The sequence below is a fragment of the Streptomyces sp. CA2R106 genome, from assembly GCF_037034245.1.
Taxonomy (GTDB): Bacteria; Actinomycetota; Actinomycetes; order Streptomycetales; family Streptomycetaceae; genus Actinacidiphila.
Map to the genome: position 1 here is coordinate 114,593 of NZ_JBAGKC010000005.1, position 57,671 is coordinate 172,263.

43 protein-coding genes (1 of these 43 cut by a window edge) are annotated in these 57,671 nt (G+C 72.7%); 23 read left to right on the forward strand and 20 right to left on the reverse strand.

Translation table 11 applies throughout. The features are described from left to right. Positions 1 to 17: 17 nt before the first annotated feature. Positions 18 to 1,076: a glycoside hydrolase family 19 protein gene (locus WA788_RS09915; RefSeq protein WP_435129436.1), complete on the forward strand. Its 1,059-nt coding sequence runs from the start codon at positions 18 to 20 to the stop codon at positions 1,074 to 1,076. A 108-nt stretch (positions 1,077 to 1,184) separates the two neighbouring features. Here WA788_RS09915 and WA788_RS09920 read toward each other — a convergent pair whose 3' ends face one another. The 3 genes from WA788_RS09920 to WA788_RS09930 form a co-directional block, all read right to left on the reverse strand. Continuing rightward, positions 1,185 to 1,826: a hypothetical protein gene (locus WA788_RS09920; protein WP_335974480.1), complete on the reverse strand. Its 642-nt coding sequence runs from the start codon at positions 1,824 to 1,826 to the stop codon at positions 1,185 to 1,187. Positions 1,827 to 2,346: 520 nt separating this feature from the next. Further along, positions 2,347 to 3,105 (reverse strand): ABC transporter permease, encoded by a 759-nt coding sequence (locus tag WA788_RS09925; RefSeq protein ID WP_335975222.1) that lies wholly within the window; start codon positions 3,103 to 3,105, stop codon positions 2,347 to 2,349. A gap of 605 nt (positions 3,106 to 3,710) precedes the next feature. Next, positions 3,711 to 4,568 carry an ABC transporter ATP-binding protein gene (locus WA788_RS09930; RefSeq protein ID WP_335974486.1) on the reverse strand — a complete coding sequence of 286 codons (858 nt, stop codon included), beginning with the start codon at positions 4,566 to 4,568 and terminating at the stop codon, positions 3,711 to 3,713. Positions 4,569 to 4,805: 237 nt separating this feature from the next. Between WA788_RS09930 and WA788_RS09935 the strand changes: the two genes are divergently transcribed. From WA788_RS09935 to WA788_RS09950, 4 genes are all read left to right on the forward strand, one after another. Continuing rightward, positions 4,806 to 5,264, forward strand: a complete 459-nt coding sequence (locus WA788_RS09935) for a lamin tail domain-containing protein (RefSeq protein WP_335974490.1) — start codon at positions 4,806 to 4,808, stop codon at positions 5,262 to 5,264. A 361-nt stretch (positions 5,265 to 5,625) separates the two neighbouring features. Next, positions 5,626 to 6,615, forward strand: coding sequence for a hypothetical protein (locus WA788_RS09940; RefSeq protein ID WP_335974495.1), 990 nt, complete (start codon positions 5,626 to 5,628; stop codon positions 6,613 to 6,615). A 55-nt stretch (positions 6,616 to 6,670) separates the two neighbouring features. Next, entirely contained in the window at positions 6,671 to 8,209 is a 1,539-nt protein-coding gene (locus tag WA788_RS09945) for an amino acid permease (protein WP_335974497.1), read from the forward strand. A 71-nt stretch (positions 8,210 to 8,280) separates the two neighbouring features. Beyond that, positions 8,281 to 9,135, forward strand: a complete 855-nt coding sequence (locus tag WA788_RS09950; RefSeq protein ID WP_335974499.1) for a GNAT family N-acetyltransferase — start codon at positions 8,281 to 8,283, stop codon at positions 9,133 to 9,135. A gap of 35 nt (positions 9,136 to 9,170) precedes the next feature. On the opposite strand, the gene WA788_RS09955 is transcribed toward WA788_RS09950, so the two are convergent. Together WA788_RS09955 and map are read right to left on the reverse strand one after the other, a co-directional pair. Further along, the gene (locus WA788_RS09955; protein WP_335974503.1) at positions 9,171 to 10,535 is read right to left on the reverse strand and encodes an MFS transporter; all 1,365 of its coding nucleotides are present in this window, start codon (positions 10,533 to 10,535) and stop codon (positions 9,171 to 9,173) included. A gap of 186 nt (positions 10,536 to 10,721) precedes the next feature. After that, positions 10,722 to 11,489, reverse strand: a complete 768-nt coding sequence (map, locus tag WA788_RS09960) for a type I methionyl aminopeptidase (RefSeq protein WP_335974508.1) — start codon at positions 11,487 to 11,489, stop codon at positions 10,722 to 10,724. A 56-nt stretch (positions 11,490 to 11,545) separates the two neighbouring features. Between map and WA788_RS09965 the strand changes: the two genes are divergently transcribed. Further along, positions 11,546 to 11,812 carry a helix-turn-helix domain-containing protein gene (locus tag WA788_RS09965; protein ID WP_335974512.1) on the forward strand — a complete coding sequence of 89 codons (267 nt, stop codon included), beginning with the start codon at positions 11,546 to 11,548 and terminating at the stop codon, positions 11,810 to 11,812. Between the two features lie 96 nt (positions 11,813 to 11,908). Here WA788_RS09965 and WA788_RS09970 read toward each other — a convergent pair whose 3' ends face one another. Beyond that, positions 11,909 to 13,333 carry an MFS transporter gene (locus tag WA788_RS09970; RefSeq protein ID WP_335974515.1) on the reverse strand — a complete coding sequence of 475 codons (1,425 nt, stop codon included), beginning with the start codon at positions 13,331 to 13,333 and terminating at the stop codon, positions 11,909 to 11,911. 172 nt (positions 13,334 to 13,505) lie between these two features. Here WA788_RS09970 and WA788_RS09975 point away from each other — a divergent pair, with 172 nt between their 5' ends. Continuing rightward, positions 13,506 to 14,228: a TetR/AcrR family transcriptional regulator gene (locus WA788_RS09975; RefSeq protein WP_335974518.1), complete on the forward strand. Its 723-nt coding sequence runs from the start codon at positions 13,506 to 13,508 to the stop codon at positions 14,226 to 14,228. Between the two features lie 465 nt (positions 14,229 to 14,693). Beyond that, positions 14,694 to 17,117, forward strand: a complete 2,424-nt coding sequence (locus WA788_RS09980) for an endonuclease/exonuclease/phosphatase family protein (protein ID WP_443034005.1) — start codon at positions 14,694 to 14,696, stop codon at positions 17,115 to 17,117. Between the two features lie 137 nt (positions 17,118 to 17,254). Here the strand turns inward: WA788_RS09980 and WA788_RS09985 are convergent, their stop codons facing one another. Then, positions 17,255 to 17,899, reverse strand: coding sequence for a TetR/AcrR family transcriptional regulator (locus WA788_RS09985; protein ID WP_335974522.1), 645 nt, complete (start codon positions 17,897 to 17,899; stop codon positions 17,255 to 17,257). A 62-nt stretch (positions 17,900 to 17,961) separates the two neighbouring features. Between WA788_RS09985 and WA788_RS09990 the strand changes: the two genes are divergently transcribed. The 3 genes from WA788_RS09990 to WA788_RS10000 are packed head-to-tail and all read left to right on the forward strand — an operon-like array spanning position 17,962 to position 19,881. Next, positions 17,962 to 18,894, forward strand: coding sequence for an SDR family NAD(P)-dependent oxidoreductase (locus WA788_RS09990; protein WP_335974526.1), 933 nt, complete (start codon positions 17,962 to 17,964; stop codon positions 18,892 to 18,894). A 59-nt stretch (positions 18,895 to 18,953) separates the two neighbouring features. Next, positions 18,954 to 19,436 (forward strand): cytidine deaminase family protein, encoded by a 483-nt coding sequence (locus WA788_RS09995; RefSeq protein ID WP_335974529.1) that lies wholly within the window; start codon positions 18,954 to 18,956, stop codon positions 19,434 to 19,436. A 19-nt stretch (positions 19,437 to 19,455) separates the two neighbouring features. Next, complete coding sequence (locus tag WA788_RS10000; protein ID WP_335974532.1) at positions 19,456 to 19,881, forward strand: hypothetical protein; 426 nt, start codon at positions 19,456 to 19,458, stop codon at positions 19,879 to 19,881. 70 nt (positions 19,882 to 19,951) lie between these two features. Here WA788_RS10000 and WA788_RS10005 read toward each other — a convergent pair whose 3' ends face one another. Continuing rightward, positions 19,952 to 20,362, reverse strand: a complete 411-nt coding sequence (locus WA788_RS10005; protein WP_335974537.1) for an SRPBCC family protein — start codon at positions 20,360 to 20,362, stop codon at positions 19,952 to 19,954. Between the two features lie 508 nt (positions 20,363 to 20,870). Here WA788_RS10005 and WA788_RS10010 point away from each other — a divergent pair. Continuing rightward, positions 20,871 to 21,908, forward strand: coding sequence for a glycoside hydrolase family 16 protein (locus WA788_RS10010; RefSeq protein ID WP_335974541.1), 1,038 nt, complete (start codon positions 20,871 to 20,873; stop codon positions 21,906 to 21,908). A 116-nt stretch (positions 21,909 to 22,024) separates the two neighbouring features. Here WA788_RS10010 and WA788_RS10015 read toward each other — a convergent pair whose 3' ends face one another. The 6 genes from WA788_RS10015 to WA788_RS10040 form a co-directional block, all read right to left on the reverse strand. Next, positions 22,025 to 22,948: an NADP-dependent oxidoreductase gene (locus tag WA788_RS10015; RefSeq protein WP_335974547.1), complete on the reverse strand. Its 924-nt coding sequence runs from the start codon at positions 22,946 to 22,948 to the stop codon at positions 22,025 to 22,027. 196 nt (positions 22,949 to 23,144) lie between these two features. Further along, complete coding sequence (locus WA788_RS10020) at positions 23,145 to 23,789, reverse strand: hypothetical protein (RefSeq protein WP_335974552.1); 645 nt, start codon at positions 23,787 to 23,789, stop codon at positions 23,145 to 23,147. A 443-nt stretch (positions 23,790 to 24,232) separates the two neighbouring features. Then, positions 24,233 to 24,829, reverse strand: coding sequence for an ATP-binding protein (locus tag WA788_RS10025; RefSeq protein ID WP_335974556.1), 597 nt, complete (start codon positions 24,827 to 24,829; stop codon positions 24,233 to 24,235). A 128-nt stretch (positions 24,830 to 24,957) separates the two neighbouring features. Next, positions 24,958 to 25,734 carry an enoyl-CoA hydratase/isomerase family protein gene (locus WA788_RS10030; protein ID WP_335974559.1) on the reverse strand — a complete coding sequence of 259 codons (777 nt, stop codon included), beginning with the start codon at positions 25,732 to 25,734 and terminating at the stop codon, positions 24,958 to 24,960. 75 nt (positions 25,735 to 25,809) lie between these two features. Next, positions 25,810 to 27,072 carry a L,D-transpeptidase gene (locus WA788_RS10035; protein ID WP_443033999.1) on the reverse strand — a complete coding sequence of 421 codons (1,263 nt, stop codon included), beginning with the start codon at positions 27,070 to 27,072 and terminating at the stop codon, positions 25,810 to 25,812. 206 nt (positions 27,073 to 27,278) lie between these two features. Then, entirely contained in the window at positions 27,279 to 28,223 is a 945-nt protein-coding gene (locus WA788_RS10040; RefSeq protein WP_443034000.1) for an Ig-like domain-containing protein, read from the reverse strand. Between the two features lie 315 nt (positions 28,224 to 28,538). Between WA788_RS10040 and glgX the strand changes: the two genes are divergently transcribed. The 3 genes from glgX to WA788_RS10055 all read left to right on the forward strand — a co-directional run bounded on the left by glgX (position 28,539) and on the right by WA788_RS10055 (position 33,786). Further along, positions 28,539 to 30,872 (forward strand): glycogen debranching protein GlgX, encoded by a 2,334-nt coding sequence (glgX, locus tag WA788_RS10045; RefSeq protein WP_335974567.1) that lies wholly within the window; start codon positions 28,539 to 28,541, stop codon positions 30,870 to 30,872. A 91-nt stretch (positions 30,873 to 30,963) separates the two neighbouring features. Next, on the forward strand, positions 30,964 to 32,223 hold the full coding sequence (locus tag WA788_RS10050; protein WP_443034001.1) for an MFS transporter: 1,260 nt from the start codon (positions 30,964 to 30,966) through the stop codon (positions 32,221 to 32,223). 633 nt (positions 32,224 to 32,856) lie between these two features. Continuing rightward, complete coding sequence (locus tag WA788_RS10055) at positions 32,857 to 33,786, forward strand: SDR family oxidoreductase (protein ID WP_335974572.1); 930 nt, start codon at positions 32,857 to 32,859, stop codon at positions 33,784 to 33,786. Between the two features lie 27 nt (positions 33,787 to 33,813). Here the strand turns inward: WA788_RS10055 and WA788_RS10060 are convergent, their stop codons facing one another. Together WA788_RS10060 and WA788_RS10065 are read right to left on the reverse strand one after the other, a co-directional pair. Beyond that, positions 33,814 to 35,631, reverse strand: a complete 1,818-nt coding sequence (locus tag WA788_RS10060) for an ABC transporter ATP-binding protein (RefSeq protein ID WP_335974577.1) — start codon at positions 35,629 to 35,631, stop codon at positions 33,814 to 33,816. After that, entirely contained in the window at positions 35,628 to 37,586 is a 1,959-nt protein-coding gene (locus WA788_RS10065) for an ABC transporter ATP-binding protein (RefSeq protein ID WP_335974579.1), read from the reverse strand. The genes WA788_RS10060 and WA788_RS10065 overlap by 4 nt, the downstream gene beginning before the upstream one ends. Before the next feature lie 189 nt (positions 37,587 to 37,775). Here WA788_RS10065 and WA788_RS10070 point away from each other — a divergent pair, with 189 nt between their 5' ends. Continuing rightward, positions 37,776 to 37,991 (forward strand): cold-shock protein, encoded by a 216-nt coding sequence (locus WA788_RS10070; protein ID WP_335974580.1) that lies wholly within the window; start codon positions 37,776 to 37,778, stop codon positions 37,989 to 37,991. Positions 37,992 to 38,070: 79 nt separating this feature from the next. Here the strand turns inward: WA788_RS10070 and glgP are convergent, their stop codons facing one another. Next, entirely contained in the window at positions 38,071 to 40,692 is a 2,622-nt protein-coding gene (gene glgP / locus WA788_RS10075; protein WP_335974584.1) for an alpha-glucan family phosphorylase, read from the reverse strand. Positions 40,693 to 41,359: 667 nt separating this feature from the next. On the opposite strand from glgP, the gene WA788_RS10080 reads away from it, so the two are divergent. From WA788_RS10080 to glgB, 4 genes are all read left to right on the forward strand, one after another. Beyond that, positions 41,360 to 43,345: an alpha-1,4-glucan--maltose-1-phosphate maltosyltransferase gene (locus WA788_RS10080; protein WP_335974586.1), complete on the forward strand. Its 1,986-nt coding sequence runs from the start codon at positions 41,360 to 41,362 to the stop codon at positions 43,343 to 43,345. Continuing rightward, positions 43,342 to 45,042: a maltose alpha-D-glucosyltransferase gene (gene treS / locus WA788_RS10085; RefSeq protein WP_335974589.1), complete on the forward strand. Its 1,701-nt coding sequence runs from the start codon at positions 43,342 to 43,344 to the stop codon at positions 45,040 to 45,042. The genes WA788_RS10080 and treS overlap by 4 nt, the downstream gene beginning before the upstream one ends. A gap of 236 nt (positions 45,043 to 45,278) precedes the next feature. Further along, positions 45,279 to 46,754: a maltokinase N-terminal cap-like domain-containing protein gene (locus WA788_RS10090; RefSeq protein WP_335974593.1), complete on the forward strand. Its 1,476-nt coding sequence runs from the start codon at positions 45,279 to 45,281 to the stop codon at positions 46,752 to 46,754. Continuing rightward, positions 46,703 to 49,279: a 1,4-alpha-glucan branching enzyme gene (glgB, locus tag WA788_RS10095; protein ID WP_443034006.1), complete on the forward strand. Its 2,577-nt coding sequence runs from the start codon at positions 46,703 to 46,705 to the stop codon at positions 49,277 to 49,279. Before WA788_RS10090 ends, glgB begins: the two co-directional genes overlap by 52 nt. A 49-nt stretch (positions 49,280 to 49,328) precedes the next feature. On the opposite strand, the gene WA788_RS10100 is transcribed toward glgB, so the two are convergent. Together WA788_RS10100 and WA788_RS10105 are read right to left on the reverse strand one after the other, a co-directional pair. Further along, positions 49,329 to 50,354 (reverse strand): ATP-dependent 6-phosphofructokinase, encoded by a 1,026-nt coding sequence (locus tag WA788_RS10100; RefSeq protein WP_335974603.1) that lies wholly within the window; start codon positions 50,352 to 50,354, stop codon positions 49,329 to 49,331. 88 nt (positions 50,355 to 50,442) lie between these two features. Further along, positions 50,443 to 51,441 (reverse strand): 2-hydroxyacid dehydrogenase, encoded by a 999-nt coding sequence (locus WA788_RS10105; protein WP_335974606.1) that lies wholly within the window; start codon positions 51,439 to 51,441, stop codon positions 50,443 to 50,445. A gap of 295 nt (positions 51,442 to 51,736) precedes the next feature. On the opposite strand from WA788_RS10105, the gene pta reads away from it, so the two are divergent. The 3 genes from pta (at position 51,737) to pyk (ending at position 56,460) form a co-directional block, all read left to right on the forward strand. After that, complete coding sequence (gene pta, locus WA788_RS10110; protein WP_335974610.1) at positions 51,737 to 53,818, forward strand: phosphate acetyltransferase; 2,082 nt, start codon at positions 51,737 to 51,739, stop codon at positions 53,816 to 53,818. After that, complete coding sequence (locus tag WA788_RS10115; protein ID WP_335974615.1) at positions 53,815 to 54,966, forward strand: acetate kinase; 1,152 nt, start codon at positions 53,815 to 53,817, stop codon at positions 54,964 to 54,966. The genes pta and WA788_RS10115 overlap by 4 nt, the downstream gene beginning before the upstream one ends. A 75-nt stretch (positions 54,967 to 55,041) precedes the next feature. Continuing rightward, complete coding sequence (gene pyk / locus WA788_RS10120; protein WP_335974618.1) at positions 55,042 to 56,460, forward strand: pyruvate kinase; 1,419 nt, start codon at positions 55,042 to 55,044, stop codon at positions 56,458 to 56,460. A gap of 99 nt (positions 56,461 to 56,559) precedes the next feature. On the opposite strand, the gene WA788_RS10125 is transcribed toward pyk, so the two are convergent. After that, positions 56,560 to 57,671 carry the 3' portion of a hydrogenase expression protein HypF gene (locus WA788_RS10125; protein WP_335974621.1) on the reverse strand. 211 nt of this gene lie beyond the right edge of the window, so only the last 1,112 of its 1,323 coding nucleotides appear in the window; its start codon lies off the right edge, out of view — the gene reads right to left on this strand; its stop codon occupies positions 56,560 to 56,562.

The window sequence follows — 57,671 nt, forward strand, 5'->3', positions numbered from 1 at the left end:
TGTCCAGACAACGGTTCATCGCCTTCCTCACCGCACTCGCGGTAGCGGTCGGCTTGGCTGTCCTGGTCCCCTTCGCATCCACCGCCTCGGCCGCCGACTGCGCGGCCGCTTGGAGCTCCTCCTCCGTCTACACCGGCGGCCAGACCGCCTCCTACAATGGGCACAACTGGTCGGCGAAGTGGTGGACCCAGGGCGAGACGCCCGGTGCCGCCGACGTCTGGGCCGACCAAGGCGGCTGTGGCAGTTCCTCCGGCGGCTCGACCGGCGGCAACGGCAGCTGCAGCTACCCCGCCTGGGTCGCCGGCCAGAACTACGTCACCGGCGACATCGTGCAGTACAGCAACGGCAGCGACTACATCGCCACCCACGACAACCCGGGCTACGACCCCACCATCAGCACCTGGTACTGGAGCCCCTACACCTGCTCCGGCGGCGGCACCACGCCCCCCAGCAGCGGCGGATTCGTGGTCAGTGAGGCCCAGTTCAACACGATGTTCCCGAACCGGAACCCCTTCTACACCTACGCTGGGCTGACCGCCGCCCTCAGCGCCTACCCGGGCTTCGCCACCACCGGCAGCGCAACCGTGCAGAAGCAGGAGGCCGCGGCCTTCCTCGCCAACGTCAGCCACGAGACCGGCGGCCTCGTCTACATCGTGGAACAGAACACCTCCAACTACTCGCACTACTGCGACACCAGCCAGTCGTACGGGTGCCCGGCCGGCCAGTCCGCCTACTACGGACGCGGCCCCATCCAGCTGAGCTGGAACTTCAACTACAAGGCTGCCGGCGACGCGCTCGGCATCGACCTCCTCGACAACCCCAACCTGGTGCAGACCGACGCGGCCGTCGCCTGGAAGACCGGCCTCTGGTACTGGGACACCCAGACCGGGCCCGGCACCATGACCGCGCACAACGCCATGGTCAACGGCGCCGGCTTCGGCGAGACCATCCGCAGCATCAACGGCAGCGTCGAGTGCAACGGCGGCAACCCGGCCGAGGTCCAGGACCGCGTCAACGCCTACGAGAACTTCACTTCCATCCTCGGCGTCCCCGCCGGAAGCAACCTCTCCTGCTGACCTGAGCCCAGCTCCACCCGCGCCCTGCGCACAGACGCGTCCCGCCCCAAGCGGGGCGCGTCGGCGCGTGGCAACGACGATCCTCCAGAACACACCGCCGCCGGAGCATCACCGGCCGCCGACCGCACTGGCCGCCAGGGCCACCGCAGGAGCAGCACCAAACGTCGCGCCCGCGCCGCCTGCCGCTATCTCCTGCGAGCCGGCGCCGCTCACCCGCTCACGAACTCCCTTCACGTAGAAGCGCGTGAACACCACCGGCAGCCCCAACCCCACTATCTGGGCGCCGACACACGACAGCATCCCGGAGTCCACGGCCTCGCAGGCGAGGGTGGCGACCGCGCTGAGCGCGAAGCCGACCGCCCACGCGCTGGTCAGCACCCCGCAGGTGCGGCGAAACACCGGAGACCCCCAAACCGCCGGCGGAGTACGGCGCTTGGCAATGCCCAGGACGAACGGCCGCCGAACGAGCAGCGTCACCGCCGCTATCAGCGCCAGCCACGCCGACGACAGCCCACTCGCATAGTCGCGCACGGGCGCGTGCGGGTCGACGAAGGCCACCGCGGTCAGCACGCCGAAGTAACCCACCGCGCCGAACTCCAATATTTGCGCGTCCGCGGGCACGCCGGCTCGGCGGTCCTTCGCCAGGAACAGCGCACCCAGCGCGAGTGAGAGGAGCGCCGCCCACGACCAGACGAGCCCCGATACAGCGGAGAACACGATCCAGGGGAAGAAGCCCCGCAACTGGCTCACGACAGCCGTCCTTTCCGTTAATATGCGAATTCACGGTCTCGCGGGATTTCCCGCTGCTCGAAAATTTACGGGCGAGACCGCGCCGTGTCGTCCACCCCAGGGTTGATTCGCAGGTGGAGAAATTTGTCCACCCTGGCTCCACCCGTGGGTTGACGACATATCGCGCAGCGCGTCGTAGCGTTGACCAAAACGAAGGCGAATCGCGCTTGTTCGGCACGGCCGTTCCCTCGTTTCCTTCCCACGGCTCGAACACGAGAATGCGAGGCCGCCATGTCCATGAATATCAACCAAATTCGCCGTCGGCTCCGAGGCCGGCGCGAACTCCCCACGATCACGCCGGAACCGCCCACGGACCGGCCTTCCCAGCCCCAGCCCGGACGATTCAACGAGCCGCGCGCACGCGCGATATAGCGGACAACCACGGGAGCCCACCACGCACCGCGGTCAGCGCGGTCAGCGCGGTCAGCGTCGCGCCCCACCGAGCTTCCACCGTTGCACGGCGCTGCCTCGCAGCGCTGCCTCAAGCGTCGTTGCGGCTCTTCCACCGGAAAGTGAACAGACACAGCAGCAGACCACCGACGCACCATGCGCCGAGAACGAGGGCGGTCCGGCCGAACTCCCAGGCGCCGGCCGGTTCGAGGGCGGCCGCGGCCTGCGGGAGGAAGACGCCGCGCAGACCCTGGCAGAGCCATTTGAGTGGAAAGAACGAACCGACCGTGAGCATCCAGTGCGGAATCGTGTCAATCAAGATGTAGACGCCGGAGATGAACTGGAGCACCAGGAAGGGGAGAACGACCACTGAGGTGGCACTGCGACCGGACCTCGGGACGCTGCTGATCGCGATGCCGAGAAGCGCACAGCCGGTGATGCCGAGGACGAACACCCAGCCGAGGGTCAGCCACTTGACGGGCGTGGCGGGCAGATCCACACCGTACACAGTGGTGCCGAAGACAAGAAGGATAGCCGTTTCGAGGATACCCGTGGTCAAGACCAGCCAGATCTTTCCGAGGAAGTACGCAGCCGGCGGCATGGGGGTGCCGCGCAGCCGCCGCAGGACTTTCTCGTCCCGCTCGATGGCGATCGAGATGCCCAACGACTGAAAGCTGGTCGACATGATGCCGGAGGCGATCATGGATGTGACGTAGTACTGGGAAGCGCTGGTGCCGGTGTTCTTCATGTTGTCGCTGAAGATCGAAGCGAAGAGGAAGAGGAAGATGATGGGGAAGGCGAAAGTGAAAACAACCTGCTCGCGCTGGCGGAAGAAGAGTTTGATCTCCATCGCGCCTCGCAGCAGGCCGAGTTGCCAGGCCCCGGGCAATCGCACACCGCCGGTGGCGCGGCCGGGCCCCGCGCCAGCACCGGCCTGCGGCCCAGGGCCGCCGACATCCGCCGGCCCGGCAACGGAAGTGGGCACGGTCTCGGACCCGGGAGCCGGCGCAGGACCAACGCCGGGCATGGGCACTGCCCCGGGGTCGGCCACGGACACCGGATCAGCGACGGACACAGAGTCGGACTCGAACGTGGGAGCGAGCCCGACGCCGAACCCGGACCCGGACCCGGCAGCGGGCTCAGCGGCGGCCACCGGCTCAGGGCCGCCCTCGGACGTGGGGCCCGCGCCAGCCCCAGGGCCGCCCTCGGACGTAGGGCCCGCGCCGACCCCAGGGGCACCCTCGGAAACAGGGCCCGCGCCGACCACGGCACCGCCCTCGGAACCGCCCACGGAAGCAGGACCACCCGACGCCCCTGGTTCAGCTGCGACCCCTGGCTCGGCCCCGGCCTCGGCCCCCGGTTCAGGACGGTTCTCGGTACCACCCTCGGGATCGTGCCCGGGACCACCCTTGGGGCGACCCTCGGGATCACGCTCGGGAGAAGGAACGGGAGCAGTCATCGCGGGGGCTCCTGTCCGATGAGGCGCAGGTAGACGTCCTCGAGGGACGGTCGGGTGACCCGTAGCCCGGGGATCTCGCCGTCGAAACGCCGGGCGAGTTCGGTGATGGTCCGGGTCGGGGTGTCGGTCTCTTCGGCGCGCGGGGTGCCGTCGGGTCCGGTCCAGTGCACGGTGGCGCGTGCGTCGGCTCGGCCGGCGAGGGTGCTGGGGGTGCCCACGGCGACGACGCGGCCCGCGGTGACCACGGCGAGCCGGTCGGCGAGGGCTTCGGCTTCTTCCAGGTAGTGGGTGGTGAGGATGATGGTGGTGCCCTCGTCGGCGAGGGAGCGGATGAGTTCCCAGAACTGGCGCCGGGCGGCGGGGTCGAAGCCGGTGGTGGGTTCGTCGAGGAGGAGGAGCCGGGGGTTGCCGATGACGCCGAGGGCGACGTCGAGGCGGCGGCGTTGGCCACCGGAGAGGGCCTTGACGCGGCTGGCGGTTTTGGGTTCGAGGCCGACCAGCGCGATCACCTCGGCCGGGTCGCGGGGGTGCGGGTAGTAGCGGGCGAAGTGCCGTACCGTCTCGCCGACGGTCAGTTCGCTGACTGCGGACTCGTCCTGCCAGACGATGCCGACCTGCGCTTTCCATGTGCGGTCGGCGGTGGCGGGGTCGGCGCCAAGGACGTTGACCTCGCCGCCGTCGCGGGGGCGGTGGCCCTGGAGGATCTCCACGGTGGTGCTTTTGCCGGCACCGTTGGGCCCGAGGATGCCGAACACCTCGCCGGTGCTGATGTCCAGGTCGAGCCCGTCGACGGCGAGTACGTCACCGTAGCGCTTGCGGAGCCCCCGTACGTGTACTGCGTCCCCCTTTGACATGTGAACAGTGTGCCGCGCGGCGGGAGTCCGGTGAACGGGATCGACGGAATGGCGTGAGGGCCGGTGTACGGGGGTGGCTGGTGGGGGTGGGCGGGTGGTTGAGGAGGGGGGGTGGGTCGGCGATGTGTCCCGGTTGGGTAACGGGCGGACGGTGCGCGGGGTTCGTCCTTACTCTGACTGTCCTACCGGGTTTGCCAGGGGGGCGCCCGGGTTCGATCTGGGGACGTCAGGGACATCATGAAGCGATTTCGCATGCTCGCCGCAGGGGCCGTGGCCGGGGCTGCTGTGGCCGGGGCGGTGCTGGTGCCGACGCCGGCGAGTGCGTCGGCCGGGTCCGTGCACCTGTACAAGATCTACTACAACAGCCCGGGGGTGGATCGGCGGACGAACGCCAGCTTGAACGCGGAGTATGTGCAGATAGCGAACACCACGAGCAAGGCGGCGAATCTGAAGGGGTGGACGCTGACGGATGCGTCGAAGCACAAGTACAGCTTCACGAATTACACACTTGGCGCACACAAAACCGTGACCATTCACACCGGTAAGGGGCGGAACACGGCGGCGAACCGGTATCAGGGGCGCTCGGCGTACGTCTGGAACAACGACAAGGACACGGCGACGCTGAGGTCGGTGAAGGGCGCCAAGGTCGACAGTTGCTCGTACAACTCGACGCGGGTGGCCTACAAAATGTGCTGACGCCGGTCGGGTGGGAGGGCGGTCGGCCGGAGGGACAGTTGGCCGCACTCCCACCGTTTTCGGGCGGGACCTTTGGTGGCCTTTGGCGGTCATGCCGCACCATTGCCGCATCAATGCCGCAAAGGCGAGCCGCGCGCGGGAGCACCTTGGCAGGTATTTGACACACCGTTAAATCCACTCGTAGAGTCATCCCCCGTCAACTCGGAGTAATTCCCCATGCCATGGGCGGCGCAGAGCGGAATTTCCGTTGTGGCGCATCCCAAGAGCCGTGACCACCCCCGCTCCGTGCGGGGAGACGGCTTGCCCCTCGGCCACGGGGATACGCGCCGACGATGGAGATCGAGGACGGGGATGCACGGTGATGGGCCGGCGCCAGCGCGAGCCACGAAAGAGATTACGGACCCCGTCCTTCGAGGGGCGGTACATCTGGCACTCCGCGGCCGACGACCGCCAGTTGGCCGACGCGTGTGTGGATGTGCAGGCCGGCCGTTATCTGAGCACGTCGGAGGTCCTGCGGGCGGCTAAGGACGACTTCGGGTTGCGCGCGCACCGCTCGCTGGTGCTCGCCGCCGAGGCATGGGACTCGGACCTGACGGAGCGTTGGGTCGCCGAGGAGCCGAACGCCGAGTCCGCGCTGTTATGGGCCCGGGTCGCGGTCCTGCGTGCGGTGCGCGCCACGGACACCAAGGATGACCGCGCTACCGCGCTGTACCGGATCGCCCACACCGCCTGCCAGCAGGCGGCGGAGCACGCGCCGGACGACCCGACACCGTGGGTGGCCCAGTTGTCACTGGCCCGCTTCCACCGGTCGTTCGACCCGGCCCCGCAGGGACTGTTGACCGCACCGCCCGGCCCCTGGCGGCTGCTGCACCACATCCTGCGGCTCGACCCCTGGAACCGCGAAGCCCACCACCGCTTCCTGTCCATCTACTTCCCCCGCAACGGCGGCAAGGCGTCCGAGGTCTGGGACGTGGCGGCCTTCCTCAGCCAGCGTGCCCCCAGCGGCTCGGCGCTGTCCCTGCTCCCGCTGGTGGCCCTGGTCGAGAACTACAACCCCTCGGCGCCGCTCGCCTACAAGCTGTGGGAGCAACCGCCCTGGAGCACAGCGGCTTTGGGCATCTACCACAAGTGGCTCCCCCACGTGCCCGAGTACCGCTTCACCCCGGTGGTGGACCTGTCCTACCTCGCACACGCGCTGGTGATGGCGCGCAAGGAGTTCGAGGCGCGGGCGGCCTTCATGCTGATGGGCCCGTACGCCTCACGCATGCCCTGGAGCGCGTTCGGCGCCCCGGAGGAACAGCTCACGAAGGCCCGCGAGGCGTGCGGCCTCACCGTGCCCGGCAGTCCGTGAGCCCGACCTGTACCGACCGATCGACCGAGACCCCCCACCAGAACGGATAGTTCGCATGTCCGACCCCGCACTGCACACCCGCTCCGGCAGGACAGACCAGGCGCCGCCGGCCGCCCTCGACGACGACGCCACGCTCCACGCGATGGGCTATCCGCGGAAACTGACCCGCCGATTCCGGGCATTCGACAATTTCGCCATCTCATTCACCATCATCAACATCATATCCGGCATCTTCTCCGCGTTCGGCATGGGTATGGCCGGCGGCGGGCCGCGCATCCTCGTCTTCGGCTGGATCGGCGTGTCGGTCATGGTGCTCTTCGTCGGCGCCGCCATGGGCGAGATCGCCTCGGCCTACCCGACCAGCGGCGCCCTCTACTTCTCCGCCGGCAAGCTGGCCAAGCGGCACAGCGGCGCCTGGTCCTGGTACACCGGCTGGCTCAACTTCATCGGCCAGGTCGCCGGCACCGCCGCCACCGACTACGCCGCCGCGACGTTCATCCAGTCCTACCTGGCCATGCAGTGGGACTACACCCCGACCCTGCACAGGACCGTCCTGATCACCGCGGTCATCCTGCTGGTGCACGCCCTGCTCAACACCTACACGGTGCGGTTGGTCGCCCTCATCAACCGGATCTCCGTGTGGTGGCTGATCGCCGGCCTGCTGATGATCGTGATCTCGCTGGTCACGGTGCCCTCCCACCACCAGCACCCGGGCTACGCGTTCCACTACGCCAACACCACCGGCTTCCACAGCGCGCTCTACGCCGGGCTGCTCGGCCTGCTGGTCACCAGCTGGACGTTCACCGGGTTCGACGGCAGCTTCCACATGTCCGAGGAGACCGTCCAGGCCACCGTCAACGCACCCAAGGGCATCGTGCGCGCCATCGGCTACTCGGCCCTCACCGGCCTGGTGCTCATGCTCGCCCTGGTCTACTCGATCCACGACTACGCCGGCGAGGTCTCGTCCTCCGCCCCGCCGGTGCAGATCCTGCTCGACGCCCTCGGCCAGGGCCTGTCCAAGGCGATCCTGATCGTCATCATCGGCGCGATGCTCTTCTGCGGTCTGGCCAACATGACCTCCAACACCCGGATGATCTTCGCCTTCTCACGGGACGGTGCCATGCCCGGCTCGCAGCTGTGGCACTCGGTCTCCCCGCGCACCCGCACCCCCGTCAAGGCGGTCTGGCTCGCCGCGGCCTCGTCGCTGGTGCTGGTCCTGCCGGGCTGGTGGTCGCACACCGCGTTCAGCGCCGTGGTCAGCGTCAACGTGGTGGGCCTGTTCCTCTCCTACGGCATTCCGATCTTCCTGCGGCTGCGGCTGAAGGACCAGTTCGAGGCCGGGCCGTGGCACCTGGGGCGCTGGAGCACACCGGTGGGCATCGTCGCCGTGGCGTGGATCATCACCAGCAACGTGCTGTTCATGCTGCCGCAGGCCACGCCGATCACGGCGACCACGTTCAACTACGCGCCGATCGCCCTCGCGGTGGTCCTGGTCATCGCCACGCTGTGGTGGTTCGCCACCGCCCGCAAGTCCTTCCACGGGCCGGTCAGTTACGGCGGCCCCGACGAAGTCGCCGCGATGGACCTGGTCTGAACGAGCCCACCCGGCGCCCAGCAGCCCGACGCAGGACCGGCCGGCACGCGCCGGCGGAAGGAGCAGCACGCATGCCGACCGACCTCATCGTCACCCAGGCGACCCCCGCCGAGTGGGACGAGATCGTGGCGTGGACCGCCGCCGAGGGCTGGAACCCCGGCCACGGCGACGCGGCCCACTTCCTGCCCAGCGATCCGGCCGGCTTCTTCGTCGGGCGGCTGGACGGACGCGTCGTGTCGGCCGTCTCTGTCGTCGTGTACTCCCCGCAGTACGCCTTCCTCGGCTACTACCTGGTCCACCCCGAACTCCGCGGCACCGGTCTGGGCCTCGCGACCTGGAACGCCGCCCTCCCCCATGCCGCCGGGCGGGTGATCGGACTCGACGGGGTACCGGCCCAGCAGGCCACGTACGCGCGTGCCGGGTTCGTCCCCGCCTACCGCAACGTCCGCCACACCGGCCGCCCCCGTCGGTCCGGTGCGACGCCGGACCCCGCCGCCCTCGCGGTGGCGCCGCACCACCACCCGGCGATCGCGGCGTACGACCGCGGCTGCTTCCCCGCCGCCCGGGCCGGCTTCGTCTCACGCTGGCTGGACGGCCCCGGGCACACCGCTCGGGTGCTGCTCGGCGCCGACGGCCGCGTCCGCGGGTACGGCGTGATCCGCCCGGCGCACCAAGGCCACCGCATCGGCCCGCTGTTCGCCGACAGCCCGGAAGACGCCGCGGTCCTCTTCGACGCGCTCGTCGCCACCCTGCCGCCCGGCGCCGAGGTGGCCATCGACGTGCCCGACCGCTATCCGGCCGCCGCCGAGCTCGCCACCGACCGCGGCCTGACCGCCACTTCGGAGTGCCTGCGGATGTACACCGGTCCGGCCCCGGCCAGCCGGGTCGAAGCGGTCTACGGCACCACGACCCTCGAACTGGGCTGAACCCAGGGCCGAACGGTGCCCCCGGACCCCGGCGGCTACGGGACGGCGCCGCGTGAGCGCACCACCACGAAGGCAACGGCCGAGGCGGCCACCACCGCGGCGGACGCGAGGAAGACCGAACCGGTGCCCGCGAGCCCGGCCAGCGCGCCCAGCGCCGCGGCATCCACCGCCTGGGACAGGTCCATCGCCATGAAGAACGTCGAGTTCGCCAGCCCGCGCCGCGACTTGTCGGCAGCCAGCACCGCCAGCGCGCTCATCCCGGGCTGCGCGGTGCCCATGCCCCAGCCGTAGAAGGCGCCGCCGGCCATCAGCACGCCCAGGTCCGGCGACCAGTAGACGAGCAGCAGTCCGGCCACCACCGCCAGGATGCCCGCGGCGATGGTCCGCGTCACACCGAACCGCCGTTGCAGCCGGCCCCCGCCGATCCGGGCCACCGCGAGCATCACACCGCTGGCGGTGAAGAACAGGCCGGAGTTGGCGATGCCGCGCCCGGTCGTATAGGCGGCCATGAACGTGTTGATCGCGGCCACGCCCGACATGATGAAGAACATGATGGCCGCCGGGCGGGCCGCGTCCCGGTCCACCAGCCGGCTCCACCACGGTGGCCGGGCGGCCTCGGCACCGGCACCGGATTCCCCACCGGTAGCGGGCGCCTTGCCGGCAGCCCCGCCCGCACTGGCACCGGCACCGGCACCCGAACGCGCGCCCCCGCCCGTACCCGAGCCGGTATCCGCGTCCGCCGCCGCACCCGAGCCCCCCGCCTCCCGCTCCCGCTCCCGCCGGTGCTGCGCGGCCACCCTCCCCAGCGGCAACCGCACCAGCAGGTTCACCCCCGCCAGCACGAACACCACCACGAACGCGGCCCGGTAGCCGTACGCGTCCACCAGCGTCAGCGCCAGCCACGGCGCGAAGATCTGCGCCACGGTCTGCTCGATGCCGAGGTACCCGATCCCCTCCGACATCCGGCTCTCGGGGATCAGGTCGGTGGCGAGGGTCATCACGGCGGTGCCGTTGAAGCTGAACCCCAGCCCCTGCAACGCGCGTACGGCCAGCAGCAGCCACACCGGCAGCGCCAGGACGTAGAGGCCGGTCGCGACGAAGTAGAGCACCGAGCCGACGAGCATGACGGCGAACCGGCCGCGCGCGTCCACCAGTTGCCCGGACAGCGGCCGGACCACGACCGCGGCGGCCATGTAGAACGTGGTGGTGAGCCCCGCCTCGGTCAGCGACACCCCGTTGTGGAGGGCGTACAGCGGGACGACCGTGATCAGCATGTACGTGCAGATCCGCAGCAGCCCGTTGGCCGTCATCAGGCTCACGAACGGCAGGGTGAAGATCGGTTCCTGCCCCCGCCCGGCCACCGCGACGGCGGCGGCCGGCTCCGCGCTCGCGTCACTCACGCGTCTCGCTGCCTCTCCTCGGTCTCCCCGCCCGCGGAAACGCGACTGCGCGGATTTTCTTACCGTCGGCAATTACCTTAGGTCATTAGTTTGACTAAGGACAGCCCGGACGGAGGTACGGCGGCAGAGACCGGTGGACCTACGGCGACGGTGGCCGCCGGCGACGGAGCCGGCGGCGAGCCCACTTCACGGCAGGGTCAGCACCCGCGGCCCCTCCTCCGTCACGGCGACGGTGTGCTCGATGTGCGCGGCGCGGCTGCCGTCGACGGTCCGCAGGGTCCACCCGTCGGGGTCGGTGACGTACGCGTCCCTCCCACCGGACATCAGCATCGGCTCGATCGCCAGCGCGAGGCCGTGCCGCAGCCGGTAGCCGCGGCCCGGGCGCCCGCGGCCCGGCACGGACGGGTCCTCGTGCATCTGCCGCCCGATGCCGTGGCCGCCGAAGTCCGCGGGCATGCCGCAGCCGACCGCGCGCGCCACCTCGCCGGTGGCGTGGCCGATGTCGCCGATGCGGTTGCCGACGACGGCGGCGGCGATGCCCGCGTCGAGCGCGCGCCGGGTGGCGTCGATCAGCTCGACGTCCTCGGGGCGGGGGGTGCCGACGATGAAGCTGATGGCGGCGTCACCGGTCCAGCCGTCGAGTCGGGCGCCGCAGTCGATGCTCACCAGGTCGCCGTCGCGCAGCCGGTAGCCGTCCGGGATGCCGTGCACGATGGCGTCGTTGACCGAGGCGCAGATCACCGCGGGGAACGGGGTGGGCGCGAAGGACGGCCGGTAGCCGAGGAAGGGCGACGTCGCGCCCGCCTCGGCCAGGACCGCGCGGGCGGCCTCGTCCAGTTCGATGAGTGACACGCCGACCGCGGCGGCCGACCGCGTGGCGCCCAGCGCGTTGGCGACCACCCGCCCCGCCTCGCGCATCGCGTCCAGCGCCTCGTCCGTCTTGATCTCGACCATGGGCCGTTCTCCCCATTCTCATACCGGATAAGTATCCCGGTATTAGTATCACGTCCATGGTGCGAACTCCCCTCACCCCCGAAGAGCGGGCCCGCGGCGAGCGCCTCGGCGCCCTGCTGCGCGCAGCCCGCGGCGACCGCAGCATGACCGCCGTCGCGGCGGCCGCCGGCATCTCCGCGGAGACGCTGCGCAAGATCGAGACCGGCCGCGCCCCGACCCCGGCGTTCTTCACGATCACCGCGCTCGCCGGCGCCCTCGGCCTGTCCGCCGACCGCCTCGCCGCGGAGTGCGCGGCGCCCGAACACGAGCCCCTGAGCGCGTAAGGGCTCGGCACCCCGCCCACCACGGCAACCGCCCGCCCGCACCGCCCGGCCGAAGCCGGACGACACGAGCGGGCGGTGCGCCGTGCCGCACCCCCCTCACGCCGCCGCGGCCGCCTCCGCGATCTGCTCCGCGCTCGGTGCCAACCGCGGCGACAGCGCGGTGACCGCGATCGCCACCACCATGAACGCCGCCGCCACCAGCAGGCCCCGGTGGAACCCGGCCACCAGCGCGTCGCTCTGCGCACTGCCGTGCGCCAGGTCGGAGGTGGTCTTGGAGGTGGACAGCGTGGTGACGACGGCGAGCCCGAGCGCACCGCCGACCTGGTTGAAGGCGGTGACCACACCGGAGGCGGCACCGGCCTCGTGGGCGGAGACGTCGGCGACCGCGGCGATCTGCGCCGGCACCGCCACCGACGTGATCCCCGCGCCGAACAGCAGCAGCCCGGGCAGGAGCTGGCCCGCGTACGGCCCGTCGGCGCCGGCCGTGGTGAGCAGCAGCAGCCCCGCGGTGCTCAGCAGCGCGCCGCCGATCTGCACCGGCCGGGTGCCGAACCGGGTGACCAGCGGGGTGGCCGCGACCGCGCCGAAGATCGCGGTGCCGCCCATCGGCAGGAACTCCACCCCGGCGTGCAGCGCGCTGCCGTGCCGGACCTGCTGGAGGAAGATCGCGGTGAGGAAGAACATCGACAGGAAGCCGGCGCCGTTGAGCGCCAGCGCGCCCCCGGCCGTGCTCAGCGCACGCGAGCGCAGCAGCCGCAGCGGGACCAGCGGCGCCACGGCGCGCGACTCGACCACAACGAAGCCCGCCAGCATGGCGGCCCCGGCGACCAGGCAGCCGATCACCTCGGGCGAGGACCAGCCGACCGGCTCGGCGCGCACCACGCCGTAGACGACCGCGAGCAGGCCGCCGGTGCCGAGCAGCGCGCCCGGCAGGTCGAACGACCGGGTGCCGGTGCGCGGCGGGAAGTGCCGGACGAACATCGGCGCGGCGACCACCAGGCCGATGACGATCGGCACGTTGACGATGAACACCCAGCGCCAGCTGAACGAGTCGACCAGCACGCCGCCCGCGACCACACCGAGAGTGCCGCCGAGGCCGGCGAGCCCGCCCCAGATGCCCATCGCGATGTTGCGGCGCCGGCCGTGCTCGAAGGTGACGGTGAGGATGGACAGCGCGGCCGGGGAGAGCAGCGCGCCGCCGAGCCCCTGCACCGCGCGGGCGGCGATCAGCAGTCCGGGCGAGCCGGCCAGGCCCCCGGCGAGCGACGTCAGGCCGAACAGCACGAGCCCGGCGACGAAGATCCGGCGTGCCCCGAGCAGGTCGGCCGCGCGCCCGCCGAGGAGCAGGAAACCGCCGAAGAGCAGGGTGTAGGCGCTGATCACCCATTGCAGGCCGTCGGTGCTGAAGCCGAGGTCGGAGCGGATGTCGGGGAGCGCGACGTTCACGATCGTCACGTCGAGCACCACGATGAACTGGGCGAGGGCCAGCACGGTGAGCGTGGCCCAGGGACTGCGTCGCATGGCGTCTCCGCAGGTAACTGGTGTGAGCAGATCCGGACAGCCCGGACCGGGCGGGCAGCCGTCGATGTGTACGACGTATGCTTACGGAGTCACCATACATGGAATGTGTACGCCGTAAACCATGGGCCCGACGCAACGGCCCCGAAGCACCGGAAACGACCGGGGAAGGCGGATGCCGGCGCTGCGTACGATGTACACCTACGAGCCGATCGGAAGGCGAGAGATGGCCGCGCACAAGCGACTCAACCGCGACGAGCTGATCGCGACGGCGCTGGCCGTGACCGATGCCGACGGACTGGACGCCGTCACGATCCGGCGGGTCGCGCAGCAGCACGACGTGACGCCGATGGCGCTCTACCGGCACTTCCCCGACAAGGACGGCCTGCTCGACGCGGTCGCGGAGAGCCTGCTCGCCTCGGTCGAGCTGCCCGAGCCGGACGACCGGCCGTGGTACGAGCAGCTGGAGGACACGCTGGCCGCCGTGCTCACGGCACTGGTGCCGCATCCGAACGCCGCCGTGCTGCTGCTCACCCGGATCACCGGGAGTGAGCCGGGCCTCGACCTCACCGAGCACGTGCTCGCGCAGCTCGACGCCGGGGGAATGAACGTCCAGCAGTCCGCCGACAGCGCCTGCCATGTGCTCGCGGCACTGATCACGCTGGTGGTCGGCGAGCCCGGGAAGACCTCCGGCGACGCGGAGGACCAGGAGGCCGCGGTGCGCGCCGACCGGGCCCGGCTCAGCTCCCTGTCGCCGCGCCGCTATCCGCACATCGTCGCCGCTGCCGAGCCGCTGTCGGCGTGCGTGAGCGCCGAGTCGTACTACCGGCGCGGCGTCGAACTGATCGTCACCGGCCTGCGCGGCCTGACCGGCGCCGCACGGCCGTCGGCAGGGTGACCACGGCGCGCCCCGGCCCCGACTCCCCGCCCCGGCCCGCCCCGTTCCGCCCGCTCCGCCCGCTCCGCCCGCTCCACCCGCTCCACCCCTTCCGGCCCGGTCCGCACCCCGGCGGAAGGCGGTGCGCACGCCTGCTGACGCGCCCCGCCCGCACCGCCCGTCCCGAACGCCCGCTCCGCACCAGGGACATGCGGCGCGACCCCGCCGGCAGCGGCGGGTACCGAGAATTAACTCCGAATACCTTCTGCGGTCAGATCTACGCGCGTATCTTGAGCGCGTTCGCGCGTGTCTCCTCCTCCCTCCCCGGGGGCGGTGCGCCCGCGGCACCGTAAATCGCCCACCGCACAAAGGAGATCCACTCCGGTGTCGCACTCCCCTGAGGGCGCCTCGCGCCCCGCGAGACCCGGTACGACCGGCCCGGCCGAACCGGCCGCGTCCGCCACGCCCGCGCCGCGCCCGGCCCTGCTGCGCAAGCGGGTCCTGCCGTTCGGCATAGCCGGCGCGGTGGTCCTGGCGGGGATCGGAGTCCACTCCGCCTTCGCCACGCCGTCCGCCGACGCGGTCGTCGCCGAGGTGTACGGCGGTGGCGGCAACTCCGGCGCCACGTACACCAACGACTTCGTCGAGCTGGCCAACTCCGGTGCCTCCGCGCTGGACCTGAGCGACTACAGCATCCAGTACCTGTCCGGCTCGCCGACCGCGACCTCCAAGTGGCAGACCACCGCGCTGACCGGCTCGCTGGCCGCAGGCGGCCGCTACCTGGTCGGCGAGGCCGCGGGCACCGGCGGCACCACCGCGCTGCCGACGCCGGACGCCACCGGCACCATCGCGATGTCCGGCACCTCCGGCACCATCGCCCTGGTGCAGGGCACCGACGCGCTGACCTGCGTGACGGCCGCCGACTGCGCCGCGGACTCCCGGGTGAAGGACCTCGTCGGCTACGGCACGGCCGTGGTCCACGAGGGCAGCGGCCCGGCCGCCGGCGCGAGCAACACCGCGTCGGTCGCGCGCGGCGCCGGCCTGGCCGACACCGACGACAACGCCGCCGACTTCACCGCGGGCGACCCGACCCCGCAGAACTCCGCGGGCACCGGCGGCAGCGACCCGACGTCGCCGCCCACCACGCCGCCCACCACGCCGCCGACCTCCCCGCCGGCCACGGTGAAGATCCACGACATCCAGGGCGACACCCGGGTGTCGCCGTACGAGGGCAAGGCGGTCAGCGGCGTGACCGGCATCGTCACCGGTGTCCGCGCCTACGGCTCGTCGCAGGGCTTCTGGTTCCAGGACCCGAACCCGGACAGCGACCCGCGCACCAGCGAGGGCATCTTCGTCTACACCAGCTCCACTCCCACGGTCTCGGTCGGCGACAGCGTCACCGTCGCCGGAACGGTCTCCGATTACTACCCCGGCGGCTCCACCGCCGGCGGCCAGGCCGTCACGGAGATCACCAAGCCCACGGTGGCCACGGTCTCCAGCAACAACCCGGTGCCCGCCCCGGTCGTGCTGGACGACAAGGAGGTGCCCGACTCCTTCGCACCCAGCGCGGGCGGCGGTTCCATCGAGAGCCTCCCCCTGCGCCCGTCCGAATACGCGCTCGATTTGTACGCTTCCCTCGAAGGGATGAACGTCCAGATCGGCAGCAGCCGGGTGGTCGGCGCCACCGACCCGTACTCCGAGCTGTGGGTCACGGTGAAGCCGAAGCAGAACCCGACCAAGCGCGGCGGCACCCTCTACACCGGCTACGACGCCCCCAACTCCGGCCGCCTGATGGTGCAGTCGCTCATCCCGACCTCCACCTCCGCGTTCCCGACCGCCAACGTCGGCGACACGCTGAAGGGCACCACTACCGGCCCGCTGGACTACAACCAGTTCGGCGGCACGTACGCACTCCAGGCCCGCACCCTCGGCACCGTCAAGAGCGGCGGGATCACCCCCGAGGTCACCGCGAAGGCGTCGTCGGACCAGGCGACCATCGCGACGTACAACGTGGAGAACCTCGCGCCGGACAACGACCAGTCGAAGTTCGACGCCCTGGCCAAGGGCCTGGTCACCAACCTGCGTTCGCCCGACGTGGTGGCGCTGGAGGAGATCCAGGACAACGACGGCGCCAAGGACGACGGCGTGGTCGCCGCCGACCAGACGCTGACGAAGCTCACCGCCGCGATCAAGGCGGCCGGCGGCCCGAGCTACCAGTGGCGTGAGATCGACCCGGTCAACGACAAGGACGGCGGCGAGCCCGGCGGCAACATCCGCTCGGTGTTCCTCTTCAACCCGGACCGGGTGAGCTTCGTCGACCGCGCCGGCGGCGACGCGACCACCGCGGTCGGCATCACCGGCACGGGCGACAAGACCGAACTCACCGCCTCCCCCGGCCGGATCGCGCCGAACGACTCCGCGTGGGACAGCAGCCGCAAGCCGCTGGCGGGCGAGTTCACCTTCCGCGGCAAGAAGTTGTTCGTGATCGCCAACCACTTCGACAGCAAGGGCGGCGACCAGGGCATCGACAGCCGCTTCCAGCCGCCGGTGCGCAGCTCCGAGGTGCAGCGGGTGCGCCAGGCCATCCTGGAGCACGACTTCGTGGCGCAGTTGGAGGCCGCCGACCCGAAGGCCGACGTCGTCGTCCTCGGCGACCTCAACGACTACCAGTTCTCGCCCGCGGTGACCTCCCTCACCGACAACGGCAAGGCGCTCACCGACCTGGTCAACACCCTTCCGGCCGCGGAGCGCTACTCCTACGTCTACGAGGGCAACTCCCAGGTGCTCGACCACATCCTGGTCAGCCCCGGCCTCGGCAAGCACGCGGACTACGACGTGGTCCACATCAACTCCGAGTTCGCGAACCAGACGAGCGACCACGACCCGCAGATCGTCCGGCTGAAGCCGTAACTCCCCACCGCACAGCAGTTCCCGGACGGCCGGCGGCGGCAACGGAAGTTGCCCCGCCGGCCGTTCGCCGTTCGCCGTCCGGGGGGCCGGCGATCCGGCGATCCGGCGACCACCCGCCGCGGATGAGCCGCCGCGGATCAGCCGCCGCGGACGAAGAGCGCGACCGCGTCGGCGATGATCGCGTCGACCTGGTCGGCCGGCATGCGGCGCGAGGTCACCAGCGCGGCGATGCCCTGGAAGGTGGCCAGGACGATCAGCAGCAGGCGCTCGGGGTCGCCGGGCCGCAGCCCGCCGGACGCGTGGCCGCGGCGGACCAGCTCGTCGATCAGCACATACGGGCGCTCGTACGTCTTCGTGTCCGGCCCCTCGTCCTGCTTGACCGACATCATCAGGCCGAGCAGCGCGGCGTGCTCGGTGGCGAAGCGGACGTAGCTCGTCGCCACCGCGCGGAGCTGCGCCCCGAAATCCTCTCCCGCGCCGTCCGCCCCGTCCCCCGCGTCCCCGGCCTCCGCCCCGCGCACCTTCCCGCGCGCCTTTCCGCGTACCTCGTCGACCGCCGCGGCGATGTCCGCGCCGAGCCGGGCGAAGCCGACCTCCGCGAGCGCGTCGAGCAGCGCCTGGCGGTCGCGGAAGTGGCGGCTGGGGGCGCCGTGGCTGACCCCCACCTGGCGCGCGAGGTCGCGGAGCGCGATCTGCTCGGCCCCGCTCTCACGAAGGGTGCGCTCGGCGGCCGCGAGCAGGGCGGCGCGCAGGTGTCCATGGTGGTACGGGCGGTCCGGCATGCTGCCAGCATACGACGATGTTGTCATTGACATCATTGTAGGCAGCGCCTACTTTGGAGGGCATGACGACATTCACCTCCTCGGACCTGCCGGACCTCGCCGGCGGCACGGCGATCGTGACCGGCGCGAACAGCGGCGTGGGCCGCGCCACCGCCCACGCGCTCGCCGGAGCCGGCGCCCGCGTCGTCCTCGCCGTGCGCGACATCGCGAAGGGCCGCGACGCGGCCGCCCGCATCCCGGGGACGACCGAGGTCCGCGAACTGGACCTCGCCGACCTCGCCTCCGTACGGGACTTCGCCGCGCGCTGGGAGGACCCGGTCGACCTCCTGGTCAACAACGCCGCCGCACCGCCGCCGTCCGGACTCCGGCACACCGCCGACGGGTTCGAGCTGCAGTTCGGCACCGGCCACCTCGGCCACTTCGCCCTGACCAACCTGCTGCTCCCCCACGTCACCGGCCGCGTGATCACGCTCGCCTCCCAGGCGGAACGGTTCGCGCACCTCGACCTCGCCGGACTCGACGCCCTGGCCGCGATGAACCGCGGCCCGGCGCAAGGGAGTCCGGCATCCGCCCCGTACAAGCCCTCGCGCGTCTACGGCCAGCTGAAACTGGCCAACCTCCTGTTCACCGCCGAGTTGCAGCGGCGCCTGACGGCCGCCGGGTCCGGCGTGCGCGCGCACGCGGCGCATCCCGGCTACGTCGACACCGCCATCTACCGCGAGAACGGGCGCGTGTCCAAGGTCATGCTGCGCCTGCTCGCGCAGAGCCCCGAACAGGGCGCCCTCCCCGTCCTGTACGCGGCCGTCGCCGACCTGCCCGGGAACAGCTTCACCGGCCCCCGCCACCTGGCCCACATGCGCGGGTCCGCCGAGCTGATCCGCCGCTCCGAGGCGGCGCAGGACGCCGAACTCGCCGGCCGGCTGTGGACCCTGTCGGAGCAACTGACCGGCGTCGGCTGGCCGCTGGGGTCCGACCGGGCCGGCTCCCCCGTGTGAACCGCCGGGCAGGGCAAGCTGGGGACCGACCGACCAGACCCCACCCGAAGGCGCGAACGATGACCCCACCGAGCCCGAGCCCCAACTCCAGCCCCGACCCCAACCCGGCCGCGTCCACGACCGCACCGCACCCGGTCGACCACGAACTGGTCCGCGCGGCCACGGCCCTCGCCGCCACCGCCTGCCGGGGCGACAACCACACGGTCGCGGCCGCGGCCCGCGCCCGGGACGGCCGCATCGTCACCGCCGTGAACGTCTACCACTTCACCGGCGGCCCCTGCGCCGAGCTGGTGACGATCGGCGCCGCCGCGACCCAGGGCATCGACGACCTCGTGGCGATGGTCGCCGTGGGCGACCGCGACCGCGGGGTGATCCCGCCGTGCGGCCGCTGCCGCCAGGTGCTGCTCGACTACTTCCCCGCGCTCCACATCGTCGTCGGCCCCGCGGACCGGCTGCGGTCCGTCCCAGTCGCCGAGTTGCTGCCCGAGAGCTACGTGTGGGCCGACCACCAACTCGACGCGTCCCAAGACGCGCCCGAATAAAGGGAGTTACGATCGAAAGGTGGCGCGCAGCAGCTCCCGGCCCCGCCGGCTCACCGTCGGTGACACGACGTTCCTGTGGTCCGTCCGGCACCGGCACGACGGCGAGCCCGGGCGCTGGACCGACTGCCGCGAAGTGCTCTGCGTGCGCCGGCTCGACACGCGCGGCGGGCTGCGGATCGTCTTCCGCGGCGGCCCCGGCCGGCTCGTCCCCGACGGCTACGCCCCCTCCGGCGCCGTCGGCACCGCGGACGGCCCCTGGCTCAACCTCCACGAACCGGGCACCGTAAGGGCGTTCCTCGACGAGGCCACCGCACGCGGCTGGGACCCCGCCGCCCCGGCGCCCCAACAAGTCGACGGCTGGCCCCTGTTCAGCGCCGCGGCCGCGCGCAGACGAAGCACGGCACCTGGTGCGGCCTCGGGTGCGCCGCCGCACCGATCCCCCTGAGGCCCGGCTCCGGGCGCGGCAGCCCGCACGCCACGCGCACCCCACGCGGGTTCATGACCGGGGTCGGGCCCTACGCGGACTCCAGCAGGTCGCGCAGCCGCTCCAGGTCGGCGGTGACCATCGCGGCGTCGCGCGCGAAGTCGGCGTCGCTCGTGCCCGGTTGGCGGCGCAGCGTGAAGACCACCACGCTGCCCACGCCGTCGGCGATCACCCGGACCGGGTTGTGGACGGTCTCCCCCGACGGCAGTGTCACGTCGTGGTCGAGCACACCCAGCTCGTTGTGCGGGGCGAAGGCCACCACGACCCGGCCCATCGGCGAGTCCGCCGCGACCCACTCGCCCCCGACCTGCTCGATCGATCCGCCCAGCCCGCGGGCCCAGGCGGGCAGGTTCGCCGGGTCGGACGCGTACGCGTAGACCTCGCCGACCGCGCGGTCGATGTACACCCCGATATTCCGTGACCCCGCACCGTCGTTCGCCATACACCCGATCCTAGGGCGGCCCGCCCTCCGCCGTCGCAGGCCGCGCGGAACACGCCGCCGCCCGCCGCACCCGGCGGGCGCGCCTCCGCCGGGGCACCCGGGCATCCCCGCCGCTCCGGCCCCGGAGGAGCCCGGCACCCCGGATGCGCGGGGCGGGAGTTGCGCAGGGTTTGTGTGGGACGCGCCTGGCGCCGGGGACACGGGTTGACGGGGCGAAACCGGGGCACTAGACCTTCTGTCTGACCAGAAGAGAGCGCTCTCACAGAGCGGTGCGGCCTGTACACGGTCCCCCACCCGGACAGGAGCAACTCATGGCAGCAATATGCCCGCGGCAGGCGCGGGAGCCGGGTCGCAAACGGTTCCGGCCGCCCCCGGCCCGCCGCGAACCGCACGCGTGGCCGGCCGCGCACCGGGCCGCGGCGCGCCCCGTGAACCGCGCACGCCTTCCGGTCACTTCGGCGCCGACGGGCGCTACCCCCCACATTTTCCGATCGGGACAGGAGACCACATGTCCAGCGGACCACTGCCAGAGCAGGAGATGACGCAGGGCGCCCCGCCGCTGACCGGCCGGGCCGCGCGGCGGCGCCGCAGGTCGCGGGCGCGGCTGGCGCTGACCGCGGTGGCCGTCGCCGCGCTGAGCCTCGCCGGGATGACCGCGGCGACGGGCACCGGCAGCGCGGCAGCCCCGGCCTCGCACGCCGCCGTCGCCGTCGCGCCCAGCGACGTGCCCGCGCCTCCGGCCGGCTTCACCACCACCTGGAGCGACGACTTCAACGGCGCCTCCGGCACCGGCGTGCCCTCCTCGGACTGGAAGTACGACACCGGCCCGGGCAGCAACTTCGGCACCGGTGAGATCGAGACGATGACCGACAGCACGTCGAACGTGTACGAGGACGGCAACGGCCACCTCGTGCTGAAGGCGCTGCACGACGGTTCGGACCCGGCCTCCGGCTGGACGTCGGGCCGGATCGAGACGCAGAGCGACAGCTTCGGCGCGCCCGCCGGCGGCGTGGTGATGATGCAGTCCTCGATCCAGCAGCCGGACCTGACCACGGCCAACGGCGCCGGCTACTGGCCGGCGTTCTGGATGCTCGGCTCGACGCTGCGCGACGGCGTGACCTGGCCGACCTCCGGCGAGGTGGACATCCTGGAGGACATCAACGCCCGCAGTTCGGTCTTCGGCACCCTGCACTGCGGCACCAACCCGGGCGGCCCGTGCAACGAGTCGACCGGCATCGGCTCCGGCGAGCGCGCCTGCTCCGGCTGCCAGACCGGCTACCACACGTACGCGGTGCAGATCGACCGCTCGACCTCGCCCGAGCAGATCCGCTGGTACCTCGACGGGCAGAACTACTTCACCGTCAACTCCACCCAGGTCGACGCCACCACGTGGGCGAACGCGGTGGACCACCCGTTCTTCATCATCTACGACCTGGCGATGGGCGGCGGCTTCCCTGACGCGTTCGGCGGCGGCCCCAACGCCTCGACCGTCTCCGGCGGCCAGATGAACATCGACTACGTGGCGGTCTACAACAAGGCCCCGTAAGGCCACCGGTCGCAAGTGCCACCGCACGGGACGCGGGTGGGCCGGGCTGACGAGCCCGGCCCACCCGCCGCGTTGGCCGCATCCGCCGTACGGCCGACGGTCACACGGTCACACGGTCACACGGTCAGGACGATCTTCCCGGTCGCGTGCCCGGCCTCGCTCTCCCGCTGTGCGTCGGCCGCCTGCGCGAGCGGGTACGTGCGGTGCACGGCGAGCCGGAGTTTCCCGGTCGCGAGCAGTTCCAGGGCCTCGGCGACCGCGGGCCGGCTGCGGTCGGCGTCACCGCCGCCGGTGAAGGCGACCCCGGACTCCTTCGCGGTCGCGGCGTTCGCCACGGTGATGACGCGCGCGGTGCCCCCGGTCAGCTCGACCGAGTCGGCGAGCGCCTGCGGCCGACCCGCGAGGTCGAACGCGGCGTCCACCCCGTCCGGCGCGACCTCCCGCACCCGCGCCACCAGCCCGTCGCCGTACACGACCGGTACGGCGCCCAGCGACCGCAGCCGGGCGTGGTTGGCCTCGCTCGCGGTGCCGATCACCTTCAGGCCGCGGCCGACCGCGAACTGGACGGCGACCGAGCCGACCCCGCCGGCCGCGCCGTGGATGAGCAGGGTCTCGCCGGGGTGCAGGTCGAGGCGTTCCAGGGCGCGGTAGGTGGTCTCGGCGGCGACCAGCAGGGAGGCCGCCTCGGCCCAGTCCAGGCCGGCGGGCTTGGGCAGGAGGGCGTCGGCGGACGCGAGCGCCTGCTCGGCGTAGGCGCCGGTGGCCACCCGGCCGAACACCTCGGTACCGACGGCGAGATGGGTGACGTCGGGGCCGACCGCCTCGATCACGCCGGCCGCCTCGACACCGGGGACGTAGGGGAAGGTCACCGGGAAGACCTCCTGCATGGCGCCCGACCTGATCTTGCTGTCGATCGGGTTGACGCCCGCGGCGCGTACGGCGAGGCGCACCTGTCCGGGCCCGGGCTCCGGCAGTTCGATGTCGGTGGCGTGCAGCACGTCCGCGCTGCCGAACTCGGTGAGGGCGATGGCCTTGGTCATGGCGGGTCCGTTCCTGGGTGGGCCGACTGCGGGGCGGCGTGCGGGGTACGGCGTTGCTGGTCGCGGTCGCGGTGATCGCGTACCGCCTTCCAGCATCCCTCACCGGCCCGGCCGACCCGTCCTGCCCCCGGGCGGATTCCGCGCGGGCGAAAGCCGGTTCGCCCGGCCGGCCGACCCGTGCCCGCCCGGTGGCGCGCTACGTCGCCAGCACCCTCGGCGCGCTGGGCGCGGGTTCGCGCGGGCAGGCGGTGGCGGCGGCCCACAGCACGGGGCCCGCCCCGGGCGCCGTGGCGGCGAGGGCGGCCGCGATCCGGGCGGCCCGCACCCCCCGCGCGGCGGGCCGGCCCGATCCGACCCGGACTCGGCCCCGGATGCGGGTACGGACCCGGATACGGGCCCAGGTGCGCGCTCCGGCTCCGGTCCGGGTCCGGGCGAAGACGTACCGCAGCAGCAGGAAGCGTGCGATGCCGGCGGCGCCGGAGGCAGCGAGGTAGACGCCCTGCCGCAGCAGGGCGCCGCCGCCGGTGTGCAGGGCGTCGTAGCCGAGCAGCGCGCCGGTGGTGAAGAGGTACGACAGCAGGACGGTCAGCCCGCTCGCGCAGTGGTCGCTCCAGCCGGCCCGGCCGCGCCGGAAGGTGAAGCGGGTGTGGAGTTCGGTGGCGAGCAGGGTGGTGGCGACGGTGACGACGGCGTTGGCGGCGGCGACCGGCGCCCGGTCGCCGACCAGCAGCAGCGCGGCGCTGCCGAGCAGGGTGACGCCGCCGCCGAAGACCACGAACCGCACGAACGCCGGCAGCGCGCGCACCGCCGCCGGGGCGGTACGCTCTTGCGCTGCTGCCATGCTGCCTGCCACGGGCTCTCCTCGTGTTGCCGACCGACCACCCGACCTTCTCGTGGCGGCGCGGCCCGGCCCATCCGGCACATCCCCGGACTTCCTCGGGGGCTTACCCCACCACCAGGTCAGGGACCGCCCCCTACAGGGTCTCACCAGTCACATAAGCATTCTCTATATGAAAAGGTCATGAGAGAGTTTAGCCATCATTTACAAGGTGGTGGCACATGTCACCCTTTCATCCCCAAGTAATATGCCCGGTTTGTGGCGAGTGACACGCTTGCCAAACTTGCTCTTGCACCCCGACCCGTGCCACAGTCGTAGACAACGGCCGCCACCGACCCGGGCTCGGCCGTTCCAGGACCGCCGCGGAACACCCCCCCTGCTTCGCGGCGATGTAGAAGAGGCCCCCCGCAGTCATCCCCCCCGACGCGCGGAGGGCCTCTTCCCTTTCAGATCCGGTCCATGACCCGCAGCTCGAACCATGTGGTCTTGCCGCGCGCATGGAGATCGACGCCCCACCGGTCGGAGAGCTTGTCGACCAGGAACAGTCCGCGCCCGCTGGTGTCCATCTCGCGCACCGGCAGCCGGCAGGGCAGCGCCCGCGACGGGTCCCGCACCTCCACCCGCACCCGCCCGCGCCGCCGGTGCATCCGCAGCCCGCAGGTGCGCGCGCCGGTGTGCCGTACCGCGTTGCCGACCAGCTCCGAGACGAGGAGCTCCACCGTGTCCGCGAGGTGCGGCAGCCCCCAGCCGCGCACCACCGACAGCGCCAGCCGACGGGCGAGGGCGGCCGACTCCGGCCGCGAGGTGAGGTGCACCTCCTTGACCGAGGGGTCGCCGAGCCGCTCCAGCGCCCGCGCGGCCGCGGCCGCCACGTCGTCGGGGTCGTCGTCCACCTCCGCGCGTCCGTCCGCGGCGCCGCAGGCCGGGCGGTCGCCGGCAGCGTCGGCCGCGGGGCGGGCCGGGGTCACCATGGCCGCCAGAGGTGCCGTGGCAACCTCCTGAGCCGCCTGCCGTGACTGCTCCGCTCCACCCCGTCCCGCCATGCCCTCATGATGGCCGTAACGGGACGGCTTCGCCCGGTAACCCGGCTAATTCATCTGAACCGGCGTCACCTCCGCCACCTGCGCCCCGCGCGGCGGCGGCCCGGCGGCCCGGGCGGACCGCCGCGGGATCAGGCGAACTCCGCCTTGCCCGGGCCGTTCTCGATGAAGCTGCGCATACCGGTCTCGCGGTCCTCGGTGGCGAACAGCGCGGCGAACAGGGTGCGTTCGAGGGTGAGCCCGCTGGACAGGTCGGTGTCGAGCCCGCCGTCCACGGCCTCCTTCGCGGCCCGCAGCGCGTACGCCGGGCCGCGCGCCAGCCGCCGCGCCCACTCCAGCGCCTGCGGGTACACCTCGTCGGCCGGCACCACCCGGTCGACCAGGCCGATCGCCAGCGCGTCGGCCGCGGTGACCATCCGGCCGGTGAAGATCAGGTCCTTCGCACGCGAGGGGCCCACCAGCCGGGCCAGCCGCTGGGTGCCCCCGGCGCCCGGGATCAGCCCGAGCAGGATCTCCGGCTGGCCCAGCTTGGCGTCCTCCGCGGCGATCCGGATGTCCGCGCACAGCGCCAGCTCGCAACCGCCGCCCAGCGCGTAGCCGTTGACGGCCGCGACCACCGGCTTGGGGATGCGGGCGACCGCGGTGAAGGCGTCCTGGAGGCCGCGCGAGCGGTCCACCATGTCCTGGTACGACATCGCCCGCATCTCCTTGATGTCCGCGCCCGCCGCGAACACCTCCGGGCCGCCCCACACCACCACCGACCGCACGTCCGCCCGCGCGGCCGCCTGCTCGGCCAGCTCCTTGAGCAGGTCCTGCATCGCCGCGTCCAGCGCGTTCATCGGCGGCCGGACCAGCCGGATGGTGCCGACGCCGTCTTCGACCTCAAGGGTCACCGGGGTATCAGTCATGCCCGGAGCGTACGACGACGGCCCGCCCCCGCGAAGGGACGGGCCGTACCTACCTCACCACGGTGAGCGAACACATCAGGCGGTCCACTCGCTCCAGGGCATGTTCCAGCCGTTGAGGCCGTTGTACCACTGGACGGTCTTGTCCTTGGAGTTGATCACCTGGACGACGTCCCCGATGATCGAGTTGTTGTAGAACCAGGCGGCCGGGGTGTCGGGGTCGCCCGCGCCGCGCACGTCGTGCAGGCCGACGCAGCCGTGGCTGGTGTTGCTGTGGCCGAAGACGGAGGTCGCGGCCCAGTAGTTGCCGTGGATGAAGGTGCCGGAGTTGGTCAGCCGCATCGCGTGCGGCACGTCCGGGATGTCGTACTCCCCGCCGAAGCCGACCGTGTCGCCGTTCATCCGGGTCTTGATGTACTTCTCCGAGATCACCATCTTGCCGTTGTAGGTGGTGTGGTCCGGAGCGCCCGAGGAGATCGGGATGGTCTTGAGCACCTTGTTGTCGCGGTAGACGGTCATCGTGTGCTTCGCCGCGTCCACCACGCTGACCTGGCGGCGGGCCACCGTGAAGTGCACCGACTTGTTCTGCTTGCCGTACACCCCGGGCGCGCCCTCGACCCCGTCGAGGTCCAGCTTGAGGGTGACCTTGGTGCCGGCCGCCCAGTAGTCCTGCGGGCGGAAGAACAGCTGGGTGTCGCCGTTCCAGTGGCCGGCGATCGGCACGGACGGCGAGGCGGTCACGCTCAGCCCGGCCTCGACGGCCTTCTTGTTGGTGATCGGCCGGTTGAAGTTGAGGTAGACCTCCATGCCGACCCCCACCGTGGAGTTGTCCTCGGGGGTGAAGAACCCGACGAAGGTGTCCTTCGGCACGACCGTGGTGAAGGTCGCGTGCTTGTCGGACTCGCGGCCCGAGGAGTCCTTCGCGGCGGCGTCCACCGTGTACTCGGTGGAGGTGTTCAGATGGCCGCTGGGCGCCCACGACAGGCCGTCGGCGGCGATGCTGCCGTCGACCGCGTTGCCCTTGTCGTCCTTCACGGTCACCGACGACAGCTTGCCGTTGGACGCCGACACCTTGAGCGCGCCGGTGGTCGCGACGTTGCTCGCACCGTCCTTGGGCGCGATGTCGACCACCGCCTTCGAGACGGTCGTGTCGGTGGCGCTGGTCGACGCGCCACCGCCCTTGCCGTCGTCGCTGCCGGAGCTCGCCTTGCTGCCGCCGTTCGGACCGCACGCGGTCACCACCAGCATCAGCGCGCCGAGCACCACAGCCGCGGCCGCGTGCCGTCTGGCACGCCGGGCCCCACCTATCGGCTTCACAGTTCCTGTTCCCCTATTCCCCATACCGCGACACACCCGAACTCCCCCTGCCAGCGCAAGAAAACCATACGAAGTAGGAGCACGCCGCCACGGGAATGTCACCGTTTCGTCCCAACTGCCATCAGGGCGTCTACCCCGGGGACACGGGCAGTCAACACGCGGTTCACCCGCACGGTTCCGTACGGCGCGGCGCAGGGCCGCGGCACCGGGTCACGGCACGGCGCCGCGGCTCAGAGCGCGGACCCGGCCGTCCACTCCGGCCAGCTCAGGTTCCAGCCGCTCATCCCGTTGTCCGGGGCGACCACGGCGTCCGGGGAGTTCACCACCTCCACGGTGTCACCGACCAGGGACTGCCCGTAGAACCACCCGGCGGGGGTGTCCGCGCCGCCGCCCTTGACGTCCCGCAGGCCCACGCAGCCGTGGCTGACGTTCGCCGTGCCGAACACGCCCGGCGGCGACCAGTAGTTGCCGTGTACGAAGGTGCCGGAGGCGGTCAGCCGCATCGCGTGCGGCACGTCCGGGATGTCGTACTCCCCGCCGAAGCCGACCGTGCTGCCGTTCATCCGGGTCACCGCGTACTTCTCGGAGATCATCATGATGCCGTTGTACGTGGTGTGCGCGTCGCTGCCCGCGGAGATCGGCAGCACCCGCAGCGGGCGGCCGTCGCGGACGACGGTCATGGTGTGGGCGAGCACGTCCACGGTGCTGTGCTGGTCGCGGCCGATGGCGAAGGACATGTCCTTGGACTGGGTGCCGCGCACACCCGGGGCGCCCTGCACACCGCGCAGCCGCAGGTGCAGGGTGACGCGGGTGCCCGCGCGCCAGAAGCGGGCCGGGCGCAGGTCCAGCCGCCGGTCGCCGAACCAGTGGCCGGTGACCTCGACCGGCGGCACGCTGGTGACGCTGACGCCGCGCTCGACCGCGGCCCGGTCGGTGATGTCCCGGGTGAAGTCCAGGGAGATGATCATCCCGGTGCCGACGGTGGTGCCCTGCTCCGGGGAGTAGATGCCCACGAACGTCGGCGGTTTCGTCGTCGGGTGCGGGCGGGCCGAGCCGTGCGGCTTGCCGTCGGAGCCGCCGCCCGAGCCGCAGCCGGCCACCAGCACGGCCAGCGCGGCCACCGAGGCGGCGAGCACCGCGAGCGGTCCCCGTGCCGTACGGCGGGCGCGCGGCACCCTGTACGGGACCGTGCCCGCCGTCCCGCCCGCTGGCCCGCGCGCCGTCCCGGCCCTCCCGCCGCCGGCTCCCGCGCCCGTCATGTCCCCCGCAGCATCACCCGTCACATCACGTGTCACGCAAGGTCAACGATGTCGTGCCGCGTTGGTGACTGCACGGCGGCGTCAGGGTGACGGCCCGGCCACGGGGGAACAATCCCTGCGAGGAGCGCGACGCGTGCGGGGACCGCGAAGGGTGCGCGGACTGCTCAGGGTCGGTCGGCCGCCGGGCACGGGACGCCCCGCGGCACCGGGGAGCCGCTGGAGGGCTGAGACATGTCCGAGACCCGTGAGTTCGACGCGGAACGGGCCGAGCCGTTCCCCGAGCCGGGACCGGGCGCCAGCCCCGGAAGCCGCCCGCCGGGCATACCCGGGGCCCCGGCCGCACCGCCGGGGCCGCGCACCGGCCGCCGTACGCCCCCGCCCGCCGGCCGCACACCGCCGTCCGCCACCACCACCGTCTGGCCCGGCTCCCCGCAGCCGCTCGGCGCCCGCTTCCACCCCGGCCCGGACGGCACGCCCGGCACCAACTTCGCGCTGTGGGCCGGCGGCGCGGAGTGGGTGGAGGTGTGCCTGTTCGCCGACGACGGCACCGAGACCCGCGCCCCGCTGACCGAGCTGACCCACGAGGTGTGGCACGGCTTCGTCCCCGGGGTGCGGCCCGGGCAGCGCTACGGCCTGCGGGTGGGCGGCCGTTGGGACCCGTGGACCGGCGCCCGCTGGAATCCGGCGAAGCTGCTGCTCGACCCGTACGCGCGGGCGGTCGACGGCAGCTTCGGCACCGCGGCCCCCGAGGTGTACGGCCATGTGCGCGACTGGCCGGAGGCGGGCCTCGCCGACACCGTGCGCGACGACCGGGACTCCGCGCCGTACGTCCCCAAGGGCGTGGTGGTCGAGGACGACGACGACTGGCGGGACGACCGCCGCCCCAAGACCCCCTGGTCGGACACGGTCATCTACGAACTGCACGTGCGCGGCTTCACCCGGCGGCACCCCGGCATCCCGCCGGAGCTGCGCGGCACCTACGCCGGGCTGGCCCACCCGGCCGCGATCGCGCACCTGACCCGGCTGGGCGTCACCGCGGTGGAGCTGCTGCCGGTGCACCAGTCCGCCGACGAGGAGCACCTGCTGCGCCGCGGGCTGAGCAACTACTGGGGCTACAACTCGATCGGCTACTTCGCCCCGCACGCCGCCTACAGCGCCAGCGGCAGCCGGGGCGGCCAGGTCGGGGAGTTCAAGCGGATGGTGCGCGCGCTGCACGCGGCGGGCATCGAGGTGCTGCTCGACGTGGTCTACAACCACACCGCCGAGGGCGGCCAGGGCGGCCCGACGCTGTCGCTGCGCGGCATCGACAACCGCGGCTACTACCGGCTGGGCGCCGACGGCCGCGGCTACACCGACTACACCGGCTGCGGCAACACCCTGGACGTCGTGCGGCCGCACGTGCTGCGGCTGATCACCGACAGCCTGCGCTACTGGGTCACCGAGATGGGCGTGGACGGCTTCCGCTTCGACCTCGCCGCCGCGCTCGCCCGTTCGCTGCACGACGTGGACATGCTCTCGCCGTTCCTCGCGGTGATCGCCCAGGACCCGGTGCTGCGCCGGGTGAAGCTGATCGCCGAGCCGTGGGACGTCGGCGCCGGCGGCTACCAGGTGGGCGCGTTCCCGCCGCTGTGGACCGAGTGGAACGACCGGTTCCGCGACACCGTACGGGACTTCTGGCGCGGCGCGACCACCGACGTGCGCGACCTCGGCTACCGCCTGTCGGGGTCGAGCGACCTCTACGACTGGGGCGGCCGCCGGCCGTACGCCTCCGTCAACTACGTCACCGCGCACGACGGTTTCACCCTGCGCGACCTGGTCAGCCACGACCGCAAGCACAACGCGGCCAACGGCGAGGACGGCCGGGACGGCAGCGACGACAACCGCTCCTGGAACTGCGGCGCCGAGGGCGACACCGACGACCCCGCCGTCCTGGCGCTGCGCCACCGCCAGCTGCGCAACCTGCTCGCCACCCTGCTGCTGTCCACCGGGGTGCCGATGCTGGTGGCCGGCGACGAGATGGGCCGCACCCAGCAGGGCAACAACAACGCCTACTGCCAGGACAACCCGACCGGCTGGGTCGACTGGTCGCTGCGCGAGGACCCGTCCTACGCGGCGCTGCTCGACCTGACGGCCCGCCTGATCGCGCTGCGCCGCGCGCACCCGGTGCTGCGCCGCGGCGGCTTCTTCTCCGGGCTGTCGCTGACGCCGGACGGGCTGCCGGACGTCACCTGGTTCGGGCCGGACGGGCGGGAGCTGGCCGAACGGGACTGGTTCGCGCCGTCCGCGACCCTGGGGATGCTGCTGTCCGGACGGGACATCCCGCAGCGGGACGCGCGCGGGGAGCCGGTGGTGGACGACAGCTTCCTGCTGATCGTGCACGCCGGTGCGCGGGAGCTGGAGTTCACGCTGCCCGGGGTGCCGTGGGCGGCGGGGTACGAGGCGGTGCTCGACACCGCGGCGGAGGGCGACGGGAGCGGCGGCGGTCAACTCCTTTCGGACGGCGGGAAGTTGACGGTCGCGGCCCGGTCGGTGCGGCTGCTGCGGGTACGGCCGGCCGAGCAGTGAGCCGGTCGGCCCGGGCGGGCTCGCGGAACCGGGCATCTCGCAGGTCAGAACCCTGTGGAAATCACCGAGTGGTCCAGTCCATATTGGCACCGTGAGCACTCCGCAACCCGGACCCGAAGTCACCGCCGCCGCTTCGGGGTTCACGGTACGCCCGGCCGCCGGCCCGCTGTGGTCGGCGAACTTCCGCGCCTTCTTCACCGCCCGCACGGTGGCGATGCTCGGCGACACCATGCTGCCCGTCGCGCTGTCGGCCGGTCTGCTGGGCTACGGCTACTCCGCCGGCGACATCGGGCTGGTGATGGCCGCGTCCACCGCGTGCTTCGCGGGGTTCGTGGTCTTCGGCGGGGTGTTCGCCGACCGGTTCGACGCCCGCGCGATGATGGTCGGCGCGGACCTGGTGCGGGTCTGCACGCAGTCCACCGCGGCGGTGCTCTTCGCCGTCCACCAGGTGCGGCTGTGGGAGGTGGCGCTGATCGCGGTGGTCAACGGCATCTGCGCGGCGATGTTCCAGCCGGGGGTGGCCAGCACGATCGTGCGCGTCGCGGACGACGTGCAGGGCGCCAACGCCGTCGTCCGCACCGCCGAGTCCGTCGCCGGGCTGGTCGGGCCGGGGCTGGCGGGGGTGCTCGTCGGGTTCACCTCCACCGGTGTGGTGTTCGCCGCGCACGCCGGTACGTACCTCGCCAGCGCGCTGTGCCTGCTCTCGCTCCGGCTGCCGCCCCCGCCGCCGCGGCTCGCCGCCGCCGTCTCGTCCTTCCGGGCCGATCTGGTCGAGGGCTGGCAGGAGTTCCGGGCCCGCACGTGGATGTGGTCGGTGATCCTCGTGTGGATGGTGTACATGGTGTGCACGGTCGGGCCGTACACGCCGCTCGCCGCCGCGCAGATCATCCCCGCGCACGGGGCGGGCGCGTACGGGCTGGTCAACTCCGCGCTCGGCGGGGGTACGGCGCTCGGGGCGCTGTGCGCGATGCGGCTGCGGTCCGCGCGGCCGCTGCGGGCGGGGTCGCTCGCGCTGTTCGGGGTGGCGCTGATGCCGACGTCGGTCGGTCTCGGCCTGCCGGTCTGGGCGATCGCCTGCTGCGTGCTGGTGGCGGGGGCGTGTTCGGCGTACTGGGGTGTCAATTGGGCGACCAGTGTGCAGACCCATGTGCCCGGGGACATCCTCAACCGCATCCACGCGTACGAAGTGGCCGGGTCCATTGCGATGGTGCCTGTCGGGCAGGCGCTGGCGGGGCCCGCGTCCGCGGTGTTCGGTGCGCGGGATGTTCTTCTTGTCGGCGGGGTGGTGCCGTTGGTCGTCGCGGCGACGCTTCTCGGGATTCGGTCCGTGCGGAGCCTCCCCGGCAGGTAGCTCCGCGGGTTCAGCCGCGCCCCCCGTTCGCGGGGTGCCCCCGCCGCCCGGGTCCGCGCCCCCGGTGGGGCTGCGGCGACCCGCCGCTACGGTGCACGAGCTTGCCCGGGCGCGCCCGGTGGGGCTGCGGCCAGCCGCCGCTGCGGTGCCCCTTCTCGCCCGGGTGCGCGCCGGGGGATGGCTGGGCGCGCAGTTCCCCGCGCCCCTACGCCGCCTCCGGCGGCACGGTCCCTGAACCCCGGTGGGGCTGCGGCCAGCCGCCGCTGCGGTGCCCCTCCTCGCCCGGGTGCGCGCCGGGGGGTGGCTGGGCGCGCAGTTCCCCGCGCCCCTACGCCGCCTCCGGCGGCACGGTCCCTGAACCCCGGTGGGGCTGCGGCCAGCCGCCGCTGCGGTGCCCCTTCTCGCCCGGGTGCGCGCCGGGGGGTGGCTGGGCGCGCAGTTCCCCGCGCCCCTACGCCGCCTCCGGCGGCACGGTTCCTGGGCCTCGGTGGGGGTGCGGCCAGCCGTTGCTGTGGGGCCGGCCGTTGGTTGGGGGGTGATGGCAGGGGGTGTCATGGGGTGTTAGGGTTGATGACAGTGGCTGACATCGGGGTGGCCGGATGGCTGGTCGCCCGTGTGCGAGGAGGTTGGGTCATGCGTGTGTTCGTTACGGGTGCGTCGGGTTGGATCGGGTCGGCGGTGGTGCCGGAGCTGCTGGGGGCGGGGCACCAGGTCGTGGGGCTGGCGCGGTCGGACGCGTCGGCGGAGGCGCTGGTGAAGGCGGGGGCCGAGGTGGTGCGGGGCACCCTCGACGACGTGGAGACGCTGAGGGAGGCGGCCGAGGGGGCGGACGGGGTCATCCACTTGGCGTTCAAGCACGACATCGCGTTCAGCGGCGGGTTCGAGGCGGCCGCGGACGCGGACCGGCTGGCCATCGACACGTTCGGCGACGCGCTCGCCGGGACGGGCAAGCCGCTGGTGATCGCGGGGGGCGTGCTCGGGCTGACCCCGGGCCGGGTGCTGACCGAGGAGGACGGGCTGACGGGCCTCGCGGACGACCACGGGGCGGGCCCGTCGAAGCGGATGGACAACGCCCGGGCCACCGTCGCCCTCGCCGACCGCGGGGTCCGCTCCTCCGTGGTGCGCCTGCCTCCGACCGTGCACGGCGACGGCGACCAGGGCTTCGTGCCCACCATCATCAGCGCCGCCCGCACCAACGGCCGCTCCGCCTACGTCGGCGACGGCACCAACCGCTGGCCGGCGGTCCATCGCTCCGACGCGGCGACCCTCTTCCGGCTGGCCGTGGAGTCCGCCCCCGCGGGGTCCGTGCTGCACGCGGTCGGCGAGGAGGGCGTGGCCCTGCGCGACGTGGCCGAGGTGATCGGCCGCCACCTGGACGTGCCCGTGGCGTCGATCTCCCCGGAGGACGCGCCCGCGCACTTCACCTGGATGGCGACCTTCGTCGGCCTGGACAGCCCCGCCGCCAGTACCCGCACCCGCGAACTGCTGGACTGGCGGCCGGCCGGCCCCGGCCTGCTCGAAGACCTCGACCAGGGCCACTACTTCACCGGCCCGGCCGCCTGAGACCCGGCTGCCCAAGGCCCCGCCGGGCTACACCAGGCTGTCCGCCCACGCCTGGTGCAGCCCGGCGAAGTCACCGTCGGCGGCGATGAGTTCGGCGGGGGCGCCGTCCTCGACGACGCGCCCGGCCCGCATCACCAGCACCCGGTCGGCGATCTCCACCGTGGACAGCCGGTGCGCGATGATCACCGCGGTGCGGCCGCGCAGCACCGTGTCCATGGCGTGCTGCACCGCCTGCTCGCCGGGGACGTCGAGCGAGGAGGTCGCCTCGTCGAGGATGAGGACCGCCGGGTCGGCGAGCAGCGCCCGGGCGAAGGCGACGAGTTGGCGCTGCCCCGCGGAGATCCGGCCGCCGCGCTTGCGGACGTCCGTGTCGTAGCCGTCGGGCAGCGCCGCGATGAAGTCGTGCGCGCCGATCGCCTTGGCCGCGGCCTCGACCTCCTCGCGGGTGGCGTCCGGCCGCCCGATGGTGATGTTCTCCGCCACGGTGCCGGAGAAGAGGAACGCCTCCTGGGTGACCATGATCACCCCGCGGTGCAGGTCCTCCCGGCCGAGGTCGCGCAGCGGTACCCCGTCGAGCAGCACCCGGCCGTCGGTCGGGTCGTAGAAGCGGGCCAGCAGCTTGGCGAGCGTGGACTTGCCGGCGCCGGTCGCGCCGACCACGGCGACGGTCTGCCCGGCCGGAATGCGCAGGTCGAAGGCGGGCAGCACCTCCCCGCCGGTCCGGTAGGCGAACCGCACGCCGTCGAAGACGACCTCCCGCCCGGGCAGCGCGCCCGCCGCGCGGGACGGCAGCGGCACCGGCTGCGCCGGCTCGGGCACCGTGGGCGCCTGCGCGAGCAGCCCGGCGATCTTCTCCAGCGAGGCGGCCGCGGACTGGTAGGAGTTGAGGAACATCCCGAGCCGGTCGATCGGGTCGTACAGCCGCCGCAGGTAGAGCACGAAGGCGGCGAGGACGCCCAGCGCCATGCTGCCGCCGGCCACCCGGTAGGCGCCCCACAGCACCATCCCGGCGATCGTGACGTTGGCGATCAGCCGGGAGCGGACGACGTAGCGCGCCATCTCCAGGATCGCGTCGCCGTTGGCCCGGTAGTGCCGCTCGTTGAGCTCGGCGAACGCCGTGTCGTTGGGCTGCTCGCGGCGGAACGCCTTGACCGGGCGGATGCCGTTCATCGTCTCGGTGAACTTCACGATCACCGCCGCGATCGCGGTGGAGCGCCTGCGGTACGCCTCGACCGCGCGCCGCTGGTAGCTGCGGATGGCCAGGTACAGCGGCCCGTACGACACCAGGGTCAGCAGGCCGAGCTTCCAGTCCAGGAAGAGCAGCAGGGCGGTGATGTACACCGCGGACAGCACGACCTCCACGAGTTCGTCGAGGCCGTCGTTGAGCAGTTCGCGGATCGACTCGACGTCGGAGGTGGCGCGGGCGATCAGCCGGCCGGAGGTGTACCGCTCGTGGAAGTCGAGGCTGAGGGTCTGGGCGTGCCGGAAGATCCGCCCGCGCAGGTCGACCAGGACGTCCTGGCTGACCCGGGCGGCGGTCCTGATGAAGACCCGTTGCAGCACGCCGGCCGCGACGCCGCAGCCGATGTAGCCGCAGGCCACCGCGACCAGCGGGCCGTGCCGCCCGTCGCGGACCGCGGGGATGGCGTGGTCGATGGCGTAGGCGACGAGCAGCGGGCCGACCTGGACGGCGGCCTGCTGCACCAGCAGGTAGATCGCGGCGGCCCACACCCGGGCGGAGTGCGGGCGCAGCAGCGAGCGCAGCAGGGTGAGCTGGGCGTTGCGCGGTGCCGGGAGGACGTCCCGGTCGAACGGGTCGGCGGTGTCGACGAGTTCGGCGGTCATCGGGCGTCGCTCCCTTCGAGGGCGGCGAGTCCGCCGGGCCGGTGCGCGGCGCCGGGGCCCGCGGGTGTTCCACGTGGTGGCCGGCCGGGTGCGGCGGCGCCGTCGGCCGGCGCGCCGGACATCAGGTAGCGGTACTCGGCGCTGTCGCGCAGCAGTTCCGCGTGGGTGCCGACCGCGGTGATCCGGCCGTCGGCGAGCAGGGCCACGCGGTCGGCGAGCATGACGGTGGAGGGCCGGTGGGCGACCACCAGCGCGGTGGTCGCCCGCAGCACGTCGCGCAGTGCGGCCTCGACCAGGGCCTCGGTGTGCACGTCGAGCGCGGAGAGCGGGTCGTCCAGTACGAGGAACTGCGGGCGGCCGACCACCGCACGGGCCAGCGCGAGGCGCTGCCGCTGGCCGCCGGACAGGCTCAGCCCCTGCTCGCCGACCTGGGTGTCCAGGCCCTGCGGCAGGGCGTCGACGAAGTCGCACTGGGCGACGGCCAGTGCCCGCCGGACGTCCTCCTCGTCGGCGCCCTGCGGCCCGGCGCCCATCTCCACGTTCTCCCGGACGGTGGCGGAGAAGAGGGTGGGTTCCTCGAAGGCGACGGCGACGAGTTCGCGCAGCCGGCCGGGGGCCAGGTCCGCGGTGTCGACGCCGTCCAGGGTGATCCGGCCGCCGGTGGCGCGGTGCAGCCGGGGCAGCAGCGCGGTGAGGGTGGTCTTGCCGCAGCCGGTGGCGCCGACCAGGGCCATGGTCTCGCCGGGGCGGATGTGCAGGTCGATGCCGCGCAGCAGTTCGGGGCTGTCCGGCGGCGCGTCGGGGTAGCGGAAGCGGACGCCGGCCAGCCGGATGCCGTCGGGGCGATCCCCGCGGTCGGCAGCGGCTGCGGCTGCTGCGTCGGCGGTACCGGGGGTGTCGGCGGCATCGGGTGTGTCGACGGTACCGGGGGTGTCGGCGGCGTCGGCGGTCCGCGGGGTGTCGCGGACCTCGAAGTAGCGGTCGGCGGCGGTGGCCGACTCGTTGCTCATCGCGAGCAGGAAGCCGATCGACTCCACCGGCCAGCGCAGGGTGAGCGCGGTGGACAGGAACGCCACCAGGGTGCCGGCCGACAGCCGGTCGTCGGCGACCCGCAGCGCCCCGACCACGAGGGCGGCGCCGAGGGCGATCTCCGGGAGCGTCATGATGACCGCCCAGATGTTGGAGAGCAGCCGCGCCTTGTCGATCTCGGTGTCCCACAGCGCGCGGGTCTGGCGGCGGAAGGACGCGGCCTGGCTGCGGTGCCGGCCGAACGCCTTGATGATGCGGATGCCGAGCACGGACTCCTCGACGAGGGTCGCGAGGTCGCCGGCCTGGTCCTGGGCCCGGCGGGCGGCGAGCGCGTAGCGGGTCTCGAAGTAGGAGCACAGGATCATCAGCGGCACGGCCGGGGCGAGCAGCAGCAGTCCCAGCAGCCACGACTGGGCGAAGAGGATCGCGAAGCCGATCAGCACCGTGGCGGCGTTGACCACCAGGAACACCAGCGGGAAGGCGAGGAACATCCGCAGGATCTGGAGGTCCATGGTGGCCCGGGAGAGCAGTTGGCCCGACGCCCAGCGGTCGTGGAAGTCGACCGGCAGCCGCTGCAGGTGCTCGTAGAGGTCCTTGCGCATGGCGGCCTCGACGCCGGCCAGCGGGCGGGCCACCAGCCAGCGGCGGACGCCGAACAGGCCCGCCTCCAGCAGCCCGAGCAGCAGGACGATGCCGCCGCCGAGCCACACCCCGCCCGGGTCCCGGTCCTGGACCGGGCCGTCGACCATCCACTTGAGCACCAGCGGGATGAACAGCGACATGCAGGACGCCACCACCGCCACGACCGCCGACAGGGCCAGTCTCGCCCGTACCGGTCTGACGTACGGCCACAGCCGGCGCAGGGAGCGGACGGTGGATCGGTGGCGGTGGTCGGGCGCGGTCGTGTCGCTGGTGGCAGAGGTCACTTGTCGACACTAGGCCCACCGTGTGACAGCGCTCATCCGGTTTTCCGGCCGGGGCCGGGGCGTGGACCGGCCTGCGCTCGGCCGGACTGGTTTTTGCCGTTTTCTACCGGTGTGGGGTGATCGGCACCCGGGGTCCGATTCCGTACAGTGCGGTGTTGGAAACCCGCAATACCCCGTAGGAGATGGATTATGGCAACCGGAACCGTGAAGTGGTTCAACTCGGAAAAGGGCTTCGGCTTCATCGAGCAGGACGGCGGCGGCTCCGACGTCTTCGCCCACTACTCCAACATCCAGGCCACCGGCTACCGTGAGCTGCTGGAGGGCCAGAAGGTGGAGTTCGACGTCACGCAGGGCAACAAGGGACCGCAGGCGGAGAACATCCGCATGCTCAACGGCGCGGTCTGAGGACGGCCGCCGGCTCCGGCCCCCGTGGCTGAGCTCAGGCCCGCACCGACCAGCTCGGTGCGGGCCTTCCCCGTCTCCCCTAGCGCAGCACTCCCGCGGTCATGCCCTCGGTCTCCGGCGGCACCGCGACCAGGCCCGGTTCGGCCGGGTCGGCGAGCAGCGGGTGCGCCGGCAGCACCCGCGCGGTGTAGCCGAACGCGCCGGTACGGTCCAAGGTGAGCGACCCCTCGAAGGCGCAGCGGCCCGCCACGTCGGGCCGCGCCACCGGTTTGAGGGACTGCGCGACGGGCGCGGTCAGCCGGTCGGCGGCGTCCACCGGCCCGGACAGCAGCTGCACGTCCACGTCCGACGGGTCGAGTCCGCCCAGTGCGACCTGCACCCGCAGGGTGAGGGTGGCGCCCAGCTCCGCGTCCTCGCCGACCGCGCCGGCCGCCGCCACGGCCTCCACCTCGTCGACCGCGACCCGCGGCCACTCCTGGCGCACCCGGCGCTTCCATCCGGCCAGTTCGGCGGCGGCCGGGCCCTGGACCGCGCGGTGCGAGCGGGCCGCCGGGGCGTAGAGCTGTTCGACGTAGTCCCGGACCATCCGCCCGGCGAGCACCTTCGGGCCCAGCACGGTCAGGGTGTGCCGGACCATCTCGATCCAGCGGCTCGGCAGGCCGTCGCGGTCCTGGTCGTAGAAGCGCGGGGCGACCTGGTGCTCCAGCAGGTCGTAGAGCCCGGCCGCCTCCAGCGCGTCGCGCCGGTCCTCGTCGGCGACGCCGTCGGCGGTGGGGATCGCCCAGCCGTTCTCGCCGTCGTACCACTCGTCCCACCAGCCGTCGCGGACCGACAGGTTGAGGCAGCCGTTGAGGGCGGCCTTCATCCCGGAGGTGCCGCACGCCTCCAGCGGGCGCAGCGGGTTGTTGAGCCAGACGTCGCAGCCGGGGTAGAGGGTGCGGGCCATCCGCATGTCGTAGTCCGGCAGGAAGACGATGCGGTGCCGCACCCGCGGGTCGTCGGTGAACCGCACCAGTTCCTGCACCAGCCGCTTGCCGCCCTCGTCGGCGGGGTGCGCCTTGCCGGCCACCACGATCTGGATCGGCCGCTCCGGGTGCAGCAGCAGCGCCGCCAGCCGCTCCTTGTCGCGCAGCATCAAGGTCAGCCGCTTGTAGGACGGCACCCGGCGGGCGAAGCCGATGGTCAGCACGTCCGGGTCGAGGACCTGGCCGGTCCAGCCCAGCTCGGCGTCGTCGGCGCCGCGCTGCCGCCAGGACGCGCGCAGCCGGTCCCGTACGTCCGCCACCAGGCGTTCGCGCAGGGTGCGGCGCAGCTCCCAGACGGCGGCGTCCGGCACTCCGGCGACCGCCTCCCAGCGCTCGGCGCCGCCGACGGTCAGGGCGTCCTCGGCGCGGGAGGCGCCGAACTGGCGGCTGCCGAGCCGCAGCACCTCCGGCGCCACCCAGGTCGGGGCGTGCACGCCGTTGGTGATGGAGGTGATCGGCACGTCCTGCGGGTCGAAGCCGGGCCACAGCCCGGCGAACATCTCCCGGCTGACCGCGCCGTGCAGGGTGGACACGCCGTTGGCGCGCTGGGCCAGCCGCAGGCCCATCACGGCCATGTTGAACAGGTCCGGGTCGCCGCCGGGGTAGGTCTCCCGGCCCAGTTCCAGGACGCGGGCGACGTCCACGCCGGGCAGTTCGCCGCCGTCGCCGAGGTGGCGGGCGACCAGGTCGCGGGTGAAGCGGTCGATGCCGGCCGGGACCGGGGTGTGGGTGGTGAACACGGTGCCGGCCCGTACGGTCTCCAGGGCCGCGTCGAAGTCGAGGCCGTCCAGGGAGAGTTCCCTGATGCGCTCCAGGCCGAGGAAGCCGGCGTGGCCTTCGTTGGTATGGAAGACCTCCGGCTGCGGGTGGCCGGTGATCCGGCAGTAGGCGCGGACCGCGCGGACCCCGCCGATGCCCAGCAGCATCTCCTGGAGCAGCCGGTGCTCGCTGCCGCCGCCGTAGAGCCGGTCGGTGACGTCGCGTTCGGCCGGCTGGTTGGGTTCGGTGTCGGAGTCGAGCAGCAGCAGCGGCACCCGGCCGACCCGCACCAGCCAGATCCGGGCGGCCAGGGTGCGGCCGCCGGGCAGCGCCAGGGTGATGCGGGCGGTGCTGCCGTCGGCCTCCCGCAGCGGACTGATCGGCAGCGAGTCCCGGTCCAGCACCGGGTAGTGCTCCTGCTGCCATCCGTCGCGGGACAGGCTCTGCCGGAAGTAGCCGTGCCGGTAGAGCAGGCCGACCCCGACCAGCGGCACGCCCAGGTCGCTGGCGGCCTTGAGGTGGTCGCCGGCGAGGATGCCCAGGCCGCCGCTGTACTGCGGCAGCGCCGAGGTGATGCCGAACTCGGGTGAGAAGTAGGCGACGGCGGCGGGCAGGTCGGTCTGCTCCTGGTACCAGCGGGGGGCGGTGGTGTAGTCCGCGAGCTCCTCGGCGGCGGCGGACAGCCGGCGCAGGAAGCGGCGGTCGGCGGCGAGGGCGGCCAGCCGCTGTTCGGAGACGGCGGCGAGCAGCCGGACGGGGTCGCCCTGGGCGGTCTGCCAGCCGGCGGGGTCGATGCTGCGGAACAGCTCCCTGGTCTCCTCGTGCCAGGACCAGCGTAGGTTCGAGGCCAGTTCCCCCAGCGGGCGCAGAGGTTCCGGCAGGACGGTGCGCACGGTGAATCGACGGATTGCCTTCACGTCTTCGACCGTAGCCCGGGTGCCGGGGGGCCGGGGGGGTTGTCCACGATCTCCGGGGCCAAACGCCCGAACGGCGGCTCACCGGGGCGAAGCGGCCCCGGGGCCGGGCGCGGGCGCACCCGGGTGGGCCCGCCCGCCGTCCGGGTGCGGCCGCCGCCGGGGCGGCGGACGGCCCGGGGGCACGGCGGTGCCCGGGCGGTGCGGCGCCGCCGGCCGGGCACGACGGCGTGCGAGCGGTGCTCCGGCGGCGTGCTGCCCCGGCAGGCGTACGCGGGGGCGCGCCGCGGGGCGCAGATCCCCGGTGACGAGCGCGGGTAAGGGGCGCGGCCGCTTGGCGGATCGGTCACCCCGAACGCGCGCACTTCGCGCCGCGCTACCGAAACGCCGTCAGGTGGTGCGTTCAGGCCGGGAAGCGTGGGCAGGCTCGCACATGTGACGTCCCGCACCGGCGGCCACCCGGGTGAACCCCTCCTGGAGCGACCTCGCGGGCGAGCCGGTTCGGCCAAGAGCAGTTAAAAAGTAGCGAGGCTCCCTACCGGGCGGCCCCGCCGTCCCGTCCCCCGCAGCCGACCCCAGAACGTCCCGTCAGATCCGGTCAGCCGGCCCCGCCGGCCCCGCCGTCCGCACGTCAGTCGAGCAGTCCCGTCCCGAGCTGTCAGGTGAGGAAATGATCGGTCGTATCCCCGTCGTCGACGTCGAGCCGAGTGTGGACTGCGGCCGCAGGCCCGCCAAGGCGGTGGTCGGCGAACGGTTCCAGGTGACCGCCACCGTCTTCCGCGAGGGCCATGACGCGGTGGCGGCGAACGTGGTGCTGCGCGACAGCTCGGGCCGCTCGGGGCCGTGGACGCCGATGCGGGAGCTGGCGCCGGGCACCGACCGGTGGGGGGCGCACATCACCCCGACGGCCGAAGGGCGCTGGACGTACACGGTCGAGGCGTGGTCGGACCCGGTGGCGACCTGGCGGCACACCGCGGGCATCAAGGTCCCGGCCGGGATGGACACCGAGCTGGTGCTGGCCGAGGGCGCGCGGCTGCACGAGCGGGCCGCGGCCGGGGTGCCCAAGGGCGACGGGCGGCCCGCGGTCCTGGCGGCGGTGGACGCGCTGCGCGACGCCTCCCTGGCGCCGGCCGCCCGGCACGCCGCGGCGCTGGCCCCGGAGGTGGTCGCGGCGCTGGACCGCTTCCCGCTGCGGGAGCTGGTCAGCGCCTCCCGGCCGATGCCGCTGCACGTCGAGCGCGAGCGGGCGCTGTTCGGGTCCTGGTACGAGCTGTTCCCGCGCTCGGAGGGCGCGAGCGCCGGGCCGGACGGGCGGCTGCGCTCGGGCACCTTCCGCACCGCCGCCGAACGGCTGCCCGCGGTGGCCGCAATGGGCTTCGACGTGGTGTACCTGCCGCCGATCCACCCGATCGGCACCTCCTTCCGCAAGGGCCGGGACAACAGCCTGACCGCCGGGCCGGACGACGTCGGCTCGCCGTGGGCGATCGGCTCGCCCGAGGGCGGCCACGACGCGGTCCACCCGGACCTGGGCACCCTCGCCGACTTCGACCACTTCGTGGCGCGCGCCCGCGACCTGCGCATGGAGGTCGCGCTCGACTTCGCCCTCCAGTGCTCGCCGGACCACCCCTGGGTCAAGGAGCACCCGGAGTGGTTCACGCACCGCCCCGACGGCAGCATCGCCTACGCGGAGAACCCGCCGAAGAAGTACCAGGACATCTACCCGATCGCCTTCGACCGGGACTTCGCGGGCATCGTGCGGGAGACGCTGCGGGTGCTGCGGCACTGGATGGCGCACGGGGTGCGGATCTTCCGGGTGGACAACCCGCACACCAAGCCGGTGGTGTTCTGGGAGAAGGTGATCGCCGACATCAACCGGACCGACCCCGACGTGATCTTCCTCGCCGAGGCGTTCACCCGCCCGGCGATGATGGCCACCCTCGGCAAGATCGGCTTCCAGCAGTCCTACACCTACTTCACCTGGCGCAACACCCGCGACGAACTCACCTCGTACGCGACCGAGTTGAGCGGCGACAGCGCCGCCTACATGCGGCCGAACCTGTTCGTGAACACCCCCGACATCCTGCACGCCTACCTCCAGCACGGCGGCCGGCCGGCCTTCGCCGCCCGCGCGGTGCTCGCCGCCACCCTCTCCCCGACCTGGGGGGTCTACGCCGGCTACGAGCTGTGCGAGGGCGAGCCGGCGCACCCCGGCAGCGAGGAGTACGCCCACTCCGAGAAGTACGAGCTGCGGCCGCGCGACTGGGCCCGGGCGGAGGCCGAGGGCCGCTCGCTGGCGCCGCTGCTCACCACGCTCAACCGGCTGCGCCGCCGGCACCCGGCGCTGCGGCAGCTGCGGGACATCACGTTCCACCCGGTGGACAACGAGGCCCTGCTCGCCTACTCCAAGCGGCACGGCGACGACGTGGTCCTGACGGTCGTCAACCTCGACCCCTTCCACACCCAGGAGGCGACCGTGTCGTTGAACATGGCGGCGCTCGGCCTCTCCTGGCACGAGTCGTTCCCGGTACGCGACGAGCTGACCGGCCAGACCTACCACTGGGGCAGGGACAACTATGTGCGGCTCGATCCGGGCCACGCGCCCGCGCACGTGCTGTCGCTGCGACCGTCTCCATCGATCGGAGGGTCACTCAGTTGATCGTCAACGAACCCGTTCCTGACACCTTCGAGGACACCCCTGCCAAGGACCGTGATCCCGAGTGGTTCAAACGGGCGGTGTTCTACGAAGTCCTCGTCCGCTCCTTCCAGGACAGCAACGGCGACGGCGTCGGCGACCTCAAGGGGATCACCGCCAAACTCGACTACCTGCAATGGCTGGGCGTGGACTGCCTGTGGCTGCCGCCGTTCTTCGCCTCCCCACTGCGGGACGGCGGGTACGACGTCGCGGACTACACCGCGGTGCTCCCGGAGTTCGGCGACCTCGCCGACTTCGTGGAGTTCGTGGACGCCACCCACCAGCGCGGCATGCGCGTCATCATCGACTTCGTCATGAACCACACCAGCGACCAGCACCCGTGGTTCCAGGCCTCCCGCAGCGACCCGGACGGGCCGTACGGCGACTACTACACCTGGGCCGACGACGACAAGCAGTTCTCCGACGCCCGGATCATCTTCGTGGACACCGAGACGTCGAACTGGACCTTCGACCCGGTCCGCAAGCAGTACTACTGGCACCGCTTCTTCTCCCACCAGCCGGATCTGAACTACGAGAACCCGGCCGTGCAGGAGGAGATCCTCGCCGCCCTGAAGTTCTGGCTGGACCTGGGCATCGACGGCTTCCGGCTGGACGCGGTGCCCTACCTGTACCAGGAGGAGGGCACCAACTGCGAGAACCTGCCGCGCACCCACGGCTTCCTGAAGAAGGTGCGCGCCGAGATCGACGCGCACTACCCGGACACCGTGCTGCTCGCCGAGGCCAACCAGTGGCCCGAGGACGTGGTCGACTACTTCGGCGACTTCCCGGCCGGCGGCGACGAGTGCCACATGGCGTTCCACTTCCCGGTGATGCCGCGGATCTTCATGGCGGTGCGCCGCGAGTCGCGCTACCCGGTCTCCGAGGTGCTGGCCAAGACCCCGGCGATCCCGGCGAACTGCCAGTGGGGCATCTTCCTGCGCAACCACGACGAGTTGACGCTGGAGATGGTCACCGACGAAGAGCGCGACTACATGTACGCGGAGTACGCCAAGGACCCGCGGATGCGCGCCAACATCGGCATCCGCCGCCGGCTGGCCCCGCTGCTGGACAACGACCGCAACCAGATCGAGCTGTTCACCGCGCTGCTGCTGTCGCTGCCCGGCTCGCCGATCCTCTACTACGGCGACGAGATCGGCATGGGCGACAACATCTGGCTCGGCGACCGCGACGGGGTGCGCACCCCGATGCAGTGGACCCCCGACCGCAACGCCGGGTTCTCCTCCTCCGACCCCGGCCGCCTCTACCTGCCGACGATCATGGACCCGGTCTACGGCTACCAGGTCACCAACGTCGAGGCGCAGATGAGCTCCCCCAGCTCGCTGCTGCACTGGACCCGGCGGATGATCGAGATCCGCAAGCAGAACCGGGCGTTCGGCGTCGGCTCCTTCACCGAGCTGTCGTCGAGCAACCCGGCGGTGCTCGCCTTCCTGCGCGAGGACGGCGACGACCTGGTGCTGTGCGTGAACAACTTCTCCCGCTTCGCCCAGCCCACCGAGCTGGACCTGCGGCAGTTCGCGGGCCGGCACCCGGTGGAGCTGATCGGCGGGGTGCGCTTCCCGGCGATCGGCCAGCTGCCGTACCTGCTCACGCTCGCCGGGCACGGCTTCTACTGGTTCCGGCTGCGCCGCGACCCGTCCTGACGGCGGGGGGCCGGCCGGACCGGCCCCTCGGCCTGACCCGCCGTCCGAGGTGCGCGGGCACCGCACCTTTGGGACGATCGAGCGAAACCCGCAGCAGCCCGTACGGCGGTTTCCTGTCACCCGCCCGGGGCAGGCTCCCCGTGTCGCCGGACAGCCCGTACCCGTCATCCGGGAGGCTGGCGCATCCGCCGCTCCACCACCGCGGCCGGTGCGCGACTCCCCGGGGAAAGGACGTCATGTCGGACAGCTCCTGGACCCGTGTTCCCGCCACCACCGGCCGCGCTCTCGTGCCGGGGCTGCTGCGCTCCCTCGATCCGCTGCTGCGGCGCTGGCTGCCGCGGCAGCGCTGGTTCGCCGGCAAGGGCCTGCCGATCGGCGACTTCCGGCTGGCGGCGGCGACCGAGCTGGTTCCCCCGGGTGGCCGACTCGGCCCGCTCGGCCTGCTGCACGTCCTGGTCGACGTCGAGCAGCCCGGGCGGCCGCCGGACTGCTACCAACTGCTGCTCGGCGCGCATCCGCTGCTGCCGTCCGCACTGGTGCGCGCCGCGCTCGGCCCGGCCGTCGGCGGCCCCTACGACGGGCTGACCCTCTACGACGCGCCGCACGACCCCCGGATGGCGGCACTGCTGCTGGAACGCCTCAAGCTCCCCGGCCGCAGCGGGAACCTGCGCTTCACCACCGAGCCGTCCGCGCAGTTCCCGCCCGGGCTGACCCCGCGGGTGTCCACCGCGGAGCAGTCCAACACCTCCGTGGTGTACGGCGACCGGTACATCCTCAAGCTCTTCCGCCGGGTCTCGCCCGGCAGCAACCCGGACCTGGAGCTGTCGCTCGCGCTGGCCCGGGCCGGGTCCCGCCGGGTGGCGGAGCCGGTGGCGTGGTTCGAGGCGCTGGACGCCGACACCGCCGACGCCATGGACGCCATGGACCCCAAGGACGCCGCCGGCACCGCCGGCCCGGCCGCCGCGCCGCCGGGCGGCCGGGAGCCGATCACCCTCGGGGTGCTCCAGCGCTTCCTGCCCGGCTCCAGCGACGGTTGGGCGCTCGCCCTGGCGTCCGTGGCCGAGGACGGCGACTTCCGCGCCGAGGCCGCGGCGCTGGGCCGGGCCACCGCCGAGGTGCACCGCGCGCTGGCCGACGCGCTGCCGGTGCGCCGGCTGGACGGCGGCACCCTGGAGCGGGTCGCCGCGGCGATGACGCGCCGGCTGGAGGAGACCGCCGCCGAGGTGCCCGGGGTCCGCCCGTTCACCGGTGCGCTGCGCGCCGCCTACGACGACCTCGCCAAGCTCGGCGCGGGCACCGGGCCCGGCGGGGCGGTGTTCGCCCAGCGCATCCACGGCGACCTCCACCTCGGGCAGGCGCTGCGCGGGCCGGACGGCGCGTGGGTGCTGATCGACTTCGAGGGCGAGCCGGCCCGCCCGCTCGCCGACCGGCGCCGCCCCGCGCCGCCGGTCCAGGACGTCGCGGGCATGCTGCGCTCCTTCGACTACGCCGCCCACCACAGCGGCAACGGCCCCTGGGCCGCCCGGCACCGCGCCGCCTTCTGCACCGGGTACGCCGCGGTGGCGGGCACCGACCCCCGTGAACAGCCCGTGCTGATACGGGCCTTCGAAACCGACAAGGCGGTGTACGAAGCCCGGTACGAGGCCCGCCACCGCCCGGCCTGGCTGCCCATCCCGCTGTCCGCCCTCGCCCGCCTGTCCACGACCCCCTGACGAGACCCCGAGGAGTGCTTGCCGTGACCCCCGCCGCACAGCCACCGCGCCAACCGTCACCCGGTGACGGCGCCCTCCCGGAAGCCGCCGCCCGCGGCTACGACGCGACGACGCCGCACCCGGCGGCCTCGGGTACGGCGCCCAAGGAGCGCGATGCGCCCCACGCCGCGCCGGTGGTGCGGGGCGAACCAGGCGGCCCCGCCCGGCCGGTGACGGACCGCGGCGCCGTCGCGGCCGGTCGCGCGGTTCTTCCCCCAGAGCCTGGCCTGGGAGGTGCCCTCAGCGCCCCTGGGTCTTCCGGGGACGCCCCCGGACGCAGCGGCGGCCGCAACTGCGGGGGGACCGGGCTCAGCGCCGAGGAGCGGGGGCGGCTGGTGGGGGGCACCCATCACGACCCGCACGCGCTGCTCGGCGCGCACCGCGAGGCGGAGGGCGTACGGGTGCGGGCGCTGCGCCCGTTCGCCCGCGCCGTGGCGGTCGTGCTGGACGGCGAGCGCACCGAACTGGCGCCGGAGGGCGACGGGTTGTTCTCCGCGCTGCTCCCGCTGACCGAGATCCCCGCGCGGTACCGGCTGGCGGTGTCCTACGACGCGGGCGAGACGGTGGTCGACGACCCGTACCGCTTCCTGCCGACGCTGGGGGAACTGGACCTGCACCTGATCGGCGAGGGGCGGCACGAGCAGCTGTGGAAGGTGCTCGGCTCGCACCCGATGACGCACGGCGGGGTGCCCGGCACGCGCTTCGCGGTGTGGGCGCCGAACGCGCGCGGGGTGCGGCTGGCCGCGGACTTCACGTACTGGGACGGCTCCGGGCTGCCGATGCGCTCGCTCGGCTCGTCCGGGGTGTGGGAGCTGTTCGTCCCCGGGGTCGGCCCGGGCACGGCGTACAAGTACGAGATCATCCGGCCCGACGGCTCGCGCGGCATGAAGGCCGACCCGATGGCGCGCGCCACCGAGGTCCCGCCGGCCACCGCGTCGATCGTCACCGAGTCGTCGTACGCGTGGGGCGACGCGCAGTGGATGGCGCACCGCGCGGACGTCCCCGTGCACCGCGCGCCGCTGTCGGTGTACGAGGTGCACCTGCCGTCCTGGCGGCCGGGCCTGGACTACCGGGGCCTGGCCGAGCAGTTGCCCGCCTACGTGCAGGAACTGGGCTTCACCCACGTGGAGTTGATGCCGGTCGCGGAACACCCGTTCGGCGGCTCGTGGGGCTACCAGGTCACGTCGTACTACGCGCCGACCTCGCGGCTGGGCTCGCCGGACGACTTCCGGTACCTGGTGGACGCGCTGCACCGCGCGGGCATCGGCGTGATCATGGACTGGGTGCCGGCGCACTTCCCGAAGGACGAGTGGGCGCTGGCCCGGTTCGACGGCGAGCCGCTGTACGAGCCGGCCGACCCGCGCCGCGCCGAGCACCCGGACTGGGGCACCCTGGAGTTCGACTTCGGCCGCACCGAGGTCCGCAACTTCCTGGTGGCCAACGCGGTGTACTGGTGCGAGGAGTTCCACATCGACGGCCTGCGGGTCGACGCGGTCGCCTCGATGCTCTACCTCGACTACTCCCGTGAGCACGGGCAGTGGCTGCCGAACGCGTACGGCGGCCGGGAGAACCTGGACGCGGTGGCCTTCCTCCAGGAGATGAACGCCACCGTCTACCGGCGCTGCCCGGGCGTGGTCACCATCGCCGAGGAGTCCACCGCGTGGGACGGGGTGACCCGGCCCACCCACCAGGCCGGCCCGACCGGCTTCGGCGGCCTCGGCTTCGGCCTGAAGTGGAACATGGGCTGGATGCACGACACGCTCCAGTACATGGCGCACGAGCCGGTGCACCGCAAGTACCACCACGACGAGCTGACGTTCTCGATGGTGTACGCGTACAGCGAGAACTACGTGCTGCCCATCTCGCACGACGAGGTGGTGCACGGCAAGCGGTCGCTGGTGGAGAAGATGCCCGGCGACTGGTGGCAGCGGCGGGCCGGCGCCCGCGCGTACCTGGGCTACATGTGGGCCCACCCGGGCAAGCAGCTGCTGTTCATGGGGCAGGAGTTCGCGCAGGGCGCGGAGTGGTCGCACGACAGCGGCCCGGACTGGTGGCTGCTCGCGCCGGACTACCCCGCGGCCGGCGACCACCGCGGGGTGCGCGACTGGGTGCGCGACCTGAACGCGGTGTACGGCGCGACGCCCGCGCTGTGGCAGCGCGACACCGACCCGGGCGGCTTCGAGTGGATCGACGGCGGCGCCGCCGAGGACAACACGCTGTCCTTCCTGCGCCACGACACCGCGGGCAACCCGCTGATGTGCGTCAGCAACTTCTCCCCCGTGGTGCGCCGGGACTACCGGATCGGCTGCCCCGAGGGGGTGTGGGTCCAGGTGCTCAACAGCGACGAGACCCGCTACGGCGGCAGCGGCGTGTCGGTCGGGGGGCCGGTCAAGAGCGAGCCGACGCCCTGGCACGGCCGCCGGCACAGCATCACGCTGACCGTGCCGCCGCTGGCCACGGTCTGGCTGCGGCCGGCCGCGGGCTGAGCCGCGGCGGCCGGTCGCGGCTCGGCCCGCGACCGGCCGGGCGGGGCTCTCAGAAGACCGACTCGGCTTCCTCCATCCGGTCCTCGGGCACCGTCTTGAGGTGGGTGACGGCGTCGGCGAGCGGCACCATCACCACGCGGGTGCCGTGCAGCGCCGTCATCTGCCCGAAGGAGCCGGCGTGCGCGGCCTCCACGGCGTGCCAGCCGAACCGGGTCGCCAGCACCCGGTCGTAGGCGGTGGGGACGCCGCCGCGCTGGACGTGGCCGAGGATGACCGGGCGGGCCTCCTTGCCCAGCCGCCGTTCCAGCTCGCGGGCGAGCGTGGTGCCGATGCCGTTGAACCGCTCGTGGCCGTACTTGTCGATCGCGCCGACGCCGTACTCCATGGTGTCCTTCGCCGGGTGGGCGCCCTCGGCGACGCAGACCACCGCGAAGCGCTTGCCGCGGGCGAAGCGCTTCTCGACCATGTCCACCAGGTCGGCCGGGTCGAAGGGCCGCTCGGGCACGCAGATGCCGTGCGCGCCGCTGGCCATGCCCGCCTCCAGGGCGATCCAGCCCGCGTGGCGGCCCATCACCTCCACCACCATGACCCGCTGGTGCGACTCGGCGGTGGTCTGGAGCCGGTCGATCGCCTCGGTGGCGACGGTGACGGCGGTGTCGAAGCCGAAGGTGCGGTCGGTGCCGTTGATGTCGTTGTCGATGGTCTTGGGCACGCCGACCACCGGCATGCCGGCGTCGGAGAGCATCCGGGCGGCGGTCAGGGTCCCCTCGCCGCCGATCGGGATGAGGACGTCGATCCCGTACTGGGCGCACAGCTCGTCGGCGTTGTCGGCGGCCTCGCGCAGCCGGGCCCGCTCCAGCCGGGCCGAGCCGAGGATGGTGCCGCCGCGGGCCAGGATGCCGCTGACGGAGTTGAGGTCGAGTTCGCGGAAGCGGCCTTCCAGCAGCCCGACGAAGCCGTCCTCAAAACCGATCACCTCGTCGGTGTGGCCGGTCAGCGCGCGGTGGACGACCGAGCGGATGACGGCGTTGAGGCCGGGGCAGTCGCCGCCGGCGGTGAGCACTCCGATACGCATGGCGATCTCCAGGAGACACGGGTAGCGGGTCGCGGACCGGGTGCGGGTCCGCGCCGCCGCACGGGCCGGGCGGGCCGGGCCCCCGGTGTCACGGGGACTTCGGGATCAGCGTGCACTCAGTGATCCGCCCCGCGAGGTAGTCGTCCACATTGCGGACGGTGGCCGTGACGATCTCCTCGACCGCGTCCACCGTGAAGTACGCCTGGTGCGAGGTGATCAGCACGTTGGCGAAGGTCAGCAGCCGGGCCAGGGTGTCGTCGGTCATCACCTCCAGCGACTTGTCGTAGAAGAAGACCCCGGCCTCCTCCTCGTACACGTCCAGGCCGACGCCGCCGAGTCGGCCCTCGCGCAGCGTGGCCACCAGCGCGTCGGCGTCGATCAGCGCGCCGCGGCCGGTGTTGACCACGATCGCGTCGTCCTTCAGCTCCGCCAGCCGCCGCGCGCCGAGCAGGTGGTGGGTGGAGGGCATCAGCGGCACGTGCAGGCTGATCAGGTCGGACTCGCGCAGCAGCCGGTCGAGTTCGACGTACTCCAGGCCCATCTCCTGGCACTGCGGGTTGACCGAGATGTCCCAGCCGAGCAGCCGCATGCCGAAGCCGCGGGCGATCGCGGTGAAGGCCGCGCCGATCCGCCCGGTGCCCACGATCCCGGCGGTGCGGCCGTGGAAGTCGCGGCCGAGCAGCCCGTCCAGCCGGAAGTCGAAGTCGCGGGTGCGCGAAGCGGCCCGCACGATACGGCGGTTGAGCGCCATCGCCAGCGCCCACGCGAACTCCGCCACCGCGTACGGGGAGTAGCGGGCCACCCGGGCCACGGTCAGCCCGAGCCGCTCGGCGTGCGCGAGGTCGATGTTGTTGTAGCCGGTGGAGCGCTGGGTGATCAGCCGGGTGCCGCCGCGCACCAGCGCCTCCAGCGCGGGCGCGTCCAGGGCCGCGTTGACGCTGGTGGACACCGCTTCGTAGCCCGCGGCCAGCGGCAGCGTGTCGGCGGTCAGGACGGTCTCCAGGCAGCGCACGTCGTGCCGCGGCGCGAACGCGCGCTCCAGCAGGGGCCGTTCGTCACGCTGCACTCCGGTAGCCAGGACCTCCATGGCACCGCCCTCCGTCTCCGATCTGCCCTCACTGTACGGGTACGGCCGGTTTCGTCCGGTGGACCCGCCGAACCGGCCGCGCCGGGCCTGCCGCGCGCTGCCCGAACGGCCCAGAAACGCATCCCGCGCACCGCGTGTCCGCCGACGCGACGTCGGCACGCCCCGCCCTCGTCGGGCATTCGCCCGGTTGGCGCGTTAGCGTCTGCTGTGCGCACGCACGTACGCACTTCCCGCGCCCCGCGGGCCGGCAGCGGTCCGCGGCACGGGTTCGGCAGCACAGGAACGGAGCACAGGGGTGACGCGCAGCGTCTATGTCACGGGCATCGGCCGTGGCGACGGCCGTCAGGTCGTGGAACTCGGAATGATGGAGCTGCTGACCCGCCAGGTGGACCGGGTCGGCCTCTACCGCCCGCTGGTCCACGACGCCCCGGACCGGATCTTCGAGTTGCTGCGCGGCCGCTACCGGCTCGCCCAGGACCCGGCGACGTACTTCGGCCTGGGGTACGAGGAGGCTGCCGCGCTCCAGGCCGAGCAGGGCGAGGCGGCGCTGATCGGGCGGCTCGTCGAGGGCTATCTGCGGGTCGCGGAGAGCTTCGAGACGGTGCTGATCCTCGGCTCGGACTTCGCCGCCACGAACCTGCCGGCCGAGTTGGGGGTCAACGCCCGGCTGGCGAACGAGTGCGGCGCCTCGGTGCTGCCGGTGGTCGGCGGCCGGGACCAGAACGCCGAGTCGGTGGTCGCGGAGGTCCGCAACGCCCACCACGCCTACACCAACCTCGGCTGCGACGTCATCGCGATGGTCGCCAACCGGGTGGCCCCGGACCAACTGGAGGCGTCCACCGAGCAGTTGCGGCGCAGCCTGGACGTGCCGGTGTATGTGCTGCCGGACGAGCCCGCGCTGTCGGCGCCGACGGTCCGGCAGATCGTGCAGACGCTCGGCGCGGAGGTGCTGCTCGGCGACGACGCGGGGCTGGCCCGCGACGCGCTGGACTTCGTCTTCGGCGGCGCGATGCTGCCGACGTTCCTGCCCGCGCTGACCCCCGGGTGCGTGGTGGTCACCCCGGGCGACCGCGCCGACCTGATCATAGGAGCGCTGGCCGCGCACTCGGCCGGGTCGCCGCCGATCGCGGGCGTGCTGCTCACGCTGGGCGAGAAGCCCGGCCAGGACATCCTGCAACTGGCCGAGCGGCTGGCCCCGGGCACCCCGGTGGTGGCGGTGCCGACCGGCTCGTTCCTCACCGCCACCGAACTGTTCGGGCTGGACGGCAAGCTGGGCGCGGGCACCCCGCGCAAGGCGGAGACCGCGCTCGGCCTGTTCGAGACGCACGTGGACACCACCGAGCTGACCGAGCGGCTGTCGGTGGCCCGCTCGGCCCGGGTCACCCCGATGATGTTCGAGCACGCGCTGCTGGAGCGGGCCCGGAGCAACAAGCGGCGGATCGTGCTGCCCGAGGGCGCCGAGGAGCGCATCCTGCGGGCGGCGGAGGTGCTGCTGCGCCGGGGCGTGTGCGAGCTGACCCTGCTCGGCGAGGAGGACGCGGTCCGCAAGAAGGCGGGCGACCTCGGCATCGCGCTGGACGACCCGGCGCTGGACATCCTGGACCCGCACACCTCACCGCTGCGGGACCGTTTCGCCGCCCTGTACGCCAAGCTCCGCGCGCACAAGGGCGTCAGCTACGAGCTGGCCTACGACGTGGTCGCCGACGTGTCGTACTTCGGCACGCTGATGGTCCAGGAGGGCCTGGCCGACGGCATGGTGTCGGGCGCGGTGCACTCCACGGCGGCCACGATCCGCCCGGCGTTCGAGATCATCAAGACCCGGCCGGGCGCGGCCATCGTCTCCTCGGTGTTCTTCATGTGCCTGGCCGACCGGGTGCTGGTCTACGGCGACTGCGCGGTCAACCCGGACCCGGACGCCGAGCAGCTCGCGGACATCGCGATCCAGGCGGCGGGCACCGCGGCCCGCTTCGACGTGCAGCCGCGGGTGGCGATGCTGTCGTACTCCACCGGCACCTCCGGCTCGGGCGCGGACGTGGACAAGGTGCGGGCGGCCACCGAGCTGGTCCGGCAGCGCCGGCCCGACCTGCTGGTGGAGGGCCCGATCCAGTACGACGCGGCGGTCTCCCCGGTCGTCGCCGCCGCGAAACTGCCGGGTTCGGCGGTGGCCGGGCGGGCCACGGTGCTGGTCTTCCCGGACCTGAACACCGGCAACAACACCTACAAGGCAGTCCAGCGCTCGGCGGGCGCGGTCGCGGTCGGCCCGGTCCTGCAAGGACTGCGCAAGCCCGTCAACGACCTGTCGCGCGGCGCGCTGGTGCAGGACATCGTCAACACGGTCGCGATCACCGCGATCCAGGCCCAGGGGGACCCACGGTGACCGCCGCGACCCATGTACTCGTGCTCAACTCCGGCTCCTCGTCGGTGAAGTACCAGCTGCTCGACATGGCCGACGGGGCCCGCCCCGCGTCCGGGGTGGTGGAGCGGATCGGCGAGGAGGGCGGCGTCGCCGACCACGCCGAGGCGCTGCGCCAGGTCGCCCGTGAACTGGACGGGCAGGGCCTGGGCCTGGACTCGCCGCGGCTGGCGGCGGTCGGGCACCGGGTGGTGCACGGCGGCACCCGCTTCACCGAGCCGACCCTGATCACCGACGAGGTGGTCGCGGAGATCGAGAAGCTGGTGCCGCTCGCCCCGCTGCACAACCCGGCGAACATCACCGGCATCAAGGTCGCCCGCCAGTTGCGCCCGGACCTGCCGCAGGTGGCGGTCTTCGACACCGCCTTCCACGCGAGCATCCCGGAGGCGGCCGCCCGCTACGCGATCGACGCGGCCACCGCCGAGCGGTACGGCATCCGCCGCTACGGCTTCCACGGCACCTCGCACGCCTACGTCTCCCGGGCGACGGCCGCGCTGCTCGGCAAGGAGCCCGCCGAGGCCAACGTGATCGTGCTGCACCTGGGCAACGGCGCCTCGGCGTCGGCGGTGCGCGGCGGGGTGTGCGTGGACACCTCGATGGGGCTGACCCCGCTGGAGGGGCTGGTGATGGGCACCCGCTCCGGCGACATCGACCCGGCGGTGGTCTTCCACCTCCAGCGGGTGGCCGGGATGCCCACCGACGAGATCGACACGCTGCTCAACAAGCGGTCCGGGCTGCTGGGCCTGTGCGGCGCCAACGACATGCGGGAGATCGGCCGCCGGATGGGCGCGGGCGACAAGGACGCGCAGCTGGCCTTCGACGTCTACGTGCACCGGCTGCGCCGCTACATCGGCGCGTTCACCGCGGTGCTGGGCCGGGTGGACGCGGTGGCGTTCACCGCGGGCGTGGGCGAGAACTCCGCCGCGGTGCGCGCCGCTGCGCTGGACGGGCTGGCGGGTCTGGGCATCGAGCTGGACCCGGTGCGCAACGCGGTGCGCGCCTCGGGCGGCCGGCTCGTCTCGGCCGCGACCAGCCGGGTGGCGGTGGCGGTGGTCCCCACTGATGAGGAGTTCGAGATCGCACGGGATACTTATGCCTTGGCGCGCGCTTAAGGACCTGACGCCGAAGGCACCAGCAACGCAGCCCCACATTATTCCGGAGCGGAACAAACCGATAGGATAGTGCCCATGCGCCGAGCCAAGATCGTCTGCACCCTGGGTCCCGCCGTCGACTCGTACGACCAGCTCAAGACGCTGGTCGACGCCGGTATGAACGTGGCCCGCCTCAACTTCAGCCACGGCAGCCACGCCGAGCACGAGAGCCGCTACCAGCGCGTGCGCAAGGTCGCCGAGGAGACTGGCCGCGCGGTCGGTATCCTCGCCGACCTCCAGGGGCCGAAGATCCGGCTGGCCACCTTCGCCGACGGGCCGGTGGAGCTGGTGGCCGGCGACGAGTTCGTCATCACCACCGAGGACGTGCCCGGTGACCGCACCATCTGCGGCACCACCTACAAGGGCCTGCCCGGCGACGTCTCGCAGGGCGACCCGATCCTCATCAACGACGGCAACGTGGCGCTGCGCGTCATCGAGGTCGAGGGCGCCCGGGTCCGCTCGCTGGTGGTCGAGGGCGGTGTGATCTCCGACCACAAGGGCATCAACCTGCCCGGCGCCTCGGTGAACGTGCCCGCGCTGTCCGAGAAGGACATCGAGGACCTGCGCTTCGCGCTGCAGATGGGCGTCGACATGGTCGCGCTGTCCTTCGTCCGGGACGCCAAGGACGTGCGCGACGTGCACCGGGTGATGGACGAGGAGGGCCGCCGGGTCCCGGTCATCGCCAAGGTGGAGAAGCCGCAGGCGGTGGAGAACATGGAGGACGTCGTCATGGCGTTCGACGCCGTGATGGTCGCCCGCGGCGACCTCGCGGTGGAGTACCCGCTGGAGAAGGTGCCGGTGGTGCAGAAGCGGCTGATCGAGCTGTGCCGCCGCAACGCCAAGCCGGTGATCGTGGCGACCCAGATGATGGAGTCGATGATCACCAACTCCCGGCCGACCCGCGCCGAGGCGTCCGACGTGGCCAACGCGATCCTGGACGGCGCGGACGCGGTCATGCTCTCGGCGGAGTCCTCGGTCGGCAAGTACCCGATCGAGACGGTCAAGACGATGGCGCGGATCGTGGAGGCGGCCGAGCAGGAGCTGCTCTGCCGGGGCCTCCAGCCGCTGGCGCCGGGCAAGAAGCCCCGCACCCAGGGCGGCGCGGTGGCCCGTGCGGCCGCCGAACTGGCCGACTTCCTCGACGCGCGCACCCTGGTGGCGTTCACCAAGTCCGGTGACACCGCCCGCCGGCTGGCCCGCTACCGCGTGCCCGAGCCGGTGGTGGCCTTCACCACCGACCCCGCCACCCGCAACCAGCTGGCGCTGACCTGGGGTGTGGAGACGTTCGTGGTCGAGCACGTGGACAACACCGACGCGATGGTGGAGCTGGTCGACCGGGAGATGCTCAAGCTCTCGGAGTACGCCAAGGGCGACACCGTGATCATCACGGCCGGCTCCCCGCCCGGCGTGCCCGGCACCACCAACCTGGTCCGGGTGCACCACCTGGGGAACTGACCCGCCCCGCACGACCAGCGGCCACGTACCCCTGTGGGAGGGGGTGCGTGGCCGCTTCGTGCCTCCTGCCGCGCGGCCGGGGCCGCGCGCGGGGTGCGGTCAGGGCTGGCCGGGCAGCACCTGCATGCCCGGCACGTGCAGGTTGCCGCCGAACTGGCCGGCGTTGATGACCGTCACGTTGGTGAAGAACAGCTCCGGCAGCGTCAGCGGCGGCGGGGACTTCGGCGTGAAGGTGATCGGGATCAGGCCGAGCAGGTTGCCGCTGAGCGACTCGGTGTAGAGCGTCGTGGTGCCGCCGGTGATCGTGGACGTGGAGCCCTTGGCGGCCTTGACCTCGGTGTGGCCCTTGCCGCCCGGGCCGACCACGAACTGGTCGAGGTCGCCGATGTCGATGCCGGTGGTGGTGAACTTCAGGACGTCCTTGACCTCGCCGCTGGCGGTCTTCACCTGCACGATGCCGTCGTAGTTCAGGCCGTGCAGGGTCAGGATGCTGCTCTTGAGGGTCCACGGCTCGTCGGGCAGCAGCGGTATGCCGCCCTCGGTCTTCGCGTCCGCGAGCGCCTTGGCGTCGTAGGTCGGGCAGGGGTAGCCCTGCTTGCCGTCGGAGGCCGTGGTGGACGGCGACGGGGTGGCCGTCGCCTTCGGGGTCGCCGTGGCGTCCGTGAGGCCCTTGACGGCCTTCTCGGCAGTGGACTTGGTGTCCTTGCTGTCCTTGGTGCCCGTGCTGCTCTTGCTGCTCGTCGTGCCGCTGCCGGACGTCTTGGACGTGGACGCCGGGTCGGGGGCCGGCGTGGTGGCGCTCGCCGTCGGCGTGGGGTCGGCCGTGGTGGGCGTCGCCGTCGGCGTCGGGTCGCTCTTCTTGCCGCCGAGCAGCCCGCTCAGCAGGTCGCCCAGCCCCAGCGGGTCGAGCGGGTTGTACGACGAGGTCGCCGTCGGCGTCGGGCTCGCGGTGGCGGTAGGCGTGGACTTCTTGGCCGAGTCGCCGGACGTGGCGGTCGGGCTCGGGCTCGCGGTCGCGGCCGGCCGGTCGCCCTCGGGGCTGGCCGTCGGCGTCGGGGTGGCGGTACCGGACGTGCTGTCCTGGTCCGCCTTCTTGGTGCTCTTCGCGCTGTCCTTGGCGCTGCTCTTCGAGCTGTCCTTCGTGTCCTGCCCGGAAGCCGTCGGGGACGGCGTCTCGGACTGGGAGACGCAGGCGCCGGGCGCGAACGACG

Excerpts from the sequence above, each read along its gene's own strand:
- WA788_RS09925 (WP_335975222.1), bottom strand. The coding sequence starts at position 3,105 with ATGGAGATCAAACTCTTCTTCCGCCAGCGCGAGCAGGTTGTTTTCACT.
- WA788_RS09930 (WP_335974486.1), bottom strand. The coding sequence starts at position 4,568 with ATGTCAAAGGGGGACGCAGTACACGTACGGGGGCTCCGCAAGCGCTAC.
- WA788_RS09935 (WP_335974490.1), top strand. The coding sequence starts at position 4,806 with ATGAAGCGATTTCGCATGCTCGCCGCAGGGGCCGTGGCCGGGGCTGCT.
- WA788_RS09940 (WP_335974495.1), top strand. The coding sequence starts at position 5,626 with ATGGGCCGGCGCCAGCGCGAGCCACGAAAGAGATTACGGACCCCGTCC.
- WA788_RS09945 (WP_335974497.1), top strand. The coding sequence starts at position 6,671 with ATGTCCGACCCCGCACTGCACACCCGCTCCGGCAGGACAGACCAGGCG.
- WA788_RS09950 (WP_335974499.1), top strand. The coding sequence starts at position 8,281 with ATGCCGACCGACCTCATCGTCACCCAGGCGACCCCCGCCGAGTGGGAC.
- map (WP_335974508.1), bottom strand. The coding sequence starts at position 11,489 with ATGGTCGAGATCAAGACGGACGAGGCGCTGGACGCGATGCGCGAGGCG.
- WA788_RS09965 (WP_335974512.1), top strand. The coding sequence starts at position 11,546 with ATGGTGCGAACTCCCCTCACCCCCGAAGAGCGGGCCCGCGGCGAGCGC.
- WA788_RS09970 (WP_335974515.1), bottom strand. The coding sequence starts at position 13,333 with ATGCGACGCAGTCCCTGGGCCACGCTCACCGTGCTGGCCCTCGCCCAG.
- WA788_RS09975 (WP_335974518.1), top strand. The coding sequence starts at position 13,506 with ATGCCGGCGCTGCGTACGATGTACACCTACGAGCCGATCGGAAGGCGA.
- WA788_RS09985 (WP_335974522.1), bottom strand. The coding sequence starts at position 17,899 with ATGCCGGACCGCCCGTACCACCATGGACACCTGCGCGCCGCCCTGCTC.
- WA788_RS09990 (WP_335974526.1), top strand. The coding sequence starts at position 17,962 with ATGACGACATTCACCTCCTCGGACCTGCCGGACCTCGCCGGCGGCACG.
- WA788_RS09995 (WP_335974529.1), top strand. The coding sequence starts at position 18,954 with ATGACCCCACCGAGCCCGAGCCCCAACTCCAGCCCCGACCCCAACCCG.
- WA788_RS10005 (WP_335974537.1), bottom strand. The coding sequence starts at position 20,362 with ATGGCGAACGACGGTGCGGGGTCACGGAATATCGGGGTGTACATCGAC.
- WA788_RS10010 (WP_335974541.1), top strand. The coding sequence starts at position 20,871 with ATGTCCAGCGGACCACTGCCAGAGCAGGAGATGACGCAGGGCGCCCCG.
- WA788_RS10015 (WP_335974547.1), bottom strand. The coding sequence starts at position 22,948 with ATGACCAAGGCCATCGCCCTCACCGAGTTCGGCAGCGCGGACGTGCTG.
- WA788_RS10020 (WP_335974552.1), bottom strand. The coding sequence starts at position 23,789 with ATGGCAGCAGCGCAAGAGCGTACCGCCCCGGCGGCGGTGCGCGCGCTG.
- WA788_RS10025 (WP_335974556.1), bottom strand. The coding sequence starts at position 24,829 with ATGGCGGGACGGGGTGGAGCGGAGCAGTCACGGCAGGCGGCTCAGGAG.
- WA788_RS10030 (WP_335974559.1), bottom strand. The coding sequence starts at position 25,734 with ATGACTGATACCCCGGTGACCCTTGAGGTCGAAGACGGCGTCGGCACC.
- WA788_RS10035 (WP_443033999.1), bottom strand. The coding sequence starts at position 27,072 with ATGGGGAATAGGGGAACAGGAACTGTGAAGCCGATAGGTGGGGCCCGG.
- glgX (WP_335974567.1), top strand. The coding sequence starts at position 28,539 with ATGTCCGAGACCCGTGAGTTCGACGCGGAACGGGCCGAGCCGTTCCCC.
- WA788_RS10055 (WP_335974572.1), top strand. The coding sequence starts at position 32,857 with ATGCGTGTGTTCGTTACGGGTGCGTCGGGTTGGATCGGGTCGGCGGTG.
- WA788_RS10060 (WP_335974577.1), bottom strand. The coding sequence starts at position 35,631 with ATGACCGCCGAACTCGTCGACACCGCCGACCCGTTCGACCGGGACGTC.
- WA788_RS10070 (WP_335974580.1), top strand. The coding sequence starts at position 37,776 with ATGGCAACCGGAACCGTGAAGTGGTTCAACTCGGAAAAGGGCTTCGGC.
- WA788_RS10080 (WP_335974586.1), top strand. The coding sequence starts at position 41,360 with ATGATCGGTCGTATCCCCGTCGTCGACGTCGAGCCGAGTGTGGACTGC.
- WA788_RS10090 (WP_335974593.1), top strand. The coding sequence starts at position 45,279 with ATGTCGGACAGCTCCTGGACCCGTGTTCCCGCCACCACCGGCCGCGCT.
- WA788_RS10100 (WP_335974603.1), bottom strand. The coding sequence starts at position 50,354 with ATGCGTATCGGAGTGCTCACCGCCGGCGGCGACTGCCCCGGCCTCAAC.
- WA788_RS10105 (WP_335974606.1), bottom strand. The coding sequence starts at position 51,441 with ATGGAGGTCCTGGCTACCGGAGTGCAGCGTGACGAACGGCCCCTGCTG.
- pyk (WP_335974618.1), top strand. The coding sequence starts at position 55,042 with ATGCGCCGAGCCAAGATCGTCTGCACCCTGGGTCCCGCCGTCGACTCG.